The organism is Sphingomonas sp. Leaf10 (genome assembly GCF_001421245.1).
Classification (GTDB): domain Bacteria; phylum Pseudomonadota; class Alphaproteobacteria; order Sphingomonadales; family Sphingomonadaceae; genus Sphingomonas.
The window spans coordinates 1-50,103 of record NZ_LMKE01000006.1 but is presented as its reverse complement, the minus strand read 5'-3'; the positions used below and the strand labels follow the sequence as shown (position 1 = coordinate 50,103).

The following is a 50,103-nucleotide window of genomic DNA, read 5'->3' as shown; positions in this document are numbered from 1 at the left end:
CACCCGTTCGCGCACCATCGGCAGCACCTGCGGCTGGCCGAGGCCGACCCCGCCGCCGACGATGATGCGGGCAGGGGAGAGGGTGAGGAACAGCGTCGCGAACGCCTCCCCCAGCGCATCGGCGACGTCGCCCCATGCCGGGTGATCGGCCAACAGCAGATGTGCCGGCCCGCCGGTCCGCGCCGCGATCGCCGGGCCGCTGACCAGTCCTTCCAGACAGTCGCCATGGAAGGGGCAGGCGCCGGCGAACGCATCGTCGGCACGACGGCGGACGCGGATATGACCTGCCTCCGGATGCATCATGCCCGTCACCGGCCGCCCGCCGGCGATGATCCCCATGCCGACCCCGGTACCGACGGTCACGTACAGGAAGTCGGACAGGCCGACCCCCGCGCCGAACGCCCCTTCGCCCAGTGCCGCGCCGGTCACGTCGGTGTGAAAGGCGACCTTGTCGAACCCGTGTGCCAGCGGCGCGACGATCCCGGCACCCGCCCAATGCGGTTTGGGGGTCGGCAGCATCGTGCCGTCGGTGACGGAGATCGGGCCGAAGCTGGCGATACCGATCGCGGCGGGACGGTGCTCCTGCCGCCATTCCGCCAGCTTCGCGGCGATCGCGCCCAGCGTTTCGTCGGGGGTCGTTGTCGGTACCCGGAACCGGTCGATGATCTCGCGCCCCCGCCCGACCACGGCGATCGATTTGGTGCCGCCCAGCTCCACGCCAGCCACGATCGTGTCGGAATGCATGTCGATCCTCTCCCGTTCAACGGCCCGCGTTGTGCCGCATCCTGCCGCGACGTCGCAAGTCACGGTGGCAGGATCGATCCGCTATCGTCTTTCGCAAACGTTTGCAACGTTCCAATACGGGCTGATATTTTCGCTGGCGGACGGTGAGTTTTTCTTCGTACAAGCAGCGGCATGGAGCAGAATGGACAGATGTCGCGGGTGCGGACGATCGCCGATCTTGCACGGTTGGCGGGGGTGTCGCCGGGGACCGTATCGCGGGCGCTGGCCGGTAAGTCGTTGGTCAACGCGGAAACTCGCGATCGCATTCAGGCATTGGCCGCCGAACACAGCTTTCGTCCGAACCAGATGGCCAGCAGGCTCAGGACGCAGCGTACCGGCGTGATCGGGGTGGTCGTGCCGCTGGGGCATGAGCGGCGCCAGCATCTGTCCGATCCGTTCTTCATGACGATGCTCGGCTTTCTTGCCGACCGGCTGACCGAGGACGGGTATGACCTGATGCTCTCGCGCATCATTCCCGACGCGACCGACTGGCTGGAACGGATCGTCGATTCGGGGATGATGGACGGCGTGCTGCTGATCGGCCAATCGGATCAGGTCGATACGATCGAACGCGTCGCCCGCCGCTATCGCCCGCTGGTCGCGTGGGGCAGCAGCGACCTGCCGGGGCAGGTGCATTGCGCGGTGGGCACCGACAACATCGCCGGTGGGCGCCTGGCCGGCGAGCGGCTGATCGCGCGCGGGGCGCGGCGCATCGCGTTTCTGGGCGAACTGCGCGCGCCCGAAATCCGCCAGCGCTACGAAGGGATCGCGTCCGCCATGGCGGCGGCGGGGATCGAGCATCCGCCGATCCAGCTCGACACGCATCTTGCCTCCGACATCATGGTGCAGGAAGTGACCGCGCATCTCGACCGCGTCGGCGGCGAGATCGACGGGATCGCCGCCGCGTCCGACGTGATCGCACTGACGACGTTGCGGGTGCTGGCCGATCGCGGCATCCGCGTGCCGGGCGACATGCCGGTGGTCGGCTACGACGACCTGCCGCTCGCACTCAGTGCCGTGCCGCGCATCACGACCGTGCGACAGGATATCGCACGCGGTGCCGAAGAAATGGTCTCCGCGCTGTTTCGCCGCATCGCCGGCGAGGATGCGCCGTCGGTAATGATGCCGCCGGTGCTGGTCGAACGCGACTCTGCGTGAAGGGCAGGGGCATCAACGCCCTTGCGCAGGCGTGGGCGGCGACGCTATCGCTCGCGCCACAGGTGGGGCCTGTAGCTCAATGGTTAGAGCTGGCCGCTCATAACGGCTAGGTTGCGGGTTCGAGTCCTGCCGGGCCCACCAAATGCCTGCTTGCGTCCCGGCCGATACCGGCCTAGGCGCAGTCCTCCGTCGGGGAGTGGCGCAGTCTGGTAGCGCGCCTGCTTTGGGAGCCGTGGTAGCAGTCGTCATTTCTGGCGGTTTCCTGCGGGTTTGAGAGATACGACGGTGTTCGCTTCGGGGATAATCCGGGACTCGGCTGCAAGCATCGCCTTCCGGATGTCCTCTTCATGGACGTGGGCGTAGCGCGAGGTTGTCTCGATCCGCGTGTGTCCCAAGAGCTTCTGCGCGACCTTAATGTTCGATCCGCGCGTCACGCGACTCCCGGCGGTGTGCCGCAGGTCGTGGAAGCGGAAATCGGTCAGACCTGCCACCTGTAGCGCGCATGCCCATTTGCGCCGCCAGCCATCTCGCGAGAACGGATACCGCTCGCCCTTGATACGCTGGACCTGCTCGCCCTTCTTCGGCGCCGGACGCTCGCATTCGTAGGTGAACACCTGGGGCGCGACCTTCGGCATATTGGCAATGATCGCGACCATGCGCGGCGTCAGTGGGAAGCGGTGCCACACGTCACCCTTCGTTTTCACCTCTGCCCATCCGCTGGCAAGGTCGACCTTCGACCAAAGCATGGTGATGATCGCGGTGCGGCGCTGGCCGGACAGAATGGCAAATTCGACGACCGCTGCCAGATCGGGACCGAGCGATTCCATCAGCCGGCGTTCTTCTTCGTCGGTCAGCTCGCGCACGCGTTCTTTCGGCTCGCGCAACAGCAGCTTGGTCCATTCGATGTCGGGACCGGAGAAGCTGGTCGCGGCGTAGCGCACGATCCGGCGAGCAAGCTGAATCTCACGGTTGACGGTCGCGGCGGTGATGAGTGTCTTCTTGTAGCGCGCGGTTTGTCCGCGCCGCATGGCGACGTACCGATTGAAGTCGACGAACGTCAGGTCAGCCAGCAGCCGGTTCGGACCAATCTCGCGCAGGCGTGTGATCTGCCCTTCTGTCGTCTTGCTGTCGGCAGAGAATTTCGCACGGTGCTGCCAGTACAGCCCGCAGGCGTCATCCCACGTGATCGACGGCTTTACCTTCGTGCCGAGTGCGACCTCGGTCCGCTTGTCCCGTTCGTAGCGATCGGCATCCCGCTTAGCCGCGCACCCGGTCGAGCCGTGATAGCGGTTGCCCTTGAACACGAAGTCGTAGTGGTACAGCCGACTGTTCTTAGGCTTATAGACGGTCATCAGCCGTTCCGCTTCGAAAAGGGGATGATGTCGGATGGACGGCGCACCTGCTTCCGCGGTGGTGTGGTCGGCTGCGGTCCGGCCTCCTGCTTTACCTGGCTCTCGACATACTCGTCCAGATCGTCCGGTCGATACGCGATGCGACGCGCCGATACCGCGACATAGCGGATCAGCCCTTTGCGCTTCAGATCGCGCAACGTCCGCTCACTGATAAGCAGCCGCTCGGCCGCTTCCTGCGGTGCCAGTAGGATACTAGCCATGGTCCATCTCCGCCCGAACGATAGGCGCGTTGTCCCACGCCCCGGACAGGATAGCCCGCCTTGGTGCTGGCACATGCTCACGCCCCATCGTGTCGACGATCGCTTCTGGATACCGCGCTGCTGCTCGCGTGCGTGCCTCCATCACATTCACTGCCGCTTGGGCTTGCAGGTCTTGGGTGGGGCTAGTCGAAGCGAGCGTCATCCTCGGCCTCCTTCATCAAAGCCATAGCGGCACGAAAGTCTGACCCGGGCGGCATCAGTACATCACCCGGGGCCAGTCGGCAGCGGCGAAGCACATAGCCAGCATCCGTGCCGTCTTCGTGGAACACCTGAATGCGTTCGAACAGCGGCGCGATATAGAGGCTCATTCCACCTCCCCCGTCGCCGGCAAGGCGGGGATCGCGGCGGCGGCGTGATCGTAAGCGCTGGCAGCACGATCAAGCATCCCATCGACAATGCCGCCAGCCATCGGGTGGCCTTCCGGGTGCATTGCTGCTCGCTTTTCTGCCGCAAGCGCTTCCATGGCCCCCGCCGCCCGCTCGCGCATGGCTGCGGCTTCTGCGTCGGCGAAGGCGAGCATGGCGTTGACTGCGGTGATGCTGGTCATCGTTATCATGCGGCCATCGCGCAATTCATCCGCACCGCCGTGCTTGCCGTGCTGGTCGAAGTAATCCGCGAGCCATTCCCGCGCCCTTTCTTCCCGCGTCACGACAGCGCCTCCGCTTGGGCGCGCAGGGCAGCGGCGCAGAGGGCTAAAGCGGGGGTGCATGATCTTCCATCTTTGTCGTTTCGATGTGTTTGCGGGTGCATAATCCGGCAATATCCGCTACCCCATACGTTCCATTCCCACCCCTCCGGCACCAGCGCCATCGCGGCGTCTAGCGAGGCGGTATAAGGGAAAGCCTTCGCCCGCTCGATTGGCTTGCCAGCTTCGTCGACGCCCCATCCGCGCCAGTCGACCGAATAGTCGCTTGGCAGTTTGAGCGCGTCCCGGATGTCGGCGTCGACATGAACGCTTGGCCCCGTCAGCTTCTCGACAGTCTCAGCCAGCGCCAGCAGCTTGCTCCGATCGGTCATGCGTTCGTCTCCGGGGGTGTGGGGAGGGGGAGGTCTGCCGGGTCGATGATGCGGCCATCCTTGGTCTGCCAAGTCAGCACACCGCCCTTGATCCATTCCTCGCCCCAATCGAATGGGTTCTCGTTGCAGTCGATGAAGGACTGCAACCGCTCTGGATGCACAGCGAGGTAAGAGACGATCGCACCAGCGGTCTCGCGCCCACCAACGCCAGCCTGCCAACCGATCGCGACCGAACATTCGATCAAGCGGTGCAAGAACAGATGTGCGTTATCCATTGGACACCGCCTTCACCTCAGGCAGTTCTGCCCGCTGGAAATGGCCTTTGGGACCGCGCACATAGGCGTTGGCGAGAAGGGCGCGGGCTTCATCGCGCTCCCGCATCAGCTCGTTCGACAGCTTGCCGGCGGTCAGCGCGCGGGTTTCCCAATACGCCTTGTCCGTCGTCAGCTTGTCGATCTTGCGATACGCCTCCACCAGCGCGGCGGGCTGCTTCAGGAAAAAAGGCCACCCCATCACGCATCCCCCCGCGTGTCTTCGCCCAGGTCGGTGTGAATGTTGGTCATGCTGCTTCGGCCTCCCGCCGTAGGTCTGTGACATCGCAGCCGAGCCATTTGCTCAGCGTGTTCAGCGCCCAATCCACGAAGGCGGCGCGTTCGTTCTCAGGCATCTTCGCGAAGGACGTGCTGTCGTAGTCCTTGATCGTATCGCCGCTTGGCAACGTGACGACTCGGACCAGCCCGCGCCGATCTTTCAGAATGCGGTGAAGCATTTCTACGTCGATCGCGTCGCCTTCGATCCGTTCGGACAGCATGGGGGCGGCGACGCCAAGGCATGCCCAATACAGGGCATTACGGCGGACATTGCCTGCGGTGCGCGTGATACGAATACGGACGGCGCCATCGCCCAGCGTGGCAAGCGCATCCTCGGCAGCCCGGCCGACCGGCCGCAGCGACCCGAGCACTTTACGAAAGATCAAAGGGGCTTGGTCAGGCACGCACTTTCTCCCGTTGACGTTGTTCGATTTCCATCCGTTTCGGGCTGGCCTTAATGAAGGCTGCAATAAGCGCCTCGACATCGAGGCCGCGCCAGAAGGTTTGCTCGCCGACGTTGTGCTGGCGTTGATGATGCTCGGCACACAGGCTGACGGTACGCCAGTCGTCCGGCTTCTGGCCCAACCCTGCGCCTGATCCGATACGGACGTGCGCGACCTCGATAGCTGTCATGGAGCCGCATACCGAACAGGCATGGCCGCGAACGAAGTTGCAGTGAGCCGGCGAGCGCCAGCGCATGTCACGCTTCGGCCTCTTTGGGATGCGAGCGGGGAGTGCCATTACGCCACCGCCCTGTTCATCGCTTCCACCTCTACCTTCCGGGTGTTCCATTCCTCGACAAGGGTGGGACCGAAGCCGGTAGCGTTTGCCGCAGCGCCATGGTCACGCTTCCACTCGCTCAGTGCGATAAGCGTGTCGCACGCGCGGATTTGCTTGCGCATGGCCTGCACCATTTCGGGTTCCGGCTCGGGCGCGGCCTGCACATTGGCGCGGCTCTTGTCGTACAGAGCCAGGCCGAAGATGTTGCCGAACGTCCGAGCGGCTCGCTTGAGAGCATCTGTGGCGGCTTCCTTGGTCGCACCCTCTACGGCATCGCCGATCATCTTCGCGAACCCGCTGCCGAAGCCTACGTCCTGACGCGTCACGGCACCAACGGTGAGCGTGCAGACGCAGGTATATGCCGCCTGCCACTGAACGTTGCCCTTGCTGTCCTTGCCCTCGGTCAGGGCGTCCCGGCTTAGGTCGATACTGTACGACCAGCCATCAAACCCGAACACGCGGTTAAGCTCGTTGATGACGTGCCAGCCCTCAAGGTAATCGCCCTTCGGCCCAAAGGAACCGGAAGGCTTCTTGACGTGCTTCGGGTCCAGCGGCGCGTTCAGCATCGCAGTCTGTTCGGGTGTCATCACGCCCTCCGAATGGTGAGCGACGTTCCCGCGTCCATGCGGGTCAGCCAGTTGGGAAGATTGTCAGCGGCTTCGAACGCAGCGTAGATCGCCTTCTTGTCCGGTGACCGCTTCACGACCTGGTACTGTTCGGGCACAGCGTCGTCGGACACGATAGCCAGCTTCGGTTTCAGGTCGCGCAGGGTCAGCGTCGCTTCCGGCAACGGCAGCTTCTTGAGGCCGGCGCACTGCATCAGCGCCATGATTGCTTCACGGCGCCCGGTATTGCGTTCCTTACACCGACGCATCCGCGCCTCGCGTTGGGCGATTTGGTCGGCCAGAACTTCCGCATCGCCTTCGTCGCGCTCAATGCCGTCCAGCAACCGACGAACCAATTCGAAGGCATCCGTTTCGCCGTCCAGCGTGTCGAGCAGCAGACGTTCGTCGTCGTCTGCCGCCATATCGGCCAGCATCGTACGAACAGCGCTGATCTGCATCATCGTCAGGTCATGCCGCATGACGTGTCTCCTGCTTGGCGAGCATCGCGGCGACGGCCTGCGCCTTCGTGTCGCCAGATGCGCCTTGGTATGGATTGCGGTTTCGATCGGGGTAGGCGAACCAGAAGGTCTGTCCCGCGCCGAACGGAACGAAGTCGCCGCGGTCCCGAAGCTCGACTGGATAGCCAGTGTCGCGGTCGATACCGGACTGGATCACGCGAGCCGGGCTCATCCCTGCCTCCGCATCTGCACCCAGACCGTGAGGCAAATCGCCGTCATGGTCAGGCCGGTGATGAAGGCGGCAAGCGGGGTGAAGATCAGCCACGCCATGACGGTGCCGAAGATGCCGCAGACCGCGAGGCTGTCCAGCTTCTGCGCGGGCGTCAGGTGCCAGCGATCTTCCGCCATCGGCAGCTTGGACAGGTCGTCCTCGACCGCGCGGCGGTACTCATGCGGGTTGGCGGTCGTGCGCTTCATCGCCCCTGCTCCTTGGCGAGAGCGGCGGCTTCACGCAGCTTGGCTACGACTTCGGCTTGGGTGCGACCGGGAGTGTCGTTCCATGAAGCCAAATCTGGGATACCAAGAAAGCCGCGCAGGAAGTCATCTGCCGCTTGGCCTTCGTCAGCATCTTGACCAGCGACGCAGGTCGCGCCCATCACGCACCAGCAAACGGCGGTGTCTTTTGTCGACAGTGGACCTGTCATGCGACCCAGCCAATCGCGAGCGAACGCATTCTGCGTCCAAGCCCCCGGCTTCTCCAGCAGATCAGCCGCCTCGCTCAGCACCTGCGATACGGGCGCGGTCATGCGGGGTGGCCTTGAGTGGCGGCGGTATAAGCCTTTCCGCAGTACGGGCATTCGCACAAAGACCGCTTCGGAAAGGAGGCGCTCAGCTTGTCGACAAAAGGGGTCATGCCTTTTTCTCCCGTTCGATCATCGCCCAGATGCGCTCGCGGCAATGCGCGTCACGCTGGGTCAGGCGGTCGTTGAGTTCGGCTTGGCGGACCGTGCGTTCGGCTTCGAACGGCTGCGGGTCGCGCCAGTAGCGGCGAAGGTTGGGGATCAGGATCGGGGTGCGATCGATGAAGCACATCCCCGCCCGGTTCGTGCTTTCGGATATCATGCTGCGGCTCCGGTCGCTTTGGCGATGGCGGCGCGGGCAATCCCAGCAATCACACTTTCGCCGGTGAAGTTCGAAGCACCGCCGCAAATGCGCTCGATCTTTTCGAGAGCCTCCAGCAATTCCGGCGCAGCGGCGATCAGGCGGGCGTCGTCACAGTCGATCCCGCGAATGTCGTAGCGATAGACGCTATCGTCTGCTTTAGCCTGTTCGTGCCCGCGGACGCCACGATCGCCGACTTCGAACGTCAGTAGCGTGTCAGCGGGCACCAACCCGCGTTCTGCGGGCTGGAACATCGGCTGCGCGCCGGACATGCCCCAGCGGCGAAAACCCATGACGTAGCGGCGTCCGCTATGCGAAGTGGCAAGGTAGACTTCGCGGTTGCGCGCGTTGCCGTACCACTGCCAAGGTCCGGGAGTATGGCTCATCTCATTCCTCCGTCGTGCGGTCGGTGAGGGGGCGGGCGGCGCGTCGACGCTCACCAGCAGCGATTGCGGCTTCGATGCGTGGACCAGCCATGTTGCGGCCCAACCAGACCAGTGCGGTATCGGCGGCGAACATCTGCCGTTGCTCGATCCGCTTGGCGTGTGCCTCGACCTTCGCCAAACACCGCCGCGCTTCCTCGCGGACGCACTGGTCAGCGCCGTGCTTGATCGCCACTGCCAGACCGCGCCGGTAACGAGCGATCAGGTCTGCAGCCGCGCGCTCGATGCGGTCGTCGGCGGCTTCGCATAGGGCGGGGGTGATTGCGGTGAAGGCGTTCATGCGAAGCCTGCGTTCTGCTCGACCAGCACCCAGTTACCCGCGCCCTGCCGCTGGAACGTGCGCCCCAGAAGCGGGCTTTCCAGCATGATCCGCCAGTCGTGATCGGGATCGGCCACGGCCAGCTTTTCGGCGTCGGCACCGGTCGGGTAATGCTGATCGTCGTCCAGCATTTCGCCGTTGTCGTCGTAGGACGGCCGCGGCTCTTCCAGCACGATCGCGCCATCCTTGGTGCAGGCCGCGAAGCCGAAGCCGACAGCGATGCAGTCGTTCAGATCAAAGACCGCTGGCACGCTACCGCAGCACAAGCATCCGCCGCCGTGAGGGTTGATCGGCACCAGCCAGTAAGACGGACGTTCCGCCGCCCCGCCATCCGCCGGGGTCATGCGGGCACCTGTGCGGCAAGGACCGTAAGGCGATGGCGAGCGAGGGTTTGGACAATCTCGGCGTCATCAGCGCGCCCGCTGAGTATGGCGGCGGTCACATCACGGTTCCATCCCAGCGATTTCACGCCGTACTTTGCCGCTGCGATCCGGTCCACCTGCTCTGTCGGCACCATGGCAGTCATGCCGCCACCTGCTTCGCGGCCCAACGGTTCGCACCGGCTGCCGACTTGAAGGTGTTCGCGGTCAAAGTGGCGCTGGCGTTCGCGATGCCGTCGCGCGCATTCACATACAGGCGAGCGGCAAAACGTCCGCGCTCCTCAGTGATGACTACTGCGCGGTTGCCTTTCGATACGACCTGCTGCTGCATCTGCCTATCTCCCATCCCGCCGAAGCGGCGCCGCGCGTCGGTGCGTGGCTGATGGGAGGAATGTGCATCACGTGCACAGATTGGTCAAGCGTAAATGTGCATGTGCTGCACAATTATTTCGGGGCACAAAAAAGCCCCGGTCGTTAAACCGAGGCTGGCTCTTGCGGGTGTACGCTCGTGCGTATATATGAATCGGGCGGTTGGCGCCGGACGATAAGAACCCCTGGGTTCTTCCGCTTGGATAGTCGGGAGTGCGGCCGCAACACCCCTAAAATCAGTTAGAAATACAGCGTTTTGCCGCGGGCGAATAGGTCATAATGATACGTGACCCGGTCACGTATCAGATCATAGCTTCGAGCGTCGCCCTTTTCCCATTTGCGCTGTATGGCCCAAGTGCAATAATCCGCGAGCTGCAAACAGGGATCGGTGGCGCATTGCCAGAAGCTAGTCCTGACGGCAGGTCCATCGACCGTTTCCCGAACCACATCCCGCACAGCGTCTGCGAAGGCCACCTGCTCTTTTTTGGTACGCACGGAGGCCGCTGTAATGTGGAGTTCGTCGGCAAAAAAGATCTCGTCACGCAGCCCGTGTCGCAGATGGTAGAGCCATCCATGACCGTAGAAGGCAGCGTCTGTTTTACGAATTGATGGATTGGCTTTCGCTTTCTCCATCACCGTCGCCTGAACACCAAATTCGCAGCCAAGGATCGTCTCAAACACGCGGTCGCGCGTCGCTTGCGCATCATCCGTGCAATGGAACGAGTCACGAACCGGCGCCTTTTCCCACGCCAACTGCCGCTTTAGATCGGTCAGCAAAGCTGCCGGCTTCGCGCAATCCGTCATTGTCACGGTGCATATGATATAAAAGTTGCTGACGTTCGGATGACGGCGGAAATCAAAGTTGCCAGCCTCGTCGGCGAACACGTGCAGTCGGGCCACCAATCGCTCCTCAATGCCGCTTGATTGAGCCGACGACGCGTCCGCTAATGATAATGTCCGATCGGTTCACGACTTGGTTCTCGACGTCGGGGTTGTCGCTCATCACGAGCACCTTTTCGGCATCAAGCGCTCGCAACCGCTTCACCGCGCCCAGCCCGAACAGCCATATGGCCCAGACCCGATCTTGCGCGTTGAGGGTCGCCTGGTTGGTATCGATGAACAGCAGGTCGCGATCGTGGATCGTCGGCTGCATGGAATCGCCAATACCGTCCACGATGCGGATCCGCTCGGCCGGCGTGATCGTCAGGCTGCGCAGGAACCCTAGGTCGAATTCGAACGCCTCGGCTTCGATATAGCTGTCGTCGAGATCGCGGCCCGGCCCCATGGAATAGGACAGGTCGAGCCGCAGCACCGGCGCCGTCTCGCCGCCGTCGATCGAGCGGGTAGGGGCGTGATCTGATCGCTCGGTGCGCTTCGGCATCGGCACGACATTAGCGGGCGGCTCGTTCGCTATGCCGACACGGAACAGCAGCTCATCGCGAGATACCTGAAGGAGGGCAGCGACGGCGTCGGTCCTGCGAGCGTTAAACGGCACTTTGCCGTTCACAACCTTATTCGCGACCGAACGCTCAACACCTAACGCCTCAGCCAACTTGACGTCATTGACCTTCAAGTCGCGCTTCCGAGCTTTGAACCATTCCGTATCCACGTAGCCGTTGTGCATTTCGCGCACAGCGTTGTCGCGCGCATAGTATGCACATATGGCGCTTGACGAATGTGCATCGCGTGCACATAGTGCATCCATGAGCAGCACGCCCCTTGCCCGCTATATGAAGTCGGAAGAGATCGACGACGCGGCGTTTGCCACGTTGATCGGCAAAGATCGCTCCATCGTCAATCGTATCCGCCGTGGCCTGATGCGCCCGACGCTGGATGTGGCCGCGGCGATTGAAAGCAAGACCGGCGGCGCTGTCCCGATGCAGTCGTGGATCACCCCCGCCACTTCCCCCCGACGCGACCGCGGGGATGCGCGGTGAGTGGCAATGGTATCCGCGTGCTCGTCGCTTGCGAGTACAGTGCAACCGTCCGCGATGCTTTCCGTGCTCGCGGCTTCGACGCTTGGTCCTGTGACCTGCTGCCGACCGAGGGGGATCCCTCCTATCATTGGCAGAAAGACTGCATCGACGTCGCCACCCTGTCGGATCACTTCGGCAGCTGGGATCTGATGATCGCGCATCCGCCCTGCACCGATCTGGCTGTCAGCGGCGCGCGTCACTTTCCAGCCAAGCGTGCAGACGGCCGGCAGCAACGTTCGCTCGATTTCGTGAAGCGGCTTCTGGACGCGCCTATTCCGCACATCGCGCTCGAAAATCCAGTCAGCGTCATCAGCTCGCACATCCGCAAGCCTGACCAGATCATTCAGCCTTGGCAGTTCGGACACGGCGAGACGAAGGCGACCTGCCTTTGGCTCGACAACCTGCCCAAGCTGATCCCGACCGATATCGTCCCGGGCCGATCCGACCGCATCCACAAGATGCCGCCCGGGCCGAACCGCTGGAAAGAGCGCAGCCGGACCTATGCCGGCATCGCCGCAGCCATGGCGAGCCAATGGGGCGACTTCCTCATCAGCGAGCGCGACCGCCAGCTTTCCGGCGAGCCCGAGCTTTCGTGGGCACTCCTCTGAATGCGCCCGCCCGTCATCACCCCAAACAGCGAGGTACAGTAGATGGACCCGTTCCTTATCGTCGCGCTTGTCGCCTGCGCGGAACTGCTCGGCTTCCAGATCATGTGCGACACCGCGCCCGAGGGCTACCAAGACGACGCCGGCTTCCACCTCGGCACCCCCGTTTCCCGCAATTCGCGTAATATCCATGGCGACCGGGGTACCGTTCCGGGGGTGCAACATCATGGCGCGTAATTGCGACATCGGTGGCATCATCCGAAAGAACCAGGAGCTGGTCTTCCGGGTGGCCAAGGCGAACGGTCTGTCGCTCAAGGCGATCAGTCTCGACAGCGGCATCCCCTATTCGACGCTGCGCACCTACGCCGGCAACAACGGCGCGACGGCCATCATGCCGATCGACGCGCTGTACGAGCTGGTCGGCGTCATCCCCGACGAACTGCTGTCGGTCCTGCTGCCGGAAGGGCGGTCGATCGTCCGCGTGCCCGATGATCTAGATCACGATGCGATCGAAACCATGGCGCGTGATTATCTCGCAGCCAAGGGTGCCGCGCATCACCCTGCGTCGCCGGGTGGTCGTGAAATCGCCGACTGCGAACGGGCCAAGCTGGGCGGCAAGTATGCTGCGCTGAAGGCGGTGGCGTGATGGCGAAGCCCACACCCTGCGCAACGCCGCACACGTGCTGCGATTGTGCGAAGCCATTGCGCTGGGCTGCCATGCGGTGCCGACCTTGCCGAGACGCATCGCGCCGCTGTCCGATCCCGGAGGGTTTCGAAGCGTACATGGCCGATCACTCGCAGGACGACGCCGCGGTCCACTTTGCGCTGTCAATTTCGACCGTCCAGCGCATGTGCAAGGCGATAGGTTTCAAGCGTCCGATCGGCGCCAAGACCAAATCGTCGCCGCATCGTCCGCAACACCCGGCGCCCGACTGGTTTCGCCGCGAAGCCTCAACGATGACTCGCGCCGAAGCCTGTCAGCGCGCTGGTGTCTCGCAAAGCACCATCGACCGCTGGATGCGGGAAGCAGGGGTTCGCTGCAATGTCCTGCGTGGGTTCAGCTACCGCAGGCAGAATGCGGTCCCTGTGCGGATGGCCGATATGTCGCTTGCCGGTCGTGCAGCCGACTTCTTGCGTCCTCGCTGGCCAAACCACCGCTGCGACGAAGACGGGCAGCAGAATTTCAACGGCAGATATTGGCGGTTCGGGACAGCCATCCTGACCGCTGATGAGGTGATCGAACGGGCCAAGCGGCGCGGCTTCGATTCCGACGCTTGGATGAGGATCGCGGCATGAACGATCGCGAAAAGCAGGCCGTGCTCGACGGCCAGATGGCGGCGCTGCGCAAGGCCAGCCCGTCCGACAATCCGCACCCGCTCAACACGTCGCATTCGCGGGCGTGGTCGCGTGGTTACCGGTCTATGAAGCCATGACGGCCTGCGTTTGTCGCTGGGGCTGCCACCAGTGCGAGCCTGAAAATTTCGAAGATCCGAGCGAAGACGCGGATCAGACCTTGGTCGCAATCAACCGCGCCGCGCCGTTCGTCGATGCAGGCTGGTCGCCGGCGCCGGGTGCACAGGTCGCTCCGTCCGCGGTGCTGAAGAACCGGTACTTCGTGATGTCGACCAATCACTTCATTGGCATTCGACTGGCGGAGCAACAGGCCCGCGATTGGGTCGCGAAGGCGCTGGAGATCGGCCGCGATCGGTATCGGCGCGGCTACCACGCCAACCCGTTCGGTGACCCGGTGGTGCGGCCATGCTGAGCGCCCTGTTCGGGTGGATGATCCGCCCCGCCGCCATCATCCCGCCTGCCGATGACGAGCGCCAAGCCGCGCGCCGCATCCGCAGCCAGCGGCAACGTCAATCCTATGCAGACCGTCGCGCCGCAGAGTGCCGCGCGGCTCGCCTGCGCATGACCGGAGAGCAAGCATGACGGCGCAAGAAGTCTGGCTGCCCGTCATAGGTTACGAGGGCGTGTATGAAGCCAGCAACCTGGGGCACATTCGCCGAGTAGGCGCGACGCGTCCGCTGGTGCCGAACGATCGCGGAGCTGGTTACCTTGCCGTCTCTCTGCCCAAAGATGGCCGGACGCGTAACTTCATGGTCCACCGCATTGTGCTCGAAGCCTTTTGCGGTCCTGCCCCCTTCGATGGCGCACAGGCGGCGCACAATGACGGCAACCGCGCCAACCCCTGCCTGACAAACCTGCGTTGGGCCACGCGCTCGGAAAATCAAGCTGACCGTATTCGCCACAAGACTGATCGTCGCGGCGAAGCGGTGTTCGGCGCAAAACTTACGGAAGACGGCGTTCGTGTAATCAAAGGCATGATCGCGCGCGGCTTCCGCAATCCTGAAATTGCCAACCGCTTTGGCGTTTCTATTTCAACTGTCCACCTGATCCGACACGATCGAACTTGGAGGCATGTAGCATGACTGACAACATTTCCGCAGAACAGCTTCGTCTGCTGATTGAACGGATTGAACGGCTCGAATCTGAAAAGCGCGGTATCTCCGACGATATCAAGGACGTCTATGCAGAAGCCAAGTCGACCGGATTCGACGTGAAGACGATCCGCAAGATCATCAGCCTGCGCCGCATGGAGAAGCATCACCGCGACGAAGCGGCCATGATGCTCGAAACCTATTGCCAGGCGCTCGGCCTGTGACCGCGCCTGCCGGCATAACCGCGATCTTCTTTCGCGAGGGCATGTTCTACCCTGTCAAGTTCATGGGCAGCAAGTCGCCTGCCGATGAGGCAGCTGACCATGCCGCACTGAACCCCGGCACGATGCGTATCGAGGATACGAGCGGCAACGTGCTGTGGAAGAAGGCTCTGGATAGCTGATGCGCTTTGAACTGCCTTGGCCTCCGTCGACCCTATCGGGCCATGCCAAAGGGCATTGGCGCGGCAAGGCGTCTGTCACCGCGAAGCATCGCGCGTGGGCCAAGGCGGCTACCCTTTCGATGGGCGACATGGCGATCCCCATGTCGGGCGATATCGAGATCCGAGTGACCTTCATCCCGCCCGACAAGCGCGGCGATCGGGTCAACTTTCCGAACCGGATGAAGCCCTATTTCGACGGCATCGCGGACGCCCTTCGCGTCAACGACAGCCGCTTCCTGCCTTCGTATCGGTTCGCTGAGCCGGTGAAGGGCAACCCCTGTGTGGTGGTGGAAATTCTGTGACGATCAGCGGGTTCGATCTTCTCCGCGCTGCCATGTCGGTGACGGACACCGATGCGCCGCAGCAAAGCGTGCTGAACGTGCTCGCCATAATGGCGAACGACGACGCGCAATGCTGGCCGGCGATCAACGGCCCTGCGGGCCTGACGGGCAAGACGAAGCTGTCGGAACGCACGGTTCAACGCGCCGTGCAGGGGCTGAAGACGCTGGGTCATATCAATTGGGTCGATAAGCCCGGTCGTGGCAGGGTCTATATCGTCCACCCCCGTCACAGTGACACCCCTGTAGAGGAGACCCCCGTCACAGCGACGCCCCGTCAGAATGACGGGTGTCAGAGTGACACCCCCGTCACAGTGACACCCACCCCCGTCACAGTGACACCCCACCCCCGTCACAGTGACACCCAAACAGCCATAGAACTACCATTTAACAGCCAAGATAAGCCGGAACCGGCTTCGGACGCTGACGCGCCCTCCCTTCGTCCCGAGCATGTCGTTGAGGCTTGGAACGACATGGCTGACCGCAAGGGGCTGGCTAAGGTCCGAGCGCTGACACCCGAGCGGCGACGCAAGCTTAACAACCGCATCCGCAGCCACCCGGTCGAGCACTGGACGGAGGCCATCGACGCGATCGAGCGCAGCCCATTCCTCCTTGGCGAGAACGACCGCGGATGGCGAGCTGATTTCGATTTTCTTCTGCAACCCAGCAGCTTCACCAAATTGATCGAGGGCGTTTATGACCGACAGTCTCGCACGCACTAATCCGCTGATGCAGCGCCGGCAGTCGTTTTCGGGACGACCGGCGATCATCACGGTCAACGACCGGGCTGTGCCCACCGACATCGACGCATACTGCGCTTGGCTGAACGGGCTTCCGCAATGGGTCGGCGAATGGTCCGTTATCCGCATGGCTGATGGCACGCGAGCAGTGCATCGCGGCCACAAGGTGACGCTGTGACCTATGCCCCGCAACACCGGCACGCCACCGCCGCACGAGCGGGTGGACCTGCGCTTGGAGAACGGGTGGGTCTGCCGCAACCGCGATCCGTCGAAGTACGACTGGCGCCTTGGGTCGCAATGCATCGGAATGCCGATCGCAAGCTGGCAGCCGGTCAAGCAATGACCGCCCGCGGTTACATCGACATGGCGAGGGGGTGGTGATGACCTCCACACGATTTTTGCGAAAGGGGTAGGGGATGAACGTGCAGGTGATGGTGCGCGAAGAAGCGGACTTCGGCGATTGGGTCGAGACCGGCAAGCGGCTGATCGACCAGCGTCGCAAGGCGGACTGGGCCTTGGCTGACTGGTGGAGCGAGGGGCAGAAGCACCACCGCGACGAGCCGCAGTTCAAACTATTCGCCGAGCAGGTGGCGGCCGATGCGAAACGACTGACGGCCATGGCCAAGGTTGCCGAGGCGTTCCCCCGGCACATGCGGGCGTCCAACGTGTCGTTCGAGGTCCACCGCGAGATCGCCGCCCTGCCGCCGGTCGAACGGCTGTCGATGATCGCCCAGGCCAGCAACGAGCGCTGGAACGAACGGGTCGCGCACCAGCACGTCGTCGAGCACCGCTACGAGCAGGGCACGCTCCTGCCGGACGACGACCCTGAGTATCGATCGGCGGTCGAGATCATCCGTGCGTGGAACCGGGCGCCAAAGGAGGCCCGCCGGTATTTCATGGATCTGGCTACCACCGCCAAGCTGTCGGTAATCGTGGAGGACGCCAATGCGTAAGTCGCTATCGACCAAGATCCCGCGAGGGATTGATCCGGAGTTCGAGAGCGTGTTCGTGACCTACGGCCATCGTGTCGCTGAGCAGACTTTTGGCAAGCGGTACACCACGCGGGCCATCGCGGCGCTGGGCAAGCTGGCGTTGGTGCGCAAGCGTCGGGCTTTCGTGCGGGGTGACGGCGGTATTGTTAGCAATATTGGTCGACATGCCGTTTGAGCCGGGGAAAAGCGGCAACCCGAAAGGTCGCCCGCTGCACCGTACCAAAGACGGCCGCACCCTGACGGACCTAGCTCGTGACTATACCGAGGAAGCAGTCGCGGCGTTAGTGGAAGTTATGCGGGACAAGGCAGCGCCCGCAGCGGCCCGTGTGGCAGCATCAGACAAGATATTGAACCGTGGATGGGGCCAAGCGCCACAAACGATCGCGCTAACCGATGATCGTACACCTCGCGACCTGTCTGGAATGACCGATGAGCAGCTTGAAGCCCTCGAAACCATTCGCGCACTTGACGCTCTCGACAGCGGAGTTGCTGGCACTTGCTGATGATGCCCAGCGCGAATTGTGCCGCAGGTCTTTGGCGGCGTTCGCGAAGCGGGCATGGCCGATCTTGGAACCGTCAACCGAGCTGAAATGGGGTTGGGCGCTCGATGCGATATGCGAGCATCTGGAGGCAGTGACGTCGGGTGAGATTACTCGGCTGCTGATGAACGTGCCGCCCGGCAGCATGAAGTCGCTGCTGACGGGTGTGATATGGCCGGCATGGGAGTGGGGACCGAAAGGGCTGCCGCATCACCGTTTCTTGGCTACAGCGCACAAGCAGGACTTGGCGGTTCGCGACAACCTCAAGTGCCGTCGCCTGATCCGTAGCCCGTGGTTCCAACGCCTATGGCCCGTGGCGCTGACCAGCGATCAGGATGCAAAGACGAAGTTCGAGAACAGTCGCACCGGCTTCCGTGAGGCCATGGCGTTCACCAGCATGACCGGCAGCCGTGGCGACCGGGTCATCCTCGACGATCCGCACAGTGTGGACGACGCCAACAGCCCAGTCAAACTGGCGGCGGACATTACGACATTCCGCGAGGCGCTGCCGTCGCGGGTCAACAACGACCAGTCTGCAATCGTCATCGTCATGCAGCGGCTGCACGAGCAGGACGTGTCTGCGGTAGCCGTGCAGCTTGGCTACGAACATCTGATGATACCGATGCGGTTCGAAGCCGATCGCCGCTGCGCCACGTCAATTGGCTGGGTGGATCCGCGCGCTTACGACGGCGAATTGATGTTCCCGGAGCGCTTCCCCGAGAGGCAGGTCGTTGAGTTGGAGACGGTGCTAGGCTCCTATGCCACGGCGGGGCAATTGCAGCAGCGGCCTGCGCCTCGATCGGGCGGCTTGTTCCAGCGGTCGGACTTCGAAATCGTGGATGCTGTCCCGTCCGGCGCCAAGCGCACTGTTCGCGCTTGGGACTTCGCAGCTACCGAGGTGAAGGCGGGTCGCCGGCCTGATTGGACGGTTGGGATGCGCGTGTCCCTGATAGGCGACGTGTTCTACGTTGAGGACGTCGTGCGCGGCCAGTGGAAGCCGTCAGCCGTCGAGCAGACGCTGACCACGACCGCATCGCAGGACGGTTTGGCGGTAACCGTGCGTATGCCACAAGACCCAGGCGCAGCGGGGAAGGCGGATGCTGCCACGAAGATCAAGCTTCTGAAGGGCTATGACGCAAAGGCGGTGTCGCCAACTGGTGAAAAGTCTGTGCGCGCCCGGCCTGCATCGGCGCAGGCAGAAGCGGGCAACGTGAAGTTGGTGCGCGGGCTATGGAACACAGCGTTCCTTGACGAGCTATGCGTGTTTCCCGCCGGCACGCATGACGATCAGGTCGACGCGTTCGCGGATGCCGTCAATGAGCTGGCGCTGGGCGCGACGCCATACAACATCGACGCGTTTTGACCGGGTAGCTAATTAGGGTCGGGGTGGCGTAGGTGGCTAATTTGAAGACCACAGAGTTGCGGTTTTGCGTCGCCAGCGACATGGCCAAATCAGGTATACCCATCGTGGCTAACTATCTGACGGCGGTAGCTGCGCACCATCCCGCGCCATAGCCCTAAACCATGGCTGGAACCGCAATCCTCGACGCTCGCGGCATTCCGATGCAGGACAGCGTGACCAGCGCGATCCAGTCTGCATCCCCGGCGCACTATCTCCGGCAGCAGAACAGCGCGATGTCGTACCTGTTCGCGCCGCAACTAGCGTTCGCAGCGTATCTTGCCAGCGGGCTGTTGCAGAAGGTGATTGATATCCCGGCATCGGACCGGGTGCGGGAATGGCGCGATTGGCAGGCGGAAAAGGACCAGATCGAGGCGATCGAGGCCGAAGAACGCCGTCTAGGGCTGATCGCGAAGGTGCGGCAGGCGGAAGTCCTGCGCGGGATCGGTGGCGGTGCGCTGATCCTTGCCGCACCCGGTGCGCCGAACACGCCGATCGGCTCGCTCTCGAAGGGGCAGCTTCAGGCAGTCAACGTCGTGTCACGCTGGCAGCTTACCGGCGCCGATTACGTTACCGAACTGACCGACCCGGCCTATGGCACGCCGCGCATGTGGAAGATCGCTAACGACAATGGCGGTGCTGAGGTTCACCCGAGCCGGGTGATCTGCTTCCGGGGCGAAGCTATACCCGCTGGCTACGGCGTGTCGGGCGATCAGCAGTTCTGGGGTCAGTCACGCCTCGTCCGCGTCTGGAAGGACGTCGAGCGTTCCGATCATGCACAGGGCTGGTTCGCCGAACTGGTGAAGAAGGCGAAGCTGCTGCGTATCGGCATTCCCGGCCTTACCGACTTCACCGCAACCGAAGGTGGGCAGGCTCGGCTAGACCGCCGCATGGGTGCGATCGCGCTTGGCGAGAGCGTGTTGAACGCTACCGTGTTCGATACCGGCAACGGCACCACGCCCGCCGAGACGATCACTGACTATCAGGTCACATGGGCCGGTATTCCGGCTATGATGGACGCCTTCGACCAGCGTGTCGCCGCGGTAGCGGATATCCCGTTCACGCGGCTGATGGGTCGGTCGCCAGCAGGTATGAATGCGACTGGCGAGTATGACGACCAGAACTGGAACAAGACCGTCGCGGCGGGCCAGTCGCTGGAATTGCGGCCGTGTTTGGAGGCGCTGGACCCCTTCCTGTTGGCATCGGCGGGCGTTGCCCCAACCCGCACGGACGCGAAGACGAAAAAGACCGTCGCAGTCACGTGGCGGTTCGCGCCGCTGTCGAAGCCGTCTGAAAAGCAGGAAGCCGACACGTTCAAGACGGTCATGGAAGCGGTGACAGCCTTGCAGGCGACCAGCGCGATCCCCGACCAGGCATTCGCCAAGGGCGTGCAAAATCTGATGGCTGAGCGTGAGTATATCCCCGGCCTTGATCAGGCGCTTGCCGAGATACCCGAGGACGAACGGTTCGGGCTGACCCCCGAAGACGACGGTACGGACCCGTCTGCACTCCAAGCCGGAAAGGAAGGTGATCCATCGTCTGCCGAGGGCGGGAGTTCGGTGGAAGCGGGCACCCGCCGTCGTGCTGCGAATGATAAGGCAGGTGAGGAATGACCGCCTTCGCCAATCGCGTCCTGTCAGTCTTCGGCCTGACTCTCGCCCAATACGTGCCGTTCGACGATCGGTTCGTTGATGGCGTCCGCTACGTCGTGCCGACCGGTCGCCCTCGCTGGCGGATCGCCCGCCTGACCCGTTGATGCGCTACGACCTCCGCGCCATGGCCCGCCGCGCAAAGCCGGGCCTGCGCCGCAAGAGCGTGGTGTTCAGGGATATCGTCCCGCCGGCAACGCTCGCCACCGACCTCTACCTTTCGTCGTACCGCCCCATCGTCACGCTATGGCGCGACCGCATCCCGGCGATCGTCGCGGCCTACGAACAGACCCTCTCCACCATGACGACCGACAGCCCGGCCGACGTGCAGCGCGAGATCGAGGCGGGCGAGGGCGCGTTCAGCCGTATATTCCTTGAGCTGACTGCGGGGCTGCGGCGCTGGAGCCTGAGGACAGAATCGTGGACCAGAGGTCGGTTCCGGGGGGCTGTGCTCTCGGCCACGTCGGTTGATATCGGGACGCTTCTGGGACCGGAAGACGTGCGAGACACGCTGGAAACGTACATCGGGTGGAATGTCGACCTGATCCGTGATGTGAATGCGGAGGCCAAGAAGCGGTTCAGCAATGCGATCTTCAAGGGTCTGACCGAAAGACGCACGGCACGCGAAGTCGCCGCCGAATTACGCGACGCGGTTGACATGACCCGTAAGCGGTCGATCAATATCGCCAGCGATCAACTGTCGAAGCTGTCTGCTGAACTGGCAGAGGAGCGCCGCCGGGAAGCGGGTCTATCCGTATGGCAGTGGCGGCATAGCCGTAAGCGTCACCCCCGATTGGACCATCAGGCCCGTGACGGTAACTATTACAGCGAGGATAGCTCGCTTGTTGGCAGCGTTATCGACGGCAAGACTGTTATGGAGCCACCGCCGCGCGACGATTACCCGAGCCGCCGCCCTTTTTGCGGCTGCAAATCTTCAGGAGTGCTGGTTTTCGATTAGGCTGCTCGGTCAGATTCTGATATAAAAGCGGGCCGGAATGCTGCGTCAACAGCACCCGACCCTGACCGCATGCGAAAGGACCGCACATGGCTGAAGATGCCGATATCATACTGCGACGCCGCGCTGCTATCCACTCAATGCACACGTTCGCCTTTGAGAATGGATGGCACAATCCGCCGGTTCGCGAAGAACGTCGTGGTGACGCGATCGCCTTTATCGGTACCGCACCTGATGGCCGCGAATATGCGGTTGGGTACGAAGCACCGCCGCACGTTCTGCCTAGCGGCGACCCGTTTCCAGCGCCGCCGCCGCATTTGGCGGTAAAAGCATGACGCCCCTCGAACGCGCCGTCGCAGCCGCATGGTCCGAATTGGAACGCCAGGCCAATGAGAACCGCGCCAGCACCCCGCATGTCGATCAAGAGGAAAGTGTGATCGACGGCACCGTCGATATGCCTGCCGTGACCCGCGCCGTCCTCGAAGCGATCCGCGAGCCGAGCGAGGCAGTCCGGAAAGCGCTGCGGGATAATCTCCCAATCACTGGTTATGATTGGGAATACAACGATCGGATTGTGCACGACGGCAAGGTGATAGACGACGAGCCGGGTGATTGCTGGCGTGCCATGATCGACGGGGCACTGGCGGAATAAGCCGATAATTCCGCGCTAACGGCGGTAATCGCCCTACGCGCGCCCGCATAGCCATGCGAAATGGCGATGTTCCAAGACGCTCTGACGCTTGATGCTCCCCGGCGCGACGGCACGGGGAACATGGTCGCGTCCGTGTTGTGCGCGCGCACCGGCCTTCAGGATTACGCTGGCTACGAAGTCGGCAAGCCTGAGATGGCACGGGTCGTCGTGTACCGCCCGCCCGAGGAAGTGTTCAACCGCGACAGCATGCGGTCGTTCGCAGGCGCGCCGGTCACGATCGAGCACCCCGCTCAACAGGTCACGCCAGCCAACTGGAAAGACCACGCTGTCGGCGAGACGGCTTCCGACGACATCGTGAAGGACGGGGAGGCGATCCGCGTCCCGTTCCTATTGCGCGATGCGGCGGCCATCGAAGCCGTGCTGGCCGGCAAGCGTGAAATCTCGATGGGTTACGACTGTTCGCTCGACTGGACGCCCGGCAAGCTGGCCGATGGCACGCCCTACGACGCTGTGCAGCGCGGCATCCGCATCAATCATCTGGCCATCGTCGACAAGGCGCGTGGCGGACCCACCCTCCGCATTGGGGACAAGGAGCCTTCCATGAAGATCAAGATCGGCGACGCCGAAGTCGAAGTGACGGACGGTGCAGCCGTCGCGGTCGCGGTCGGCACTCTGAACCAGAAGCTGGCGGACGCCGAGACGAAAGTCGGCGCACTGACCGGCGAAAACGCGACGCTGAAGACCTCGGTCGAGACCAAGGATGGCGAGATCGCGGCGCTCAAGCAGCAGGTCAAGGACGGCGAGGTCACGCCGGCCAAGCTTCAGCAGCTTGCTGATGCTCGCGCGCAGGTGATTGGCAAGGCGAAGTCGCTGGCACCGACCATGACGACCGATGGCAAGACCGATGCAGAGATCCGCAAGGAAGCTGTCAGCGCCAAGCTGGGTGATGCCGCTACCGGCATGTCGGACGCTGCGATCGAGGGTGCATTCACCGCCCTGACCAAGGACGCCAAGGTCACCGACACCGCCGTGCAGCCGATCGGCGCGCCGCAGATCATCGGCGACGCAGCCAAGCAGATGAACGACGCCTGGGTGGCGGCGAACGACCACAACGCATGGCGCACCGCCGGCGCAGGCAAGGGGAACTGAGCCATGGCATATCAGACGACCTACGATCAGTATCAGGCGCCGGGCTATCCCGGCCTGCTGGCGAACATGGAGGAGTGGAACGGCCTCACCCGTACCGCTTCGGCGACCATTGTCTTCGGCGCACCAGTCCAGCGCAACGGCGATCGTGGCTGCGCTCCCCTGGCGTCGGGTGGCGAGTTCATCGGCATCGCCCGTGCTCGGCATTTTTCGCACATGGGCGGCGGCACGAGCGATGGTTACGGCGCTGGCGATAACGTCGCGGTGCTGGATGCCGGCGTCGTGTGGGCGCTGGCGGATGCCGCGATTACGGTGGGCGCAGCCGTCAATTTCAACACCACGTCGGGCCGCTACACCACCGCTGCGACGAGCGGCACGGTAATCGCCGTGCCTGGCGCTGAAGCCGACACTGCCGCCACCGGTTCCGGCTCGCTGTTCAAGGTGCGGCTGCGCCGCATCCCGTCGTAAGGAGGGGGTTTCATGTACGCTCTTACCACTGACGCCCAGACTGCGGCGCTCAATTTTGTTGTCAATCAGTCCTATACCGTCAACGCGACGGCATATGCGACCGCGTTCCCCGACCTCGACTTCGGCCGACTGGTCTATGTCGATACCTCGGCACCGGAATTCACCCCCGGCGTCGTCACCTTCCTGTCGTCGTCGGTTGGTCGTGCCGAATGGTACACCGCTGCCGCCAAGGACGTGCCGCGCGCCGATGTGACCCGCGACAAGAACGAGGTAAAGATCCACATGGCTGCTGTCGGCTACGGCTACGACAGCGAAGAGATCGGCACTGCGCAGCTGATCGGTCAGAACCTCACCGCCGACAAGGCACTGGCCGCTCGTCGTGCGTACACCGAGTTCATGTGGCGCGTTACCCTTCAGGGCGACGCCGACAAGGGCCTGCAAGGGCTGGCGACCTCGACCAACGTGACGTCCGGTTCGGTCGCTGCCAATGGCACCGGCACCCCGAATACGCTCTGGTTCGATGGCAACGGCACGCAGACCAAGACCGCCGCGCAGATCGTCGCCGACATCAACGGCGGTCTGACTGGCGTGTTCACCGGGTCGCGCACGGTCGAGATGGCGGATACGATCATCCTGCCGTACACCACGATCGCGCAGCTGGCATCGACGCCGCTGACGTCGACCAACAGCGAAACGATCCTGTCGTTCATTCTGCGCACCAACATCTACACGCAGATGACCGGCCAGCAGCTGACCATTCGCGGCGAGCTGGGTCTCGAAACGCTGGGACCGGGCAACACGAAGCTGATGGTGATCTACGCCAACCGCCAAGACGTGGTGAAGCTGCATCTGCCGATGCCGCACCGCTTCATGCCGGTTTGGCAGGACGGCCCCATGAGCTTCCAAGTCCCGGGCGCATTCCGCACCGGCGGCGTCGAGGTCATCCGCCCCGGTGCCTTCCGCTACCTCTACGGGTTCTGAGCCATGTCCGATCTGATCCGCACCGACGCCACGAACACCAGCGATGGCCCGCACATGCTCAACGCGATCCCCCCGGTTCGCGTCGAGGCGGGCCAGTCCGTTCAGGACGTGGATATCACGAAGGCCGAGTACGAAAGCGCCAAGCATTTTGGCGTCTTCAGGTTCAGCCATGACGATACGCCGGCAGAACCCGGTCCGCTGGACCAGAGCGTCACCAAGCTGACCGAATACCTCAAGACCGTCACCGACGCAGACCAGGTGCAGAAGCTGATTGACGCCGAGACCGCTGGCAAGTCGCGTGATAGCGCGCTGGCGGCTCTCGAAGCACGTCGCGACGCCATCCTCGCCGAATAACCGCCCCGATCCTCCCGAACCTGGGCCGCTTCCCGTCTGGGCGGCGGCCCATTTTGTTAGGAGCGTACCGTGTCGATCGATAACGCCGCAATCTACCGAGACAGCGCCGGCAATCTGTTCGACGCTCCGGGCGTCTCTGGCACCGGCAACAGCACCGCCCCATCCGGCACGCCTGCCATCACCCAGACGTTCGGTCTCGACAGCGCAGACGACGGCCTGAACGCCACCGTCGTCAGCACGTCGCCGGTCGTTCTGCTGAGCGCGGACGCCTACAATGCGCGCGGCGGTGGGGTACGGCTGATGCTGTACGACAAGGCGACCACGCCGAAGGCAACAGATGATCCGAAATGGACGGTCTATCTGGTCGGCTTGGCCTCGGGTGGACGCGAATGGCCGTCAGGGCTGCGGTTCGATACTGGCCTTGCCTTTATGCTGATCCCGGATGACGCGTCGGGCCTAATGGCGGGCGATATCATCGGCCTCAATCTGGGGTATTCGTCGTGAGCTTCGCATTCAAGCGGATGACCCGCGCGCTGTTGGTCCAGCCCTATCGGACGCCCACGACCGCGAACGCGTTCAAGGTGCCGAGCGGCTTCATCAAGTCGAGCTATAACACCTTCGCGATCTACAACCCGAACGTCTGCGTCATTGGGTTGCGCGGCACGTCTCGGCCGAGCGGGCAGGCGATACCGACCACGCCGCTGCTGGTCTATGACGGTGGCGTGGATTGGGAGTTCCCGCCCGGATTCTGGGGCGTGTTCTCGACGCAGTATCCGTTCTTCATGTCGGCCGCGCCGCTGGCAGTGCCTGTCGCGCCTGATGTGCCGGCTGATGCGGATCTGCTGCCGTTGCGTCTGTGGTATGGGATCGGGCTATGACGCTGCGGTCTATGGGGCTGGGTGTCCGCGTCACCTGGGGCACGCTGCCGGGCAAGCCATCGACATTCGTGCCGGTCCCGCATACGCACCCATGGGCGGACGTGACGGGCAAGCCGGACAGCTACCCTCCGAGCGTGCATAGCCATGCTTGGGGCGACATCACCGATAAGCCTGCCGTCTTCCCGCCGGCCAGCCACACGCACGCCTATTCGTCGCTGACGGGCATCCCGACGACCTTCGCGCCCTCATCGCATACCCACCTGTGGGCGGACATTACGGACAAGCCGGCAACCTTCGCTCCGTCTGCGCATACGCACCTATGGGCAGATATCACCGATCGTCCGACCATCCCGGCCGCCACACCGCTCGGCACCACCCCTGCTCTGGCTTTGGGCACGGCATCTGCCGGCACTTCGACCAACGCCGCGCGTGAAGACCACGCGCACCCGATGCCTGCGGGGCGCCTGTCGTTGATCGGCACGGCCACCGTAGGCGAGACGACGGTGCTGGCTCTCGCGCTGGGCGTGAAGCGCTACACCGTGGCGATGTCCGGCCTTGTTGTCGGTGACCGCATCATAGCCATTCTGACCGGCGCTCCGGGGGCATCCTCGCTACAGGACGTCTATGTCAGCGGAGCGAACACGCTGAACGTCGGACTGCTCAACCCGGCGCTCGGCATCGGCTCGACGATCGCGGTCCCGATCGCGGTCTACAAGGTCACCTAACGGCGGTAATACCACCCCCTATGCCATCGCATCCCGTAGCGCATGGCATTCAGCGCGCTCTCCCTGACAACCACCACGGGCGTTCAGGGCCGCCCGTTCGCCGCGGTCCTCAACGGGCTGCAAACCGGGTCGACGATCGAGATGTCGGGCGATGGCTCGCCGGGCTTCTCCTACGTCAACGGGCGCTTCTCCTCGGATCGGCTGCCGTATCCGGTATCGACGCTGGTGTTCTTCGAGGTGCGGCCCGGCGAAGGGCGCAAAGAGTGGCGCTTCGATATTCAGGCAGCCGGCGCCCCGGTGCTGTCGATCGCGCCGGACGGAACGACCAGCTATAGCGGGGCAGGGGGCGCGCCTATTGCGCAGTCGGGCACCGCTTCTGCTGCTGGTGCCGTCTACACCGTGTCGCGCCTGCTGGGGTCGTCGAGCACGCTGGCGCTCATCTCCGGGACGAACAGCAACCTGACGCTGAACGCGACGACCGGGGTTATCTCGGCCGCTTCGGCTATCGCTGTCGGGGCATCGCAGACGGCTAAGGTCAGCGAGACGCTTGGCGATCTGCGGGTGGATTACCCGGTTGTCATTACCGGGATTTCGGCCGGCACCCCCACCCCGACGCCGGGGCCGACAGAAGTAACCGCAGTTTCGACGGGTACGGCAGCTTTCCGCGCCCTCGGCATATCGAGCGAACGACAAGTGTTCCCGATCACCAATGCAGCCGATCTAAAGGCGCGCAGCGGTTCCGGTGCGGTATCGCAAGTACCTGTTTCAGTCACCTTCACCGGTTCACCGACTGCGATCGAATGCCGGTCGGTCAGCTACGACGACGGTAGCGAGATCACCCCGTGGTCGACGGTTTCGACGTCGCCAACCGGTGGAACGTGGACCGGGAACGTGCCGATGGCGGAAAGCCCCAACTGGCAGCGGCTGCAATTCCGGCCCGCAGGTGGCACGATCTTTGCCACGTCGGCGCGTATTGGCGCAGGCATCGTGATCGGTATCGAAGGCCAGTCGCAGGCCCGTTATTTTATCGCCAACGTCAGCAGCGGCGGAAGCGTCACGGCGGGCGATAAGGTCAGCGCATACGGCAAGGCTGGGTTGCTGGAAACGGGGTCCGGCGGAAACGGTGCGGATGCCTCGTTTGGCGTCCAAGGATGGTATCAGGCTGCGGCGACGGCTAGTGTGAGCGGCACTACCGTATTGGGCGGCGGCGGTTCTGGCGCAGCCGCAGCCGGTAACGCGCTTGTCTCGGCGCTGAACGTGCCGGTGGCCTTCGTAGCCAACGCTCCTGGTGGTCGTGCCATGGCCTACATCAACACGACCAGTAGGCCGGAAGCGCTGGCGCGCTATGCTGAAACTGGTCGCCCCAATCTGGTGATTATGCTGTCGCACGGTACGCAGGACGTGAACGACGGGACCAGTGAGGCGACGTATCAAGCCGCGCTTGAAACGTGGCGCGGGTGGCACGAAAGCGACGCGAACGCGAAGCCCCGTGACGGCTATATGATCATGCCGCTCATTCGCCAAACCGGAGGCACGACGGCTTCGAACAACGCGATCAAACGCGCTCAACAGAACTTCGATCTTGCCAATGCCGACGTTTATTACGCTGGTTCGGGCTACGATGTGCAGTTGGCGGATACCGTCCACCAAAGCGATACCGGCAACGCCGTCATCGGTCGTCGCATCGGATACGCTATTGCGCGGCGCCTTGGCGTGACCATTGCCGGTTCGCTCGGACCAACGATGGCATCGGCGACGGTGGCCGATACCACGGTAAGCGTTACCGTTGATTTGAACGACGGCGCGACCGCACTGACTAATGTCGGCACTTCGGGAGCTACCGGAACGCTCACTCCTGCGGGCTTTTCGGTTTCGCGTGAAAGCGATGGCGCCGCAGTTACCATCAACAGCGTTGCCCTGAATGGTGCCAATAAGTTCGACCTGACGCTCGCATCTGCCCCCGGTGAGGCTGTCCGCGTACGCAGCGGTGTGGGGACCAGTCCCGGAGCAGCTTGGATTGCGGACGACCGGCCCGCAACTGGTCAGTCGCGAGGCAATCCGCTGCAATATGACTTGAATGGCATCGTGGCAACTTACACAGGCGGGGGAACGCCGACTCCTACGCCCACTCCAACTTCGTACACCCAATGGACCGGCCCGGGCTGGTTTGATGCGTCGGATACTGCAGGCGGTGACGTGGCGATCACGACGCTTGTGAATAAGCGGTCGGGCGGCGGTGATCTGACGCGGGGTGGTACTGGCGGTTCGATCACGTCGGTCAGCGCGGCACAGAATGGGCGCAACGCAATCCGGTTGGTCCGCGATATTTCCTCGGCCAGTGCTGTTCCGTACTTGGCAGCGGCGGATAACGCGCCAATCTCGACAATGTGGGCAGGCGACGACCTGCCCTATGTCGTCCTTCTCGTGTTCAAGCCGACCGATACCAACACGGGCTATCCCTTTGCGGCTTCGCGCGTAAATGGCAGCGCGGTCGATCAAGTGGCCTATGTCAGCCGGAATGGCACTGCATCCAGCGTCCGTAAAAAGTCCGGAACTGCCAGCCAGAATGACGTGACCGCTTCGTCGGCCAATGGTGATGTAGTTGGCACGCCAATCGTAGTTGCGATCCGTCACACCGGTACGTCACTGGACATCTGGTACAATTCGACGACCAAGTTCGCGTCAACGGTGGCGCAGGACACGGCAGCGCTTGGCACGCCGCAGGTGTTCCGTCTGTTCGCAGTCATGGTCGGCAGCGGCATTCAAACCGTTCAGAAGAACTTGGACTTCTACGAATTGGTGATCGAAACCGCGTCGCATTCGGATGCGGAAATCCAGAAGGCGATCACCGATCTGGCGACCAAGTGGGGGGGTAGCCTTGCCTGATCGTCAGCGCCTTTTCACGGGAACAGGTCGAGGTGACACATCTCGCAGGTATGCTCGGGATGTGTCGCCGGCTCTTTGCGGCACATCGTACAAAGGCCAGTCGCGCGCAGCCGGTTCTCTTCGGCGCGGCGCTCTTGGATCTTCCGGGCGGGGTACAGGAACGCAGCAGTCAGCCGCGCGAGGATTGTCTGCATGTGCGCGACCCTACTCCACGATTTCGCCGCAGATCAACAACTTGCATCCGAAATGGAGCCACCCATGACCACCATCCAGCTTGCGAAGAAACTGCCTGACAGCAACGACGACGGCGTGGTGAAGGTATCCGCCGCCGGGGCGAAGAAGTACGGCGTTCCGAAGGCGGGGAATTGGTGGGGGCCGCTGCCGGGTGCGCCGAACTTCACCTATACTAACGTGAAGCCGGGTACGGGGACGCCTGCGCCGACGCCCACGCCTGCACCCGAACCGACGCCAGCGCCCACCCCGGCTCCGCCGCCCGCACCGGAGCCGACGACGCCGCCGCCGCCTGCCGGCACGACGCTGACTGCCGCTGTCGTGAACGGCGAAGCCGCGCTTCAGACGCCCGACATGACCGTCGTCCTGAATAAATTCGGCGGCATCGGTCAGGTCAACAACGCGGCCATCCCCGGCTTCCGCAGCGACCTGAAGAGCGGTTTCGCACGCATCGGCCTGTACGTCCCGCCGCTGTCCGATCTGGTCCTGCAAGGCCGCGCGATCGAGGGCTTCGGCGTCATCATCGCAGGCAAGCGCTACGCCAACATGCTGCTGGCCGGCTATTACCAGATCGCGGGCGGGTTCAACGGTCCGCTGATGTGGGAAGGCAGCGTGTCGGGGGTCGAGGTCACGCAGAATGTCACCATTACGGGCAAGACGATCCGCCTCGCCGTGACCCTGCGCAACACGACCAAGGCCGCGCTCGACCTTCAGTATTTCCGCTCGATCGACCCGGATCAGGCGGGGCAGTTCGACACTGCGAACAAGGTCGTGTCAGCAGGCGTCGCCGAGTGCAGCGTCAAGGGCGGTAAGCTGGCGATCCGCGCGCCGGGTGCCGACTTCCACGTCACCACCTACGACAAGGCCCCGGATATCGGCACGCGTCGTGAGATTGGCGTGTCCAAGACTGCCGATGAGGTCGTGCAGGCGGTGTTCCCGCGCGCGTCGCTAGCTGCCGACCAGTCTGCCACGTACATCGTCGAGTATGAGGTCGTGACCGCGTGACCCCACCAACCCCCGCCGACCTGAAAGCCCGCTACCCGGAGTTCGCCGCGATCGATGACGCGCGTGTCCAATACTGGCTGACCGATGCCGAGCGCACCGTGACGACGGACTGGTCGGAGGCGGACTATGCGGTCGGGCTGATGACGCTGGCCGCGCATGAGATGGTGACGAATGGCGAGGTCGGGGCAGGGGATCAGGTCAGCGGCTTGCTGGCAAAGGGCATCACCGACTTCCGATCGGCCAGCTTTTCGGCCAGCTTCGACGCGTCTGTCGCCCAGCGCGCGGCGGCGGGAGGGTATTCCTCGACCCGCTACGGGCAGGCGTTCGCGGTGCTGCTGCGGCGTAACACCGCTGGCCCGCGCCTCGTCGGCTGCGCGTGGCCCTGCTGATGTTCGCCGGCATCTTCGCTCAGCTCGCGACCGCGGTGTCTGGCGATGACGGGCCGTACTTTCCGGCGATCGTGCGGACCGAGACTGCGCCTGTCATTGACGCGGGCGGGTCGATTATCACGCCGGGGCAGCCGGTCGAGCGGCCCTGCATGGCGCAGGTCGATGCGGTGACGGATGCTATGCGGTTGCAGGACGGGTTCAATCAAAAAGACGTTCGCCTGATCGTGCTGACTGCGACGCTGGCGGGTGCGCTGGATACCACCGCACGCGTCGAGGTGACTGCGGGTCCGAACGCCGGGCTGTATTCGGTGCAGTCGGTGGCGCGCGATCCGGTGGGCGTGGGCTGGGACTGTCGGGCACGCAAGGATGCCTAAGATCACTGGGCAGCGGCAGGCGGTTGCGGGTATTCTCGCGACCGGCGCCAACGGCACGCGGAACGTCGGCAAGGCGCTTTTCGCGGCCGGTGAGTTTCTGACGACCGAAGCGCAGCGATCGATCACGGAGGGGGCGGTGTCGGGCAAGGGCCACGTTCCCTCGCGCCCAGGCGAGCCGCCGAACCAAGACACAGGCGTTCTCGCCAACAACATCGAGGTCGTGCAGATCAGTCCGGCCAAGGTCGAGGTCAGCAGCAACGCCCCGTACAGTGCTCCGCTGGAGTTCGGAACATCGAAGATGGCCGCGCGCCCGTTCATGGGGCCGGCTGCCGAGCGCACCAAGCCGGTGCTCGTCGACTATGTGAAACGCGCGGTGGCGGCAGATTTGAAGGGCGGAAATGGCACGCGATAACACCTTGGCTGTCCGCAAAGGTATTCTAACCTTGCTGAAGGCCGACGCAGCGGTGACCGCTATCGTGCCGGCTGCTCAGGTCTATACCCAAGTCGCGCCGAACCCCGTCTGGCCGTTTATCCGCTATGGCACGCCTTCCGTTCTGCCGATCCGGGCGTCCTGCTTGGACGGCATGGAAATGCTGGTCGCGGTGCATGGGTTCGCTGATCCGCGTGAATTGGGCGGCGCAATCGTGGAGACGGCCGAGGATCACGCGTCCCGGCTTGGCTCTGCAATCGCTCGCGCCCTTGACGGCAAGCGGTTCGATCTGACCAACGGTTATGCCCGAATCGAATGGCGCGGCGGGCAGTTGCTGATTGACGGCGCGGAGGCCGATGCCTTCCATACGGTGCAGAACCTGCGCGTCCGGTGCGTGACGGGTAACGAATGACAATCGACTCGCCGGCGAGACGTTCATATACCGATGGCATGGGACCGGATGGGGCGCACGTCAGGCTAAAGCTCGATACTCGCGAGCCAATCGCGTTGACGGATTTTGTCGCGGAATTTGTCGGCCTGGGCAACCAGTTTGAAAAGTTCGTCGCCACGCATCATCCAGAGCTGCGAGCCGAAGGTGAGTTCTTTGTAAAAGATGTGCGCGAAGGCTGCATTGAAGCCGATCTTGTTGCCTTTGTAGGCAGTGCCTACACCGCGACACGGCTTCCCGGTATTATTGATGCAATCGATAAAGGGCAGATATTAACGACCTTCGTTCGAGATATCGCGAACCGGCTGTCGCCATATCTCAGCGGTAAGCGCGACGAGAAAGCCTCGAAGGCCGATTTGGCTGATTTTCACAAAACGGTTGGCGCAATCGCGCGAGACCCCGACGCCAGCGCATTGCTGGAGGCCGCGGTTTTTGAAGACGGCGAGCGTCGTGTCACCAGCGCTTTCAAATTTCGTACGCCGGAAGCACGCGAAGCAGAGCGTCAGATATCCGCTCACAGGCAAGACTTGGACGCGAAGCTGGCCACAGACCACGAGCGGGTGCTCTTGAAATTCGTTCGCCCAAGTGTCGAGACGGGGAAGCCCGGTAGAAAATCTGGCGAGCGAGCTATCATCGAAAAGGTTCATCCGAAGCCACTGGCTGTCGTCTACGCTTCTGATTTAGCCGAACAGCGAGTGCGTTCCGAAATGATGCTGCTTGATGGCAACATTTTCCGCAGCCTGTTCGACGTCGACGTCAACGTGGAATTGAACGCATTCGGTAAGCCATTGGCGTATCGTATTGTTCACGTCCATGCGGTTATTGAAGAAGGCGATAGTGACGATGATATCGGCTAGATCGCAAGTAAGCGCCGGACTTGGTTGCTGACGTGGACCGCGACGAATCCATCGACGCCGAGCTGGCGCTGGCGATCATCAAGCAGATGGTGCGGACTGGCGCTCTTGATCCGGCTGTTGTCGCGTCGGTTCGCGACGAGGCGAATGGGCGCGATCCTGACATGGCACAGGCAGCACATATCCTGCTGACCGAGGCCATGACGTCGTCCGAAAGCGATTTCACCGCGGACTATCGGCGGCGGCAGATGCGGGAGCGGACGGCTATGATCGATCGGGACCGGGATGCGTAGGGCAGTGCTTGCACTTGTGATGCTGGCTAGTTGCGCATCCCCGCAGCAGGCTGAGCCGCCTGCGATTGCTCAGTGCCGGGAATACCTGCTTAAGAAACTGAAAGCTCCTTCGACCTACAAGCAGATCCAAGCCGATCAGGTGAAGATGGATGACGGGAAGTGGAGCGTCGTTATTCAGTACGATGCAGCAAACGCTTACGGCACGCCAATTCGAGACAATCAGGTCTGCCGGTATCCCGATCTGAACGATCAGCCCGACACAAGGAAGTATATCGACTTCGACGAAGATTTGGTCGCTGATGCGATGAAGGCCGCCAGCTAGGCAGCCGCTAACGGCGGTAACACCCCTACCGCCAGTTCCTAGCGTCTCCGCAAACGCCGGAGAACGCAATGAGCTATCCCACCGAAATCGATGCCGTGATCGTGAAGCTGGGGAACGGTGCGTCCCCGGAGGTCTTCGCGAACATCTGCGGCGTCGAGAACGCCACGATCAATGAAACCGTGCAGTCGTCCGACCGCTTTCGCCGGGACTGCGCCAAGCCGGGCATGATCCCGCGCCGTGCTGTCCGTGTCACCGGCCAGCAGTGGGACGTCACTGGCAGCGGCGTGACGAACGTCGACCAGATCGCCGCGCTGAAGGCTGTTCTTGGCATCCGCCGTAACTATGAACTGGTCGCAATCAAGTACGACGGCACTGATGAAGGCGACGTGCTCGGCACCTTCAAGGGAGCTGGCGTCATGACCGCGCGCAACATGTCGCTGTCGCCGAACGAAGCCACGATGGAAGTGACGATCGCTGGCGAAGACGAGCTTGTCTGGACGCCGGTCGCGTGACGCCAGCCACCGCGATCGAATTGGAGTTCGCGGACGGCGATTACCTGTTCGATCTGAAGCTGCCACAGATCGCGGAGTTGCAGGAGAAGCGGGGCGCAAGCCTGTTCGCCATCTTCGCGCGGACGCTCAAGGGCCGGTACGTTTTGCCGGACGGCAGCGAGGTTGGCGCGCCGCTGGAAGGTGAAGCCGATCCGCTGGACCTGTTCGAAGTCGTCCGGCTTGGACTGATCGGCGGCGGACGTGGTGAAGTCGACGGCAGACGGGTCGAGGTCGACGAAATCCGCGCTGGCAAGCTGGTGAAGCATTACCTGCATGATGCGCCGCTGCGCCGCGCGTGGGACCTCGCCGCTGCCATCCTCGCCGCCCGTATCGAAGGGTACGATCCGCCAAAAAAAGCCGAGCCGGCGAGCGAGCCGGCAAACGGGATGAACTGATCGACTTCGCTCAGGTCATCGATAATTGCCGTGTCTTCGGTGCCGATTGGCGGTCGCTGACATGGTGGGAATACACCGCGCGCCTTGCCAAGTGGAATGAGGCGCAATCGACCGAGAAGCCGCCGGCTGACGCTCCGCGGCTGCGGAAGCTGATGGAGGCGCACTGATGGCTGAAAGTGCTGGCTCCGTATCGGTCGAACTGATCGCGAAGACCGAAGCGTTCAATTCCCAGATCGCAGGCGCGGCGACGACGACCGAACAGGCCATGTCGCGCGTCATCGCCGCCACCTCTCGCGGTGAACAGCAGGTTGTGCGATCGGCCGGCCAGATGGCGAACGGCACGCGCAACCTCGGCAGGCAGTTTGCCGACGTCGGCGCATCGCTGTCTTCGGGGTCGTCACCGTTCGTTGTGATTGCGCAGCAGGCGCCGCAGGTCGCTGAAGCGCTGACCGATATGGGCGGGAAGGCCGGGCAAGTCGCTGCGTACTTCACCGGGCCGTTCGGTGCCGCTGTGCTCGCGGCCGGCTCCGTGCTGGGCGTGCTGGCGGTTGAGGCGTTCAAGGCCGGCGAGAGCGTTGATGACTTGGTCGAGAAGCTGAAGGCGAATGCAGAGAAGGCACGCAATTCGGCGCTGGCGCAGGACATCTTCAAGCTGAGCCTCGAAGGTGCGGCTATCGCAAGTGCCAAGCTGAGTAAGGAGTTGCAGGAGCAGAACCGCACTTTGCGCGAGCAGGCGCAGGCAACCTTGGCGGCGGCTGAGGGTCAACGACAGCTTACGATCCAGAAGCTGAAGGGCGCAGCGAGCACGGCAGCTATCGCGGCGGCGGCTGCGAAGGATGCGCGTACCCAAGTTGCCCTTGGCCCCGGCGGCAACATCGCCGGCGCGGTCGAAGCTACAGCGAAACGCGAGGCAGCGGCCAAAGAGGCGTTGGCGAGAGCGAATCAGGCCGTCGCCAATGCAGAGAACGCCGTTATCAACGCTCGCATTCCGCTGTTGCAACAAGATGCCGCCGCTGCGAGTGACAAGAACGCTGCTGCGGTTCAGCGCCACGAACGCGCCGTGGCAAAGCTGGCGCTGGAATATAAACTGGCGTCTGGCGCGGCATCCTTGCTGAGTGGCGAAGCCAAGAAAGCGGCTCAGGCTACGGCTGATCGCCGGTACACCCAAGGCGTCGCACAGCAGAACCGGACGCTTGACGCCGAGCAGCAGGCAATCCGCGATACCAACAAGAAGGGGCCTAAGGGGCCGTCTGCTGCGACGCTCGCTCGCCGCGCCGAAGCCGAGCGCGTCCGGCAGGTTCGCAATGACGAGGCGTTCAACAACGAACTGGAGCAGCTGAACAGCCAGATCGCATCTGCCAAGCGCGAACAGGCGGTCAACGCCGAGGAACTGGCGGCAGCGGAACGCGAGCAGATCGCCAGCGACCTGCGTCGTCGGCTTGAGGGTATTGATGCTGACGAATCGGCAAAGCGCTACACCGCCGTCGAGGCTGAGCGCCTTCGCCTGCTTGCCCGACAGGTGGCTGGCATGCGCAACATCAACGTCACGACTAACCTTCAGGAAGCGCAGGCGCGCGAAGCGCTGGCCGCGTCCGGTGCCGCGATCCGAACCGAGAGCGATATGCTCCGGTTGCAGAGCCAGCTTGTCGACACTCGCGCCGAACGCCGCGCGATCGATCTTCGCCTGATCGACCTAGCTTATCAGCAGGAGCGTGCCGAACTTGAAGCAGTCGCGACCAGCCAAACCGCGTCAGACGCGCAGCGTCGCATCGCCGAGGCTCGCCTGCGCCAGCTACAGGGATTGCAGGCTGCTGAGAATGCAGGCGTCGAACGCCGCTATGAAGGGCCGGTGGCACAGGCAAAGCGGCAGATCGACGCAACCGGGGCCGATCTAGGCACAGCCTTCGAAGATATCGGCGTCGACGCGCTCCGCGACCTGAACGATGGGCTGACCGACGCTATCGCCAACGGCAAATCGCTGGGTGACGTGTTCAAGAACGTCGCGAACAGTATCATATCGGACCTAATCCGCATCGCTGTGCAGCAGACGATCATCAAGCCGTTGCTGGAGGCGCTTGGCGGAGGTCTTGGCGGCGGTGGCGGTTTCTCCATCGGGTCCCTTTTCGGCCGAGCATCCGGCGGCTACGTGGCCCCTGGCCAGACGGTGCGCGTCAACGAGAACCGCGGCGGTGTCGAACTCCTGCGCATGGGCAGTCAGGGTGGCACCGTGATCCCGCTGGGTCAGGCAAAGGCAAGCGCCCGCCCAGCGCAAACGGTGGTGCACCAGCACTTCAGTCTCGACGCGCGCGGTGGCCTGCTGCTGCCTGACTTCGTGGCTGGCATTCGCGAATATGTCGACGGCCAAGCCGCGCGGGCAGGCGCGACCAGCTATCAATCGGCGATCCGTGACACCCCGGCCGCAGAGGCTCGACGCGGGTCGCTGAAGGCGTAACGGCGGTAATCGCCAGCCCGCCCCATCCATAGCGTCCCCGCATGGCGCTACGCGTATTCCACCCATGTCAGTTCAATTTCGCTGACCAGGACATTCGCGTGGACGGCTCGACCATATCGGGCGGGGTCTCGCTGTCCGGCTATGAGGATGTGATCCGCAACGACGGCGGCGGGACATGGCGCGCTGACTTCACCGGGGCTGACTTTGGCGATCGTGATGACGCAGGTCGGGCCGAGACGCTGGCATGGCGCGCACTCAACGCCGGGATGCTGGGCGGATCGGTGGCGGTGATCGTGCAATTCTGCGACGCGCTCCACCAGCCTGTCACGGGCAGCCAGTCGGTGCCTCACAGCGACGACACCCCATTCAGCGACGACAGTTTGTACCGCGGCTCGGGTGCCAGTGGGCGGGTGCTGGCCGTCGTCAACGGACAGGCGGGCGGCAACCGTGCGACTGTGCTCGACATATCCCTGGCTGCTGGTCGTGGCCTGATCGGCGGTGAGAAGTTCACGCACGTCCATCCGGCATGGGGCGAGCGCGCCTACGAGATCTACAGCGTCGAGCCAATCGGCGGCGGCTATCGGGTGACGTTCCAGCCTCCGATCCGTGGTGGCATTGCAGCGGGCGACGAACTGGACTTCGATAACGTCCGCTGCCGGATGCGGCGCACCTCGCAGCCCGCCAATGCGCTGTCGCTGGGCGTCTTCTCGTCCGGTTCGATCAGCTTTCAGGAGGATATGCGGCCCCCGGTGGTGACGCCGTGAACCGTAACCTGATCGTCCGCATCGCAACCGACCCGCCTGCACGCCTGTGGTCTGGCTCTGGCGACCTGCTGCTGCCGGCGGATGACGTCGAGACGGAAGACGGCGCGCGATATCTAGGCGGGGGCGAGCTGCTTTCCGGCCTCGACGAGCTTGAGCAGCTTATTAACGGGCGGGCGGATCGGATCGATATCAACGTCAGCGGCGTAACGGCTGCGACCGTCAAGCTGGCTTTGCAAGACGCGGACGACATCAAGGGTGCGGCGGTCGATATCGGCGTCGTGACGTTCGACGACCTCTGGCAGATCGTCGACGTCGAGTGGCAGGCGCGCTACCGAGCCGACAAGCTAGGCATTGATCGGCCGGAAGGGCAACGGTCCATTACGCTGTCGATGGGGTCGGAGGATACCGGGCGGTCTAGAACGAGCAACGCGTATTGGACGGACGCAGAGCAGCGTCGTCGCTCGCCAACCGATCGCATCTTTGACCGCGTGTCCGGTATAAATTCCGGCACCTCACGCGATTTCGGTCCGAACGGATGAGGGTCGCCGAGTATCTCGCGGCCCCGCGTCCGGCATGGGACTGGGTGCATCTCGACTGTTGCCGCTGGGTCGCGCGCTGGGTCGAGCTATGCGGCCGGCAGAACCCGATCACGGCGCTGGGTCTCGACTACGCCACTGAACGGCAGGCCATCGCGCTGATCGTCCGGCGCGGTGGGCTGGTGCAGTTGTGGACCGATGGCATGGCTCTGGTGGGTGCGCCCGAGACTGCTGGCCTCACGCCCGGATGTGTCGGCATCATCCAGCGCCCGACCATTTGCGGCCTGAACGAAGCCGCTGCGATCTATACTGGCGAACGCTGGGCGGCGCTGGGCTTACGCGGGCAGGAGTTTATGCCTGCGCCCGTCCTCAAGGCTTGGCGGCCATGAGCAAGGTGCTGAGCGCCCTGCTGTCCGGCCCAATCGGCCTGATCGACAAGAAGGCGGGGCAAGTCATTTCCGGTATCGCGCTAACGGCAATCGGTGTGGCGACCGGCAACCCTCTTCTTATCTCGCTGGGTACGTTCCAGCTCAATCAAGCATTTGGCCCTCAAGCCCCGAAAGCTGAGACCACCAGCAGCGCGATCAAGACCGAGCGCCCGCCGCGCTATTCGGCCTATGGTCGGGTGAAGCTGTTCGGTGCGTACATTCTGTACGAGACGGCGCAGGACGGCACGGCGGTCGACGCATGGGCGTTCCACGAAGGGCGCATCGACGCAATCGAGGGCTGGTATCTCGGCGATAAGCCGGTCACGCGACTGGCGGATGGCTTCGTTGCCCGCGGCGAGGACGGCGCATACGGCGCGAACGACGTGATCCAGATCGGCGCAAATCTTGGTGCCGCGACAGAGACCGCGCACGCTCCGCTAGTTGCCAAGCTGCCCGGCATCTGGACCGAAGATCACCGCGGCGACGGCGTTGTCACCGGCTACATGCTGTCGAAGCCGGTCAAGGCGAAATACTATCAGGAGGTGTTCCCGTCCGGCGGGCCGAACCAGACTCCATTGGCGATCGTGATCCGTGCGCAGCCGGTGTTCGACTGGCGAGACCCGGCGCAGTCGGTGGCCGATCCGCTTTCGTGGAAGTGGTCGGAGAACGTCTGGCTGCACATCGCGCACTACCTGCTGGTTCGTGATGGCAAGGACTGGCAGCGGCATTTCGCGCCGACGCTAGCCCTTTGGACCGCAGCCGCCGACGATGCCGACCTTCCTGTCCCGCTGCGGGACGGTGGCACTGAGCCTCGCTATCGGTCGTGCCTGAGCCACCGTCATGCCGGCGACGGGTCCGAGCACAAGGCGGTGAAGGCTGCGTTGCTCGGCTGCTGCGACGGGTGGCTGGCGTCGCGCAAGGACGGGGCGCTGGTCCCGCGTGCAGGCCGTTACTATTCGCCCACGGTCAGCATTGGCCCGGACGTCATTACCGCCTATTCGGTCGAGGACGGGATTGAGGACGAGAACGCCGTCAATCAAATCGGCGTGACGTACGTGTCGGCAGCGCACGACTTCAATACGGTCGACACCGATAGCTGGGTCGATGAGGGCGATATTTTGACGCGCGGTGCAATTCGCGCGGACGACCTCGCCAACCAGGTGCCGTCGCATTCGCAGGCGCGGCGGCTCGCAAAGCGTCGCATGGCGCAGGCCATGGCGCCCAAGCGCGGGACCTTCGTGACCACTAGTGCAGGCGATGCGATGCTCGGCGAGCGCTATATCGACCTGCTGCTGGCCGAGGCTGTCGGCACCGACGACGAGTTCGTGGCCTATAGCGGGCCGGCGGAGATCACGCAGCTATCGCGCAATCTTCAAACGGGCGCTGTGTCGGCAACGTGGATTGCAGCCGACCCTAACATCGATGCTTGGAACCCCGCGACCGAGGAGGGCGACCCAGCCCCGACCGGGGATCGTATCGCTCGCGAGCCGCTGGAAACGCCGATGATTATCAGCGCAACGGCGGTGTTCAGTGCGGTGGGTCAGAACCCCGAAACCGAAGACCCGGCCGGCGAACCGGTCGACGGTACACAATCAACCGGCGCCCGTGTGTTGATTGCTGCGAACGGACCCGATCGCGTTGACATGACGTGGTATGCCCGCTGGCGCGTCGGCACTGGCGGTAGCTGGAACGAGCGGGAATATGCCGATGCAGACCCCGGCCCCGGCGTGTCGTTCCAGACGGAATTTGTACCGCTGGTCGAGAACCTGAACGTGCAGGTCGCCTATTCGGTGGGCGACGGCCGTCTGTCCGAATGGTCCGCGTCAACTGTAGTCGACACCCGTCCGTCTTGACGGCGGTACGATCGCGTCACCGCCGACCCTAGCGTCCCCGCAACGCTAGTGGAGAATGTCGTGGGTGATATCGCTGATCGGTTTGCGGGCGCATTTCGCGATTATGCGGTCGAAGGCGTCCCGGCCAGCGGCCCGCATGAGCCAGCCAAAGCCGAAATCCGTAATATCGGCCGGTTTCTCGACCAAGCTATCGGCAGCGCAGTAGCCGGCCTCAAGCTCTACGCCACGAAGGCGTTGCTGGATGCGGACACCACTCAGCGACCCGGTACGCTGGCCCACGTATACGACGATGCTACCCCGGCAAAGAACGGCATCTATCACTACGAAACCGGCGGGTGGGTTGTGGACACGACCCTCAGCGACGTGTTCTTCGGCGCGGCGGTGCAGGTGACTGGCGACAAGAACCTGTTTGATGCCGGATCGGCATTGGTCGGCAATGAAATCGAGTTCTCCGGTCGGATCGGGATCGAGGCGAACAGCATTGCGTCGCAGCCGATCTACGTCGGTGACTTCTCGGCCATCACGATCAGTGGCCTTGCGCCGAATCCGGCGATTGACCGTGTCTATGCGTTCTACAATGACCTGCCAATCGGGCAGTCGACCTTCGTCAGCTACGGTCAAATCCGCAGCATCGATCCACTGACGCTGCCGATCCCCGACGGCGCGAAGTACTTTGCGTTCAGCCCGAAGCAACGTCAGTCGGGGGCCGTGTCGATCGCCAATGTGCAGGTTGAGGCGGGGGTGACCGCGACCGCATATCAGCCCTTCACGCCGCGCATTCTGACGGTTGCCGGGCAAGTCGCTGGCCAGCGGCCCGAGCCGTCCTTCGCGAAGGACGCAGTGTTCGGCGGTGCGTATAATCTGTTCGATGTGTCAACGGCGCGCGTTGGCGGCGAAATCCAATTTAACGGCGGCTTGTACGGTGAGACGAACAGCGTTGCGTCTGCGCCCATCTTCGTCGGTGACCTGTCCGAAATCACCTTCAGCGGCATGGCTGCGAACCCTGCCATTGCGCGGGTGTATGCCTTCTATTCGGCGCTGCCGACCGCGGTAAATGCGCCCGATCCGGCACTGGTGTCGTATGGCCAGATACCGGCAGGTGCCAGCTACACCGTCTCGGTCCCCGCAGGCGCCCGCTACATGCGCTTCAGCCCTCGCCAGCGACAGGCCGATGCCGGCGACTATACGGCGACGCAGGTCGAGCCGGGCGCGGTCGCGACGGCATTCCGGCCCTATCAGGAGGCGGTCGTCGAGTGGAGCAGCCGCAATCTGGGGCGGCAGGCTGGCGGGGGTTCTGCACAGACCTCCATCGGGGTCGTCGCGATCTTCGGCGACAGCATCACCGCGACCGAGAATGTCGAGGCGGGGCAGTATACCTATGGATCGGGGTGGAGTCAGAATTGGCCGGATTACGCGCTGCCGATGCTGTCACCGACCAACGCCTACAATTTTGCGAGGGGCGGGGCTGCTTTCGCTAATTACAGCGGTGCGGTCCCATGGCAGCGCTTTCACCATCAGCTAGACGTCGCCTTCGCGCAAAGCTTCACCCCCGATTGCGTGATCGTGGCGCTGGGTATCAACGACTTGCGCTTCCAGCAGACGAAGCTCGGCAACTACGACACCGCCATGGGCAAGGCTTACAACGCGCTGGACCTGACCGTGTCGATCGAGGCTGCGCGGGCTGGCTTTTATCGGCTGCAACAGCAGTGGCCTGACGCGGTGAAATTCGTGTCGCTGCCACTGCAACAGGCGCAACTGGACGGTCCGACCTTGCAGGCTTGGGGGGCGCTGATCGCACGCATGGCGGCGCGCTACGGTTTCACGGTCATCGACGCCTTTTCGGAAGCTGGGATCGTCGCGGACTTCGAGGTCAGCGGCGGGCAGGGACGCGACCTGTACGACGGCCTCCACACCGATGCTTCCGGCCAGCGTAAGCAAGGGCGCCTGATCGGCGCGCGCGTGCGGGCGCGGGTGCTGTGACGACGTTCGCCACCGCAATAACCGCCAGCTTTGAGCGGGCACCATGGGGCTGGGCGCTGGCTGGCTCCGTCATTCTCGCAATCATCAAAGGGTGGCCCGCGATCGTGGACGCAAGCCTGCGCGCGAAGATGGCGTTGGGGGACAGGCGCGTGTCGCGTATCGAGAAACTAGAGAAGAAAATTGACGATCAGCGGGTTTCGTATGAGGCCGAGATCGGCGTGCTGCGAGCTTCGTATGAGGCCGAGATCAGCATTCTCCGGCATGAGCTGAATAATGTCACGCAGGCATTCGAAGCACTGCTGACCCGCATCGAGATCAAGCCGGAAGCAGCCGCAGAGCACGCCGAACGGATCCGTGAAATGCGAGCGCGCCAGCAGACCGACAGCACCGCGGAAAAAGCGACCATCCGGGCTGCGAAGATCATCGCAGCGGTGCCGAATGCTGCGGCTAGTCCAGCGGAGGAGGGCGGGGAATGATCGACTGGAAAGCCACGCAGGCCCGGCTAGGCGTAACGCCAGACGGCATCCCCGGTCGAGGCACCTATACGGCGCTGCTGCGGGTCGTCGGCCCGAACGCGGACGCTAAGGTCATCAAGTCGCTCGCCAACGCCTGCGTCGTCCATCTGCCGGCATACGGCGTCGACCAGTCCGTCACCCGCCTTGCCGACTTCCTCGCCCAGACAGCGAATGAGACGGGCGGCTACCGGGTGTTCGTCGAGAACCTGAATTACAGCAGCGAGGCGCTGGTGCGGACATGGCCGTCGCGCTTCACGCCTGCGAGTGCTGCGACCGTCGCCCGCAAGCCGGAGCTGATCGCGAGCCGGGTCTATGACGGGCGCATGGGCAACACGCAGCCCGGCGATGGCTGGGCGTTCCGGGGCAGGGGGATGCTCCAGCTTACCGGCCGTGCGAATTACGAGGCGGCGGACCGGCGTCTGGGGTTGGGGCTGGATACCGACCCCGATCTTGCCGCTGTGCCGGCGCTGTCGCTGTTGCTGGCCTGCGACTTCTATAAGGATCGGAAGGTGTTCGCGGCGCTCGATCGCGGCGACACGGATGGCGCAAGAAGAATTTGTAACGGAGGTTTGATTGGCTTAGAACATGTTAACAAGTTGCGCCAGCGACTTCTAACTGTTCTTAGGTAAGGTTATGCGTCAGGCTACTAGTAACTTGCATGGTCAACGCTTTGGAAGGCTAATGGCTCAACAGCCAATGCCCCGAACTGACCGAAGGACACGTTGGCTTTTTTCCTGCGATTGTGGGAGAGATTTGGTTAGCCGTGTTGACGCGGTTCGTTCGGGCAAGACGCTTAGCTGCGGATGCCTCAATCGCGAAGCAACCACTCGGCACGGCGGTTGGAAGGGTGGTCGCACCAAGCTGTACGGAATCTGGTCGGGTATGAAGGAGCGTTGCACGCGCCCGAAGCATATCGGATGGCACCGCTATGGCGGGCGCGGGATAACCTTTGATCCTTGCTGGGCCGACTTTGCTTCGTTCAAAGAGTGGGCGCTAGATAACGGTTATCGCGACGGTCTAACTCTGGATCGTTTCCCAAATCCTAACGGAAATTACGAGCCAAGCAACTGCCGCTGGGCGACGCCAAAACAGCAATGCGAAACGCGCGTGCTCGTGGGTAACCGGAAACTGACGACTGAAGCTGTTGCTGATATCCGTGCCAGAAAGACAAGTGATCGCGGCGTAACTCGCGCGCTCGCTGAAGAGTACGGGGTGTCGGTTACCGCGATTAGAGATGCGTACCGGGGGAAGACATGGGCAACGTAACGACGATCGGTCTGGCGCACGTCAACGCTCTGCGGGTCAAGCTGTTGGAGGTGTTGCGGTGAAAATCCCCAACGTCAGCGATCACGTCAGCGAAATCGGCCTGCTGGGCTGGCTTGGCACCGGCGTGCTGGCGGTCCTCATCATATCCGCGTTCCGAGGCGAGCTTACCGGGCAGACCGGCATCGACGTCGCCGCTTTCCTGCTGGTCCTCCAGCGCATCGTCGAGGCGGTGCAAAAGCGGTGGGAACAGCGCGGCACCGACAAGCTGGGCGAGCTGGCTGCGGCTGCGTCGCCTACCCGGCCTGCTGGTACGCCGGACGATCCCGTATCGGTAACCGAGGAACCCAAGCCATGAAGCTGCCCATCGGCGCCATCGCGCGTTTTGCCCTGAAGCGCATCGTCCTGCCTGCGATCGGCAAGGCCATCGCTTCGAACGCCAACCCGCTGACGAAGGAAGCTGCTGAGCGCGCCTTGCGGGAAGCGGTACAGGATGAAGTGCTGCGGCGGGTGGGGTAGCTACCTCCGCTCCCTAAGCCGCTTCTTCTCGCGCTCTTCCCCGGCCTCCCGGATCAGCCGCGTCATCTCCCGCCTTGATGCATTCTCCAGAGCCAGCCACCGATCGCTGGCGTTGTCGTCCCACAGCCGGCGCATGACCCCGTGCAGATACCGAAAGCGATTCCAACCATTGCAGCCCGGCGTGAGCTTGCACCGGCAGCGCCGATTGATGAGCGAATAATTCGGTCCGACTTTCGCCAGCAGCGCCGGTATGTCGACGTCACGGTAGGCGTTGCACCGATCGCATGACACGCTGATCTTCGCATCGGATGCGGCCATGGCGCCGACCGTCTCGACCCATGACGGCCATAGCCAGACTTTTGGTGCCTTCTTGTCGCCCATCCAGAACGGATGAAGAACGAAAACCTACAAGTCGAGCGATTCGATTGTCGGCACCTCGACCACACCCACCCCACGCTTAGCCGCCTCGATCACCATCAGCACATCGTCCTTGGTCAGCGGCATGTCGCCGTCGATTTGCTCGCCGTCCGGGTAGGTGTCGATGAAGTCCTGTAGCCGCGCGATGGCGGTGTTCAGGACGATTTCGTCGTTGGGGTCGGTCATGGACGGTCCTTCTGCTTGGCACGACGCGCAGCCTCAAAATCACGTCCTACCATGCCCATGCGGTTCACGTCTTCGGGGAAGATCCCTGCGCTGCAATGCGGGCAGGCTGGCACCATGTGTTTCCGCCGGAACATCTCGTCCATGCGCTTGGCCGCAACTCGGCTGATGTTGTGGGCCTTCGCTTCTGCTACCTCGTCACGCTCGCGTTTGATCTTCTTGGCAGCGGCGTCGAAATGCTCGCACACGATCAGGAACGCATCGAACGGCTCGACGTCTGTCTCGCAGTCGGCGCACCATATCCGGCGCTCCTGCTGATCGTATCGCATCTGCCGATGGCGGCATGACGAGTTGGGGCGACGAGACAGTCCGCGCGCTACCCGAATGTCACCAATGTCGACAACCTTCAGGCCAGCCAAATAGCCCGGCTCGATGATCGGAGGGTCTTTGCTATCCACGCTCACCCCTCCACCTTCGCGGGCGGGGATTGCAGGGCGGCAAGCTGGTCGCGTGCAGCGCCACGGGTAAACGGCCCGTCGCCAAACGCTCCGTCTGCGACCTGTTGCAGATGCTCGCGGTCGACATGGTCACGCGCCTCCCGCTCCCCCACCGCTGCGCGCGGGCGGTCAGCGATCATACGCCGTAACGAGGCGATGACCGCGCCACGTTCGGCAAACGGCATATCCTCGATCGGGTCGGACAGCGCGTTTTCGTCGGCAAGCTGTCGCAATAGAACCGCTGCGCGCGGGCGGGCGAGGGCTGCGTCGATATGGGCAACCACCTGTTCTACCCATCGAGCGGGATCGACGTACTTGGCAAAACCTTTGCGGAGATCGCTGACGCTTCCGCGAACAACTAGCAACGCCTCTCTTATCGCATCCCCATTCCCGACAGGCGCTACAGCGGAGTGCGGACGAGCGAGGGCTGCGGCGATGGCGTCAATAGCCTTATCGTGACCGTCTGATAGCAATTTCGCCACCCGTCTAAATTCAGCGGCGATAATCGCACAGCGCCCTCTATCTTTAGGATCATCACAGAACGCAATCGCGCGGTCTTCTTCTGCCGCCAAACTTAGCAGAACAGACACTGCCGAACATGGGTCAGCTTGAGCGGCTAATCTATCAGCCTCAAAACGCAATTGTTCGACTTCTCCCGATAAACAAGCGTAGCAGCGCAAACCTTGCGGCGATGGTTTATTGCAACGCTCACATGAAGGCACCCCATCCCTAGCAGGTGCGGAGACGGACTGACGCGCCATTACCTGCATAGCGACATAGGCCGGTATCGTTGGCTGTTGTCCCGCCGCCAACCGGTCCGCCATTTCGCGATATCCGCTCTTGGGTTCACCGACAGCTATGCGCCGCAGTTCGTCGGCAATAGCTTGTCTAGCCGCTTCGTATGCAGGGGTGTCAGGGTCTGGCCCGGCAGGCGCGGAGGCGAGGGCGGCAAGGGCTTTAAGCAAAGCCGTTTTGGTCGCACGGTAGCTGCGCGCGGCGTCGGCCCGCTCGTAATAGCCGTTCGTCCGTTCGAAATAAGCGATCCGATCGTCCATGATCTTCGCGACGCATTGCTCCACCGTCACCGGCGCGTCGTTCGTGGGGGTCATGCGGGGGTCGGTCATGCCTCCTGTCCTTCCGGGACGATCTGACTGGCCCATGAAGCGAAGGTCGACAGGTACATCGTCTGCGCCCTCTTGCCCGATCCGGGGCCGTAGATCGTCTTGCCCATGCGACGATCGATGTACTGGACACCCGGCTCGCCCTTTGGCTCCGTCGCGTCATCGCCGCACCAATCGACGGCCACGTGCGGCCCCACGTCCAGCACTTTCCGCTCCGATCGACCGGACTTGTTCAGGTAGCTGCGACCTGGCACGATTGCGCTCTTCTTCACTTCGCATTCTCCTGTTTCAGGTGCTGGGCGACGCGGAGGCGACGCAGGCCGAGCACAATCACGGTTGCTGGGATGCCGATCGGGATAAGGCCGAGCAGCACGACAATCGCCGCGACCTCTGCGTCAGTCTGCATGGGGTGGACCTTTCGCTAATAGCTTCTGAGCATCGCGAAGATGCCCGGCATCGATCCCAAGTGCGGCGGGCGCTTCCCAGATCGGCGAACTGTCGCGATGCTTGTCGTCCAGATCGTCAGCCGCCTCGGCAAACGGTCGCAGAGCAGCCTCAAGCGCTTCGATGCGGGCGGCGGCTTCTAGGGCGTCGGGGTGCGGCAACTCCCGGATTTCGCCGGTGCCAACCTCAATTGGAAAGCCGGTGGTCCCGCATGTCATGGTGCGGGTTTGGTTCGCTTGTATCAGTCGCCCTTTGCGCAGCCGCCCCACAAGATCGTCCGTCATGGGCGGGGGTCCTTCAATTGCAGGTCGTTGGGCGCAAAGAACTCGACACGCTCTTTGCGATACGGTGCGACCTTGGGGAAAACGACGCGCACGACCGGCGGCGAGCCTTCGCCGCCAAGCGGGGTGAATATCCGCTCAATACGACCAACACGCCCGCTCTTGGCTAAGCGCATGTATTCGGCGGTCCAGTTTGGGTGCTGCACTACCGTCACTTCGTCACCCTCGCTCACCCCCGTTCTCCGAGGGCTTGGAGGGCGGCGCGGGCGATGCGATCGGCAATCTCACGAGCCAGATACTCGTCGTAGGATGTGCCGGTCACTTCGTTCAGCGCGCGCTTACGGGCAGCGGCATACACTTTGTCCCAATCCAGCCCGTTTGCGGCTTCGCGTGCCACCCGCTCCACGTCCGCATCCCGGCCTTCGATCGGCGGGGCGGGGGTGGCGGCGAGCATGGTGTCTGCGGCGTCCGCAACAGCCTCGATGGTGGAAATGAAAGCCGTAGCCAGCGGGCCGTAATGCCACTCGCCTTCCCATTTCACGCGATCGGGTTCGTGTTGATGGATATGCTGCCGAAGGTCGGCCAAAACCCGAAGATCAGCGACGGGCACCAGCACCCAGCCCGCAGGCACACTCAGCATCGGAATGGATTGCAGCGTGCGAAGTGCATCACGCCCCGCTTTGCCGCGAGCGTTGACATCATTGACATTGCACTGGCGACAGCGGCGACTCTGGCGCGATCCGTTCTTGAACCACTGGTCGTTGTCACCACCACGATTATGCCCGCAAGGATAGTTGTCGCTCATGCTGCGGCTCCGGGGGTTAGGAAGAACGTACCGTGAATCAGGCTCCGGGAATAATCCGGGACTGGTCGGGTTCGCCGCCGCCGCGTTTCGCCGAATCTTGCCGCTCGGCACATGCTGCTTGCATCTGCAAACGCCTTGCCGCTAAGGGCAAATGCGCGTCGGGGAGTGGCGCAGTCTGGTAGCGCGCCTGCTTTGGGAGCAGGATGTCGCAGGTTCGAATCCTGTCTCCCCGACCACAATACAAAAAGCGCTGTTTTACAGTGGCTTAGCGTCAGGCACTGTAGCAACCTTCGTCACGTTTGCTGTAGCGAGTTTGAGATGCTTGGTTCGCTGAACGACTCTGATCTAGCACCTGACTCGGCGCTGTGGCGCGAAGTGCTGCCGGCAGTCCGTATCGCGATCATGCGCGGCCCGATTCCCCATGCGGACTTTGACGGCTGGGAAGATCATTGCCGCAAGGAAAACTGCTTAGCTGTGGAGTCCGTGCGGTGGCTGGATGATGCATCCTCAAATGCTCACGCTGTGTGGTCGACCAGCCCCTCCCAGCTTACTGGCGACGAGGTAGAGTTGATTGATGATGCACGCGCAGCGTTGCGACGCCGTGCCTTCGATAAGTCCGGGGATTGATGGTTTCGTTTGTGGGTCGCGACACGCGCTTACCATAGCACTGGACGACACAATAGCGTTCGGCCCTATGGACGTTCCACCGCACGAATCACCGGCGGGGGAGGCACGACACATGGGGAACACGAAAAACGCCGCGACCATCGGGAAGGTGGATGTGCTGTAAGCGTGGCCAGTAGGCCGCCTTGTTATTGAGCGCGGCTTTTCTGGTAGGCGAGTTTGCCG

The 50,103-nt window shown here is 63.2% G+C and carries 86 protein-coding genes and 2 tRNA genes (1 of these 88 only partly in view); 55 read left to right on the top strand and 33 right to left on the bottom strand.

Translation table 11 applies throughout. The features are described 5' to 3' along the window. On the bottom strand, positions 1-744 hold the 5' portion of the coding sequence (locus ASE59_RS06685) for an ROK family protein (RefSeq protein WP_056454054.1). Its footprint begins 132 nt before the window's first position; 744 of the gene's 876 nt are visible here — the first part of the coding sequence; the start codon lies at positions 742-744; its stop codon lies beyond the left edge, outside the window. A gap of 171 nt (positions 745-915) precedes the next feature. Here ASE59_RS06685 and ASE59_RS06680 point away from each other — a divergent pair, with 171 nt between their 5' ends. Next, positions 916-1,941: a LacI family DNA-binding transcriptional regulator gene (locus ASE59_RS06680; protein ID WP_082458151.1), complete on the top strand. Its 1,026-nt coding sequence runs from the start codon at positions 916-918 to the stop codon at positions 1,939-1,941. A 65-nt stretch (positions 1,942-2,006) separates the two neighbouring features. Further along, positions 2,007-2,082: transfer RNA gene (locus tag ASE59_RS06675), tRNA-Ile, on the top strand. Between the two features lie 104 nt (positions 2,083-2,186). On the opposite strand, the gene ASE59_RS06670 is transcribed toward ASE59_RS06675, so the two are convergent. The 22 genes from ASE59_RS06670 to ASE59_RS06565 form a co-directional block, all read right to left on the bottom strand. Beyond that, positions 2,187-3,293, bottom strand: a complete 1,107-nt coding sequence (locus ASE59_RS06670; RefSeq protein ID WP_056454052.1) for a site-specific integrase — start codon at positions 3,291-3,293, stop codon at positions 2,187-2,189. Next, positions 3,293-3,553, bottom strand: a complete 261-nt coding sequence (locus ASE59_RS19590) for a helix-turn-helix domain-containing protein (protein WP_162235274.1) — start codon at positions 3,551-3,553, stop codon at positions 3,293-3,295. The genes ASE59_RS06670 and ASE59_RS19590 overlap by 1 nt, the downstream gene beginning before the upstream one ends. Before the next feature lie 182 nt (positions 3,554-3,735). Continuing rightward, entirely contained in the window at positions 3,736-3,921 is a 186-nt protein-coding gene (locus ASE59_RS06660; protein WP_056454047.1) for a hypothetical protein, read from the bottom strand. Further along, complete coding sequence (locus ASE59_RS06655; protein ID WP_056454045.1) at positions 3,918-4,262, bottom strand: hypothetical protein; 345 nt, start codon at positions 4,260-4,262, stop codon at positions 3,918-3,920. The genes ASE59_RS06660 and ASE59_RS06655 overlap by 4 nt, the downstream gene beginning before the upstream one ends. Beyond that, positions 4,259-4,630, bottom strand: coding sequence for a hypothetical protein (locus ASE59_RS06650; RefSeq protein ID WP_056454037.1), 372 nt, complete (start codon positions 4,628-4,630; stop codon positions 4,259-4,261). Before ASE59_RS06650 ends, ASE59_RS06655 begins: the two co-directional genes overlap by 4 nt. Beyond that, positions 4,627-4,905 (bottom strand): hypothetical protein, encoded by a 279-nt coding sequence (locus ASE59_RS06645; RefSeq protein ID WP_056454035.1) that lies wholly within the window; start codon positions 4,903-4,905, stop codon positions 4,627-4,629. The genes ASE59_RS06650 and ASE59_RS06645 overlap by 4 nt, the downstream gene beginning before the upstream one ends. Beyond that, on the bottom strand, positions 4,898-5,143 hold the full coding sequence (locus ASE59_RS06640; RefSeq protein WP_056454034.1) for a hypothetical protein: 246 nt from the start codon (positions 5,141-5,143) through the stop codon (positions 4,898-4,900). The genes ASE59_RS06645 and ASE59_RS06640 overlap by 8 nt, the downstream gene beginning before the upstream one ends. A gap of 46 nt (positions 5,144-5,189) precedes the next feature. After that, positions 5,190-5,624 (bottom strand): hypothetical protein, encoded by a 435-nt coding sequence (locus ASE59_RS06635; protein ID WP_156359935.1) that lies wholly within the window; start codon positions 5,622-5,624, stop codon positions 5,190-5,192. Further along, the gene (locus ASE59_RS06630; protein WP_056454030.1) at positions 5,617-5,853 is read right to left on the bottom strand and encodes a hypothetical protein; all 237 of its coding nucleotides are present in this window, start codon (positions 5,851-5,853) and stop codon (positions 5,617-5,619) included. The genes ASE59_RS06635 and ASE59_RS06630 overlap by 8 nt, the downstream gene beginning before the upstream one ends. A 107-nt stretch (positions 5,854-5,960) precedes the next feature. Beyond that, a complete protein-coding gene (locus ASE59_RS06625) occupies positions 5,961-6,587 on the bottom strand; it encodes an RAD52 family DNA repair protein (RefSeq protein WP_056454028.1) in 627 nt (208 codons plus the stop codon). Then, positions 6,587-7,084 carry a siphovirus Gp157 family protein gene (locus ASE59_RS06620; RefSeq protein ID WP_056454026.1) on the bottom strand — a complete coding sequence of 166 codons (498 nt, stop codon included), beginning with the start codon at positions 7,082-7,084 and terminating at the stop codon, positions 6,587-6,589. Before ASE59_RS06620 ends, ASE59_RS06625 begins: the two co-directional genes overlap by 1 nt. Continuing rightward, positions 7,074-7,295: a hypothetical protein gene (locus ASE59_RS06615; protein ID WP_156359934.1), complete on the bottom strand. Its 222-nt coding sequence runs from the start codon at positions 7,293-7,295 to the stop codon at positions 7,074-7,076. Before ASE59_RS06615 ends, ASE59_RS06620 begins: the two co-directional genes overlap by 11 nt. Then, positions 7,292-7,540 carry a hypothetical protein gene (locus ASE59_RS06610; protein WP_056454021.1) on the bottom strand — a complete coding sequence of 83 codons (249 nt, stop codon included), beginning with the start codon at positions 7,538-7,540 and terminating at the stop codon, positions 7,292-7,294. Before ASE59_RS06610 ends, ASE59_RS06615 begins: the two co-directional genes overlap by 4 nt. Next, positions 7,537-7,869, bottom strand: a complete 333-nt coding sequence (locus ASE59_RS06605) for a hypothetical protein (protein WP_056454018.1) — start codon at positions 7,867-7,869, stop codon at positions 7,537-7,539. The genes ASE59_RS06610 and ASE59_RS06605 overlap by 4 nt, the downstream gene beginning before the upstream one ends. Positions 7,870-7,972: 103 nt before the next feature. Beyond that, positions 7,973-8,185, bottom strand: coding sequence for a hypothetical protein (locus ASE59_RS06600; RefSeq protein ID WP_156359933.1), 213 nt, complete (start codon positions 8,183-8,185; stop codon positions 7,973-7,975). Next, positions 8,182-8,610, bottom strand: a complete 429-nt coding sequence (locus tag ASE59_RS06595; RefSeq protein ID WP_056454003.1) for a hypothetical protein — start codon at positions 8,608-8,610, stop codon at positions 8,182-8,184. Before ASE59_RS06595 ends, ASE59_RS06600 begins: the two co-directional genes overlap by 4 nt. A gap of 1 nt (position 8,611) precedes the next feature. Beyond that, positions 8,612-8,947, bottom strand: a complete 336-nt coding sequence (locus ASE59_RS06590) for a hypothetical protein (protein WP_056454001.1) — start codon at positions 8,945-8,947, stop codon at positions 8,612-8,614. Next, positions 8,944-9,330, bottom strand: a complete 387-nt coding sequence (locus ASE59_RS06585) for a hypothetical protein (protein WP_156359932.1) — start codon at positions 9,328-9,330, stop codon at positions 8,944-8,946. Before ASE59_RS06585 ends, ASE59_RS06590 begins: the two co-directional genes overlap by 4 nt. Then, positions 9,327-9,512 (bottom strand): hypothetical protein, encoded by a 186-nt coding sequence (locus tag ASE59_RS06580; RefSeq protein ID WP_056453997.1) that lies wholly within the window; start codon positions 9,510-9,512, stop codon positions 9,327-9,329. The genes ASE59_RS06585 and ASE59_RS06580 overlap by 4 nt, the downstream gene beginning before the upstream one ends. Further along, positions 9,509-9,697 carry a hypothetical protein gene (locus tag ASE59_RS06575; RefSeq protein ID WP_056453994.1) on the bottom strand — a complete coding sequence of 63 codons (189 nt, stop codon included), beginning with the start codon at positions 9,695-9,697 and terminating at the stop codon, positions 9,509-9,511. The genes ASE59_RS06580 and ASE59_RS06575 overlap by 4 nt, the downstream gene beginning before the upstream one ends. Positions 9,698-9,975: 278 nt before the next feature. Further along, on the bottom strand, positions 9,976-10,635 hold the full coding sequence (locus tag ASE59_RS06570; protein ID WP_156359931.1) for a DUF3800 domain-containing protein: 660 nt from the start codon (positions 10,633-10,635) through the stop codon (positions 9,976-9,978). 10 nt (positions 10,636-10,645) lie between these two features. Beyond that, a complete protein-coding gene (locus ASE59_RS06565; protein ID WP_235515667.1) occupies positions 10,646-11,359 on the bottom strand; it encodes a LexA family transcriptional regulator in 714 nt (237 codons plus the stop codon). Between the two features lie 79 nt (positions 11,360-11,438). Here ASE59_RS06565 and ASE59_RS06560 point away from each other — a divergent pair, with 79 nt between their 5' ends. The 31 genes from ASE59_RS06560 to ASE59_RS06440 all read left to right on the top strand — a co-directional run bounded on the left by ASE59_RS06560 (position 11,439) and on the right by ASE59_RS06440 (position 29,904). After that, positions 11,439-11,672, top strand: coding sequence for a helix-turn-helix domain-containing protein (locus tag ASE59_RS06560; RefSeq protein ID WP_056453985.1), 234 nt, complete (start codon positions 11,439-11,441; stop codon positions 11,670-11,672). Next, positions 11,669-12,319, top strand: coding sequence for a DNA cytosine methyltransferase (locus ASE59_RS06555; protein WP_200913174.1), 651 nt, complete (start codon positions 11,669-11,671; stop codon positions 12,317-12,319). The genes ASE59_RS06560 and ASE59_RS06555 overlap by 4 nt, the downstream gene beginning before the upstream one ends. A gap of 42 nt (positions 12,320-12,361) precedes the next feature. Then, positions 12,362-12,553 (top strand): hypothetical protein, encoded by a 192-nt coding sequence (locus ASE59_RS06550; RefSeq protein WP_056453982.1) that lies wholly within the window; start codon positions 12,362-12,364, stop codon positions 12,551-12,553. Then, positions 12,543-12,962 (top strand): hypothetical protein, encoded by a 420-nt coding sequence (locus ASE59_RS06545; RefSeq protein WP_056453979.1) that lies wholly within the window; start codon positions 12,543-12,545, stop codon positions 12,960-12,962. Before ASE59_RS06550 ends, ASE59_RS06545 begins: the two co-directional genes overlap by 11 nt. Before the next feature lie 137 nt (positions 12,963-13,099). Then, a complete protein-coding gene (locus ASE59_RS06540) occupies positions 13,100-13,612 on the top strand; it encodes a transcriptional regulator (RefSeq protein ID WP_056453976.1) in 513 nt (170 codons plus the stop codon). Further along, on the top strand, positions 13,609-13,749 hold the full coding sequence (locus tag ASE59_RS19585; protein ID WP_156359929.1) for a hypothetical protein: 141 nt from the start codon (positions 13,609-13,611) through the stop codon (positions 13,747-13,749). Before ASE59_RS06540 ends, ASE59_RS19585 begins: the two co-directional genes overlap by 4 nt. Then, positions 13,716-14,081 (top strand): hypothetical protein, encoded by a 366-nt coding sequence (locus ASE59_RS06535; RefSeq protein ID WP_162235273.1) that lies wholly within the window; start codon positions 13,716-13,718, stop codon positions 14,079-14,081. Before ASE59_RS19585 ends, ASE59_RS06535 begins: the two co-directional genes overlap by 34 nt. After that, entirely contained in the window at positions 14,075-14,251 is a 177-nt protein-coding gene (locus tag ASE59_RS19580; RefSeq protein WP_156359928.1) for a hypothetical protein, read from the top strand. Before ASE59_RS06535 ends, ASE59_RS19580 begins: the two co-directional genes overlap by 7 nt. Beyond that, positions 14,248-14,751 (top strand): HNH endonuclease, encoded by a 504-nt coding sequence (locus tag ASE59_RS19065; protein WP_082458149.1) that lies wholly within the window; start codon positions 14,248-14,250, stop codon positions 14,749-14,751. Before ASE59_RS19580 ends, ASE59_RS19065 begins: the two co-directional genes overlap by 4 nt. After that, positions 14,748-14,984: a DUF2312 domain-containing protein gene (locus ASE59_RS06530; RefSeq protein ID WP_056453970.1), complete on the top strand. Its 237-nt coding sequence runs from the start codon at positions 14,748-14,750 to the stop codon at positions 14,982-14,984. Before ASE59_RS19065 ends, ASE59_RS06530 begins: the two co-directional genes overlap by 4 nt. Beyond that, on the top strand, positions 14,981-15,163 hold the full coding sequence (locus ASE59_RS06525; protein ID WP_056453967.1) for a hypothetical protein: 183 nt from the start codon (positions 14,981-14,983) through the stop codon (positions 15,161-15,163). Before ASE59_RS06530 ends, ASE59_RS06525 begins: the two co-directional genes overlap by 4 nt. A gap of 119 nt (positions 15,164-15,282) precedes the next feature. Next, entirely contained in the window at positions 15,283-15,504 is a 222-nt protein-coding gene (locus ASE59_RS20585) for a hypothetical protein (protein ID WP_235515666.1), read from the top strand. Continuing rightward, positions 15,501-16,262, top strand: a complete 762-nt coding sequence (locus ASE59_RS06515) for a hypothetical protein (protein WP_056453961.1) — start codon at positions 15,501-15,503, stop codon at positions 16,260-16,262. Before ASE59_RS20585 ends, ASE59_RS06515 begins: the two co-directional genes overlap by 4 nt. Further along, positions 16,237-16,458, top strand: a complete 222-nt coding sequence (locus ASE59_RS06510; RefSeq protein WP_156359926.1) for a hypothetical protein — start codon at positions 16,237-16,239, stop codon at positions 16,456-16,458. Before ASE59_RS06515 ends, ASE59_RS06510 begins: the two co-directional genes overlap by 26 nt. Before the next feature lie 3 nt (positions 16,459-16,461). Beyond that, positions 16,462-16,623 carry a hypothetical protein gene (locus ASE59_RS19575; RefSeq protein WP_156359925.1) on the top strand — a complete coding sequence of 54 codons (162 nt, stop codon included), beginning with the start codon at positions 16,462-16,464 and terminating at the stop codon, positions 16,621-16,623. Positions 16,624-16,696: 73 nt separating this feature from the next. Beyond that, complete coding sequence (locus ASE59_RS06505; RefSeq protein WP_056453956.1) at positions 16,697-17,233, top strand: hypothetical protein; 537 nt, start codon at positions 16,697-16,699, stop codon at positions 17,231-17,233. After that, the gene (locus tag ASE59_RS06500; RefSeq protein WP_056453952.1) at positions 17,226-17,447 is read left to right on the top strand and encodes a hypothetical protein; all 222 of its coding nucleotides are present in this window, start codon (positions 17,226-17,228) and stop codon (positions 17,445-17,447) included. The genes ASE59_RS06505 and ASE59_RS06500 overlap by 8 nt, the downstream gene beginning before the upstream one ends. Positions 17,448-17,701: 254 nt before the next feature. Continuing rightward, positions 17,702-19,174 (top strand): phage terminase large subunit, encoded by a 1,473-nt coding sequence (gene terL, locus ASE59_RS06495; RefSeq protein WP_056453950.1) that lies wholly within the window; start codon positions 17,702-17,704, stop codon positions 19,172-19,174. A gap of 161 nt (positions 19,175-19,335) precedes the next feature. Further along, the gene (locus ASE59_RS06490; protein ID WP_056453947.1) at positions 19,336-20,823 is read left to right on the top strand and encodes a DUF1073 domain-containing protein; all 1,488 of its coding nucleotides are present in this window, start codon (positions 19,336-19,338) and stop codon (positions 20,821-20,823) included. Continuing rightward, positions 20,820-20,966 carry a hypothetical protein gene (locus ASE59_RS19570; RefSeq protein WP_156359924.1) on the top strand — a complete coding sequence of 49 codons (147 nt, stop codon included), beginning with the start codon at positions 20,820-20,822 and terminating at the stop codon, positions 20,964-20,966. The genes ASE59_RS06490 and ASE59_RS19570 overlap by 4 nt, the downstream gene beginning before the upstream one ends. After that, positions 20,966-21,817: a phage minor head protein gene (locus ASE59_RS06485; protein WP_056453944.1), complete on the top strand. Its 852-nt coding sequence runs from the start codon at positions 20,966-20,968 to the stop codon at positions 21,815-21,817. Before ASE59_RS19570 ends, ASE59_RS06485 begins: the two co-directional genes overlap by 1 nt. 86 nt (positions 21,818-21,903) lie before the next feature. Then, positions 21,904-22,149: a hypothetical protein gene (locus ASE59_RS19565; RefSeq protein WP_156359923.1), complete on the top strand. Its 246-nt coding sequence runs from the start codon at positions 21,904-21,906 to the stop codon at positions 22,147-22,149. Then, complete coding sequence (locus ASE59_RS06480) at positions 22,146-22,466, top strand: hypothetical protein (protein WP_056453942.1); 321 nt, start codon at positions 22,146-22,148, stop codon at positions 22,464-22,466. The genes ASE59_RS19565 and ASE59_RS06480 overlap by 4 nt, the downstream gene beginning before the upstream one ends. 60 nt (positions 22,467-22,526) lie before the next feature. Next, a complete protein-coding gene (locus ASE59_RS06475) occupies positions 22,527-23,615 on the top strand; it encodes a DUF2213 domain-containing protein (protein ID WP_156359922.1) in 1,089 nt (362 codons plus the stop codon). A gap of 3 nt (positions 23,616-23,618) precedes the next feature. After that, positions 23,619-24,080: a DUF2190 family protein gene (locus tag ASE59_RS06470; RefSeq protein ID WP_056453940.1), complete on the top strand. Its 462-nt coding sequence runs from the start codon at positions 23,619-23,621 to the stop codon at positions 24,078-24,080. A 12-nt stretch (positions 24,081-24,092) separates the two neighbouring features. Further along, entirely contained in the window at positions 24,093-25,061 is a 969-nt protein-coding gene (locus tag ASE59_RS06465; protein WP_056453935.1) for a DUF2184 domain-containing protein, read from the top strand. Positions 25,062-25,064: 3 nt separating this feature from the next. After that, positions 25,065-25,415, top strand: coding sequence for a hypothetical protein (locus ASE59_RS06460; protein ID WP_056453932.1), 351 nt, complete (start codon positions 25,065-25,067; stop codon positions 25,413-25,415). 69 nt (positions 25,416-25,484) lie between these two features. Further along, positions 25,485-25,919: a hypothetical protein gene (locus ASE59_RS06455; protein ID WP_056453929.1), complete on the top strand. Its 435-nt coding sequence runs from the start codon at positions 25,485-25,487 to the stop codon at positions 25,917-25,919. After that, a complete protein-coding gene (locus ASE59_RS06450; RefSeq protein WP_056453926.1) occupies positions 25,916-26,293 on the top strand; it encodes a hypothetical protein in 378 nt (125 codons plus the stop codon). The genes ASE59_RS06455 and ASE59_RS06450 overlap by 4 nt, the downstream gene beginning before the upstream one ends. Beyond that, positions 26,290-27,018 (top strand): hypothetical protein, encoded by a 729-nt coding sequence (locus tag ASE59_RS06445; RefSeq protein ID WP_156359921.1) that lies wholly within the window; start codon positions 26,290-26,292, stop codon positions 27,016-27,018. The genes ASE59_RS06450 and ASE59_RS06445 overlap by 4 nt, the downstream gene beginning before the upstream one ends. A 42-nt stretch (positions 27,019-27,060) precedes the next feature. After that, a complete protein-coding gene (locus ASE59_RS06440) occupies positions 27,061-29,904 on the top strand; it encodes a hypothetical protein (protein ID WP_056453921.1) in 2,844 nt (947 codons plus the stop codon). A gap of 14 nt (positions 29,905-29,918) precedes the next feature. On the opposite strand, the gene ASE59_RS06435 is transcribed toward ASE59_RS06440, so the two are convergent. Further along, positions 29,919-30,098, bottom strand: coding sequence for a hypothetical protein (locus tag ASE59_RS06435; RefSeq protein WP_056453918.1), 180 nt, complete (start codon positions 30,096-30,098; stop codon positions 29,919-29,921). A gap of 64 nt (positions 30,099-30,162) precedes the next feature. Here ASE59_RS06435 and ASE59_RS20190 point away from each other — a divergent pair, with 64 nt between their 5' ends. The 20 genes from ASE59_RS20190 (at position 30,163) to ASE59_RS19555 (ending at position 45,506) form a co-directional block, all read left to right on the top strand. Then, positions 30,163-31,140, top strand: coding sequence for a hypothetical protein (locus tag ASE59_RS20190; protein ID WP_200913173.1), 978 nt, complete (start codon positions 30,163-30,165; stop codon positions 31,138-31,140). Then, complete coding sequence (locus ASE59_RS06425; protein ID WP_056453913.1) at positions 31,137-31,529, top strand: DUF4054 domain-containing protein; 393 nt, start codon at positions 31,137-31,139, stop codon at positions 31,527-31,529. The genes ASE59_RS20190 and ASE59_RS06425 overlap by 4 nt, the downstream gene beginning before the upstream one ends. Further along, on the top strand, positions 31,517-31,903 hold the full coding sequence (locus ASE59_RS06420; RefSeq protein ID WP_056453909.1) for a hypothetical protein: 387 nt from the start codon (positions 31,517-31,519) through the stop codon (positions 31,901-31,903). The genes ASE59_RS06425 and ASE59_RS06420 overlap by 13 nt, the downstream gene beginning before the upstream one ends. Then, the gene (locus tag ASE59_RS06415; protein WP_156359920.1) at positions 31,896-32,315 is read left to right on the top strand and encodes an HK97-gp10 family putative phage morphogenesis protein; all 420 of its coding nucleotides are present in this window, start codon (positions 31,896-31,898) and stop codon (positions 32,313-32,315) included. Before ASE59_RS06420 ends, ASE59_RS06415 begins: the two co-directional genes overlap by 8 nt. Next, entirely contained in the window at positions 32,302-32,745 is a 444-nt protein-coding gene (locus tag ASE59_RS06410) for a DUF3168 domain-containing protein (RefSeq protein ID WP_082458148.1), read from the top strand. Before ASE59_RS06415 ends, ASE59_RS06410 begins: the two co-directional genes overlap by 14 nt. Continuing rightward, positions 32,742-33,638, top strand: coding sequence for a hypothetical protein (locus tag ASE59_RS06405; protein WP_156359919.1), 897 nt, complete (start codon positions 32,742-32,744; stop codon positions 33,636-33,638). Before ASE59_RS06410 ends, ASE59_RS06405 begins: the two co-directional genes overlap by 4 nt. Before the next feature lie 32 nt (positions 33,639-33,670). Then, positions 33,671-33,928: a hypothetical protein gene (locus ASE59_RS06400; protein WP_156359918.1), complete on the top strand. Its 258-nt coding sequence runs from the start codon at positions 33,671-33,673 to the stop codon at positions 33,926-33,928. Then, positions 33,921-34,250, top strand: a complete 330-nt coding sequence (locus ASE59_RS06395; RefSeq protein WP_156359917.1) for a hypothetical protein — start codon at positions 33,921-33,923, stop codon at positions 34,248-34,250. Before ASE59_RS06400 ends, ASE59_RS06395 begins: the two co-directional genes overlap by 8 nt. A gap of 68 nt (positions 34,251-34,318) precedes the next feature. After that, positions 34,319-34,762 (top strand): hypothetical protein, encoded by a 444-nt coding sequence (locus ASE59_RS06390; protein ID WP_056453894.1) that lies wholly within the window; start codon positions 34,319-34,321, stop codon positions 34,760-34,762. Continuing rightward, positions 34,759-35,196 (top strand): GTA-gp10 family protein, encoded by a 438-nt coding sequence (locus ASE59_RS06385; RefSeq protein ID WP_056453891.1) that lies wholly within the window; start codon positions 34,759-34,761, stop codon positions 35,194-35,196. The genes ASE59_RS06390 and ASE59_RS06385 overlap by 4 nt, the downstream gene beginning before the upstream one ends. A 166-nt stretch (positions 35,197-35,362) precedes the next feature. Beyond that, positions 35,363-37,648: a phage tail length tape measure family protein gene (locus ASE59_RS06380; RefSeq protein WP_056453888.1), complete on the top strand. Its 2,286-nt coding sequence runs from the start codon at positions 35,363-35,365 to the stop codon at positions 37,646-37,648. Between the two features lie 41 nt (positions 37,649-37,689). Beyond that, positions 37,690-38,412, top strand: a complete 723-nt coding sequence (locus tag ASE59_RS06375) for a hypothetical protein (protein WP_056453885.1) — start codon at positions 37,690-37,692, stop codon at positions 38,410-38,412. Further along, on the top strand, positions 38,409-38,951 hold the full coding sequence (locus ASE59_RS06370) for a hypothetical protein (protein ID WP_056453882.1): 543 nt from the start codon (positions 38,409-38,411) through the stop codon (positions 38,949-38,951). Before ASE59_RS06375 ends, ASE59_RS06370 begins: the two co-directional genes overlap by 4 nt. Beyond that, complete coding sequence (locus ASE59_RS06365) at positions 38,948-39,337, top strand: DUF6950 family protein (protein WP_056453879.1); 390 nt, start codon at positions 38,948-38,950, stop codon at positions 39,335-39,337. Before ASE59_RS06370 ends, ASE59_RS06365 begins: the two co-directional genes overlap by 4 nt. After that, positions 39,334-41,229 (top strand): hypothetical protein, encoded by a 1,896-nt coding sequence (locus ASE59_RS06360; protein WP_056453876.1) that lies wholly within the window; start codon positions 39,334-39,336, stop codon positions 41,227-41,229. Before ASE59_RS06365 ends, ASE59_RS06360 begins: the two co-directional genes overlap by 4 nt. A gap of 60 nt (positions 41,230-41,289) precedes the next feature. Then, positions 41,290-43,209 carry an SGNH/GDSL hydrolase family protein gene (locus tag ASE59_RS06355; protein WP_156359916.1) on the top strand — a complete coding sequence of 640 codons (1,920 nt, stop codon included), beginning with the start codon at positions 41,290-41,292 and terminating at the stop codon, positions 43,207-43,209. Beyond that, on the top strand, positions 43,206-43,685 hold the full coding sequence (locus tag ASE59_RS06350; RefSeq protein WP_056453870.1) for a hypothetical protein: 480 nt from the start codon (positions 43,206-43,208) through the stop codon (positions 43,683-43,685). Before ASE59_RS06355 ends, ASE59_RS06350 begins: the two co-directional genes overlap by 4 nt. Then, complete coding sequence (locus ASE59_RS06345; RefSeq protein ID WP_056453867.1) at positions 43,682-44,353, top strand: glycoside hydrolase family 19 protein; 672 nt, start codon at positions 43,682-43,684, stop codon at positions 44,351-44,353. The genes ASE59_RS06350 and ASE59_RS06345 overlap by 4 nt, the downstream gene beginning before the upstream one ends. Before the next feature lie 695 nt (positions 44,354-45,048). Beyond that, on the top strand, positions 45,049-45,345 hold the full coding sequence (locus tag ASE59_RS06340) for a hypothetical protein (protein ID WP_056453864.1): 297 nt from the start codon (positions 45,049-45,051) through the stop codon (positions 45,343-45,345). Next, positions 45,342-45,506: a hypothetical protein gene (locus ASE59_RS19555; protein WP_156359915.1), complete on the top strand. Its 165-nt coding sequence runs from the start codon at positions 45,342-45,344 to the stop codon at positions 45,504-45,506. Before ASE59_RS06340 ends, ASE59_RS19555 begins: the two co-directional genes overlap by 4 nt. On the opposite strand, the gene ASE59_RS06335 is transcribed toward ASE59_RS19555, so the two are convergent. From ASE59_RS06335 to ASE59_RS06310, 9 genes are read right to left on the bottom strand one after another with little or no spacing between them, the layout of a single operon-like run. Beyond that, the gene (locus ASE59_RS06335; RefSeq protein ID WP_056453861.1) at positions 45,507-45,887 is read right to left on the bottom strand and encodes a hypothetical protein; all 381 of its coding nucleotides are present in this window, start codon (positions 45,885-45,887) and stop codon (positions 45,507-45,509) included. A gap of 24 nt (positions 45,888-45,911) precedes the next feature. Continuing rightward, entirely contained in the window at positions 45,912-46,109 is a 198-nt protein-coding gene (locus ASE59_RS06330) for a hypothetical protein (RefSeq protein WP_056453858.1), read from the bottom strand. After that, positions 46,106-46,564: a hypothetical protein gene (locus tag ASE59_RS19055; protein WP_082458171.1), complete on the bottom strand. Its 459-nt coding sequence runs from the start codon at positions 46,562-46,564 to the stop codon at positions 46,106-46,108. The genes ASE59_RS06330 and ASE59_RS19055 overlap by 4 nt, the downstream gene beginning before the upstream one ends. Positions 46,565-46,566: 2 nt before the next feature. Beyond that, positions 46,567-47,727, bottom strand: coding sequence for a hypothetical protein (locus tag ASE59_RS19550; RefSeq protein WP_156359914.1), 1,161 nt, complete (start codon positions 47,725-47,727; stop codon positions 46,567-46,569). Beyond that, on the bottom strand, positions 47,724-47,996 hold the full coding sequence (locus ASE59_RS06315) for a hypothetical protein (protein ID WP_056453849.1): 273 nt from the start codon (positions 47,994-47,996) through the stop codon (positions 47,724-47,726). The genes ASE59_RS19550 and ASE59_RS06315 overlap by 4 nt, the downstream gene beginning before the upstream one ends. Next, positions 47,993-48,130: a hypothetical protein gene (locus ASE59_RS19545; protein WP_156359913.1), complete on the bottom strand. Its 138-nt coding sequence runs from the start codon at positions 48,128-48,130 to the stop codon at positions 47,993-47,995. Before ASE59_RS19545 ends, ASE59_RS06315 begins: the two co-directional genes overlap by 4 nt. Continuing rightward, the gene (locus tag ASE59_RS19540) at positions 48,120-48,452 is read right to left on the bottom strand and encodes a hypothetical protein (RefSeq protein ID WP_156359912.1); all 333 of its coding nucleotides are present in this window, start codon (positions 48,450-48,452) and stop codon (positions 48,120-48,122) included. Before ASE59_RS19540 ends, ASE59_RS19545 begins: the two co-directional genes overlap by 11 nt. Further along, positions 48,449-48,682: a hypothetical protein gene (locus tag ASE59_RS19535; RefSeq protein WP_156359911.1), complete on the bottom strand. Its 234-nt coding sequence runs from the start codon at positions 48,680-48,682 to the stop codon at positions 48,449-48,451. The genes ASE59_RS19540 and ASE59_RS19535 overlap by 4 nt, the downstream gene beginning before the upstream one ends. After that, positions 48,679-49,254, bottom strand: a complete 576-nt coding sequence (locus ASE59_RS06310; protein ID WP_156359910.1) for a hypothetical protein — start codon at positions 49,252-49,254, stop codon at positions 48,679-48,681. The genes ASE59_RS19535 and ASE59_RS06310 overlap by 4 nt, the downstream gene beginning before the upstream one ends. Positions 49,255-49,413: 159 nt before the next feature. Between ASE59_RS06310 and ASE59_RS06305 the strand changes: the two genes are divergently transcribed. Together ASE59_RS06305 and ASE59_RS19530 are read left to right on the top strand one after the other, a co-directional pair. After that, a tRNA-Pro gene (locus tag ASE59_RS06305) sits at positions 49,414-49,490 on the top strand. A gap of 82 nt (positions 49,491-49,572) precedes the next feature. Continuing rightward, entirely contained in the window at positions 49,573-49,881 is a 309-nt protein-coding gene (locus tag ASE59_RS19530) for a hypothetical protein (protein WP_156359909.1), read from the top strand. The last annotated feature ends 222 nt before the right edge of the window (positions 49,882-50,103 follow it).

Excerpts from the sequence above, each read along its gene's own strand:
- ASE59_RS06550 (WP_056453982.1), top strand. The coding sequence starts at position 12,362 with ATGGACCCGTTCCTTATCGTCGCGCTTGTCGCCTGCGCGGAACTGCTC.
- ASE59_RS06585 (WP_156359932.1), bottom strand. The coding sequence starts at position 9,330 with ATGACCCCGGCGGATGGCGGGGCGGCGGAACGTCCGTCTTACTGGCTG.
- ASE59_RS06650 (WP_056454037.1), bottom strand. The coding sequence starts at position 4,630 with ATGACCGATCGGAGCAAGCTGCTGGCGCTGGCTGAGACTGTCGAGAAG.
- ASE59_RS06335 (WP_056453861.1), bottom strand. The coding sequence starts at position 45,887 with ATGGGCGACAAGAAGGCACCAAAAGTCTGGCTATGGCCGTCATGGGTC.
- ASE59_RS06365 (WP_056453879.1), top strand. The coding sequence starts at position 38,948 with ATGAGGGTCGCCGAGTATCTCGCGGCCCCGCGTCCGGCATGGGACTGG.
- ASE59_RS06660 (WP_056454047.1), bottom strand. The coding sequence starts at position 3,921 with ATGAGCCTCTATATCGCGCCGCTGTTCGAACGCATTCAGGTGTTCCAC.
- ASE59_RS06595 (WP_056454003.1), bottom strand. The coding sequence starts at position 8,610 with ATGAGCCATACTCCCGGACCTTGGCAGTGGTACGGCAACGCGCGCAAC.
- ASE59_RS06475 (WP_156359922.1), top strand. The coding sequence starts at position 22,527 with ATGGCGATGTTCCAAGACGCTCTGACGCTTGATGCTCCCCGGCGCGAC.
- ASE59_RS06600 (WP_156359933.1), bottom strand. The coding sequence starts at position 8,185 with ATGATATCCGAAAGCACGAACCGGGCGGGGATGTGCTTCATCGATCGC.
- ASE59_RS06415 (WP_156359920.1), top strand. The coding sequence starts at position 31,896 with ATGCCTAAGATCACTGGGCAGCGGCAGGCGGTTGCGGGTATTCTCGCG.
- ASE59_RS06440 (WP_056453921.1), top strand. The coding sequence starts at position 27,061 with ATGGCATTCAGCGCGCTCTCCCTGACAACCACCACGGGCGTTCAGGGC.
- ASE59_RS19540 (WP_156359912.1), bottom strand. The coding sequence starts at position 48,452 with ATGACGGACGATCTTGTGGGGCGGCTGCGCAAAGGGCGACTGATACAA.
- ASE59_RS06435 (WP_056453918.1), bottom strand. The coding sequence starts at position 30,098 with ATGCAGACAATCCTCGCGCGGCTGACTGCTGCGTTCCTGTACCCCGCC.
- ASE59_RS06445 (WP_156359921.1), top strand. The coding sequence starts at position 26,290 with ATGACGCTGCGGTCTATGGGGCTGGGTGTCCGCGTCACCTGGGGCACG.
- ASE59_RS06580 (WP_056453997.1), bottom strand. The coding sequence starts at position 9,512 with ATGACTGCCATGGTGCCGACAGAGCAGGTGGACCGGATCGCAGCGGCA.
- ASE59_RS06530 (WP_056453970.1), top strand. The coding sequence starts at position 14,748 with ATGACTGACAACATTTCCGCAGAACAGCTTCGTCTGCTGATTGAACGG.
- ASE59_RS06620 (WP_056454026.1), bottom strand. The coding sequence starts at position 7,084 with ATGCGGCATGACCTGACGATGATGCAGATCAGCGCTGTTCGTACGATG.
- ASE59_RS06460 (WP_056453932.1), top strand. The coding sequence starts at position 25,065 with ATGTCCGATCTGATCCGCACCGACGCCACGAACACCAGCGATGGCCCG.
- ASE59_RS06470 (WP_056453940.1), top strand. The coding sequence starts at position 23,619 with ATGGCATATCAGACGACCTACGATCAGTATCAGGCGCCGGGCTATCCC.
- ASE59_RS06645 (WP_056454035.1), bottom strand. The coding sequence starts at position 4,905 with ATGGATAACGCACATCTGTTCTTGCACCGCTTGATCGAATGTTCGGTC.
- ASE59_RS06310 (WP_156359910.1), bottom strand. The coding sequence starts at position 49,254 with ATGAGCGACAACTATCCTTGCGGGCATAATCGTGGTGGTGACAACGAC.
- ASE59_RS06545 (WP_056453979.1), top strand. The coding sequence starts at position 12,543 with ATGGCGCGTAATTGCGACATCGGTGGCATCATCCGAAAGAACCAGGAG.
- ASE59_RS06575 (WP_056453994.1), bottom strand. The coding sequence starts at position 9,697 with ATGCAGCAGCAGGTCGTATCGAAAGGCAACCGCGCAGTAGTCATCACT.
- ASE59_RS06590 (WP_056454001.1), bottom strand. The coding sequence starts at position 8,947 with ATGAACGCCTTCACCGCAATCACCCCCGCCCTATGCGAAGCCGCCGAC.
- ASE59_RS06610 (WP_056454021.1), bottom strand. The coding sequence starts at position 7,540 with ATGAAGCGCACGACCGCCAACCCGCATGAGTACCGCCGCGCGGTCGAG.
- ASE59_RS06465 (WP_056453935.1), top strand. The coding sequence starts at position 24,093 with ATGTACGCTCTTACCACTGACGCCCAGACTGCGGCGCTCAATTTTGTT.
- ASE59_RS06485 (WP_056453944.1), top strand. The coding sequence starts at position 20,966 with ATGCGCTACGACCTCCGCGCCATGGCCCGCCGCGCAAAGCCGGGCCTG.
- ASE59_RS19550 (WP_156359914.1), bottom strand. The coding sequence starts at position 47,727 with ATGACCGACCCCCGCATGACCCCCACGAACGACGCGCCGGTGACGGTG.
- ASE59_RS19580 (WP_156359928.1), top strand. The coding sequence starts at position 14,075 with ATGCTGAGCGCCCTGTTCGGGTGGATGATCCGCCCCGCCGCCATCATC.
- ASE59_RS06640 (WP_056454034.1), bottom strand. The coding sequence starts at position 5,143 with ATGGGGTGGCCTTTTTTCCTGAAGCAGCCCGCCGCGCTGGTGGAGGCG.
- ASE59_RS06565 (WP_235515667.1), bottom strand. The coding sequence starts at position 11,359 with ATGCACAACGGCTACGTGGATACGGAATGGTTCAAAGCTCGGAAGCGC.
- ASE59_RS19565 (WP_156359923.1), top strand. The coding sequence starts at position 21,904 with ATGGCTGAAGATGCCGATATCATACTGCGACGCCGCGCTGCTATCCAC.
- ASE59_RS06510 (WP_156359926.1), top strand. The coding sequence starts at position 16,237 with ATGACCGACAGTCTCGCACGCACTAATCCGCTGATGCAGCGCCGGCAG.
- ASE59_RS06380 (WP_056453888.1), top strand. The coding sequence starts at position 35,363 with ATGGCTGAAAGTGCTGGCTCCGTATCGGTCGAACTGATCGCGAAGACC.
- ASE59_RS06540 (WP_056453976.1), top strand. The coding sequence starts at position 13,100 with ATGGCCGATCACTCGCAGGACGACGCCGCGGTCCACTTTGCGCTGTCA.
- ASE59_RS06345 (WP_056453867.1), top strand. The coding sequence starts at position 43,682 with ATGATCGACTGGAAAGCCACGCAGGCCCGGCTAGGCGTAACGCCAGAC.
- ASE59_RS06375 (WP_056453885.1), top strand. The coding sequence starts at position 37,690 with ATGGCGCTACGCGTATTCCACCCATGTCAGTTCAATTTCGCTGACCAG.
- ASE59_RS19555 (WP_156359915.1), top strand. The coding sequence starts at position 45,342 with ATGAAGCTGCCCATCGGCGCCATCGCGCGTTTTGCCCTGAAGCGCATC.
- ASE59_RS06490 (WP_056453947.1), top strand. The coding sequence starts at position 19,336 with ATGGCTGGAACCGCAATCCTCGACGCTCGCGGCATTCCGATGCAGGAC.
- ASE59_RS19570 (WP_156359924.1), top strand. The coding sequence starts at position 20,820 with ATGACCGCCTTCGCCAATCGCGTCCTGTCAGTCTTCGGCCTGACTCTC.
- ASE59_RS06615 (WP_156359934.1), bottom strand. The coding sequence starts at position 7,295 with ATGAGCCCGGCTCGCGTGATCCAGTCCGGTATCGACCGCGACACTGGC.
- ASE59_RS06395 (WP_156359917.1), top strand. The coding sequence starts at position 33,921 with ATGCGTAGGGCAGTGCTTGCACTTGTGATGCTGGCTAGTTGCGCATCC.
- ASE59_RS06330 (WP_056453858.1), bottom strand. The coding sequence starts at position 46,109 with ATGACCGACCCCAACGACGAAATCGTCCTGAACACCGCCATCGCGCGG.
- ASE59_RS06405 (WP_156359919.1), top strand. The coding sequence starts at position 32,742 with ATGACAATCGACTCGCCGGCGAGACGTTCATATACCGATGGCATGGGA.
- ASE59_RS20190 (WP_200913173.1), top strand. The coding sequence starts at position 30,163 with ATGACCACCATCCAGCTTGCGAAGAAACTGCCTGACAGCAACGACGAC.
- terL (WP_056453950.1), top strand. The coding sequence starts at position 17,702 with ATGAGCAGCTTGAAGCCCTCGAAACCATTCGCGCACTTGACGCTCTCG.
- ASE59_RS06410 (WP_082458148.1), top strand. The coding sequence starts at position 32,302 with ATGGCACGCGATAACACCTTGGCTGTCCGCAAAGGTATTCTAACCTTG.
- ASE59_RS06500 (WP_056453952.1), top strand. The coding sequence starts at position 17,226 with ATGCGTAAGTCGCTATCGACCAAGATCCCGCGAGGGATTGATCCGGAG.
- ASE59_RS06360 (WP_056453876.1), top strand. The coding sequence starts at position 39,334 with ATGAGCAAGGTGCTGAGCGCCCTGCTGTCCGGCCCAATCGGCCTGATC.
- ASE59_RS19575 (WP_156359925.1), top strand. The coding sequence starts at position 16,462 with ATGCCCCGCAACACCGGCACGCCACCGCCGCACGAGCGGGTGGACCTG.
- ASE59_RS06630 (WP_056454030.1), bottom strand. The coding sequence starts at position 5,853 with ATGACAGCTATCGAGGTCGCGCACGTCCGTATCGGATCAGGCGCAGGG.
- ASE59_RS19065 (WP_082458149.1), top strand. The coding sequence starts at position 14,248 with ATGACGGCGCAAGAAGTCTGGCTGCCCGTCATAGGTTACGAGGGCGTG.
- ASE59_RS06625 (WP_056454028.1), bottom strand. The coding sequence starts at position 6,587 with ATGACACCCGAACAGACTGCGATGCTGAACGCGCCGCTGGACCCGAAG.
- ASE59_RS19530 (WP_156359909.1), top strand. The coding sequence starts at position 49,573 with ATGCTTGGTTCGCTGAACGACTCTGATCTAGCACCTGACTCGGCGCTG.
- ASE59_RS19545 (WP_156359913.1), bottom strand. The coding sequence starts at position 48,130 with ATGCAGACTGACGCAGAGGTCGCGGCGATTGTCGTGCTGCTCGGCCTT.
- ASE59_RS06390 (WP_056453894.1), top strand. The coding sequence starts at position 34,319 with ATGAGCTATCCCACCGAAATCGATGCCGTGATCGTGAAGCTGGGGAAC.
- ASE59_RS06505 (WP_056453956.1), top strand. The coding sequence starts at position 16,697 with ATGAACGTGCAGGTGATGGTGCGCGAAGAAGCGGACTTCGGCGATTGG.
- ASE59_RS20585 (WP_235515666.1), top strand. The coding sequence starts at position 15,283 with ATGGGCGACATGGCGATCCCCATGTCGGGCGATATCGAGATCCGAGTG.
- ASE59_RS06680 (WP_082458151.1), top strand. The coding sequence starts at position 916 with ATGGAGCAGAATGGACAGATGTCGCGGGTGCGGACGATCGCCGATCTT.
- ASE59_RS19590 (WP_162235274.1), bottom strand. The coding sequence starts at position 3,553 with ATGGCTAGTATCCTACTGGCACCGCAGGAAGCGGCCGAGCGGCTGCTT.
- ASE59_RS06670 (WP_056454052.1), bottom strand. The coding sequence starts at position 3,293 with ATGACCGTCTATAAGCCTAAGAACAGTCGGCTGTACCACTACGACTTC.
- ASE59_RS06560 (WP_056453985.1), top strand. The coding sequence starts at position 11,439 with ATGAGCAGCACGCCCCTTGCCCGCTATATGAAGTCGGAAGAGATCGAC.
- ASE59_RS06480 (WP_056453942.1), top strand. The coding sequence starts at position 22,146 with ATGACGCCCCTCGAACGCGCCGTCGCAGCCGCATGGTCCGAATTGGAA.
- ASE59_RS19585 (WP_156359929.1), top strand. The coding sequence starts at position 13,609 with ATGAACGATCGCGAAAAGCAGGCCGTGCTCGACGGCCAGATGGCGGCG.
- ASE59_RS06605 (WP_056454018.1), bottom strand. The coding sequence starts at position 7,869 with ATGACCGCGCCCGTATCGCAGGTGCTGAGCGAGGCGGCTGATCTGCTG.